Source organism: Pseudomonas sp. GWSMS-1 (assembly GCF_049847425.1).
Classification (GTDB): domain Bacteria; phylum Pseudomonadota; class Gammaproteobacteria; order Pseudomonadales; family Pseudomonadaceae; genus Aquipseudomonas.
The window spans coordinates 1,999,936-2,054,432 of the sequence record NZ_JBMHHV010000005.1 but is presented as its reverse complement, the minus strand read 5'-3'; the positions used below and the strand labels follow the sequence as shown (position 1 = coordinate 2,054,432).

The following is a 54,497-nucleotide window of genomic DNA, read 5'->3' as shown; positions in this document are numbered from 1 at the left end:
AAAATGATGATGGGCCCGAGGTAAATCGGCAGAAACGACCAGAGCTGCTCGGCGGCCTGGCCGACCGCGCCAAAAAATGTCCAGCTGGTGCAGTACACCGCCAGTGACAAGCTGTAGACCCAGGCCCGTACGCGCGGCGGCATGGGCGCGGCGCGGCGGTCACCGTAGAACGCGATGGCGAACAGAATAGCCATATAGATCAGCGCAACCGCGGCGATCAGTCCGCTGGACAAGGTCATGCATACTCCAAAAACAAACGAGAGGGGCGCTGCGCTCGCAATGGGCAGCGCTAGAGCCGCCAAAGCCTAACGCATCAGCGCCCGAGACAGATTATGGGCTGCAGTTTCGCAGTAAAGTTACGACGCGTCAGGCACGACCAAGGTCGCACGCGTACAGCTCGTATGACTGTTGTGGATTGTGCACACTGGCACGCGCTGTTAGCGTGTCGCGTCTGCGACGCTGTCCGAGGAGGGACCCTATGTTCAAGCCGCAACTAATAACCCTGCAACGTGGTGGATTGCGCATCGAGCCTATGGTCGATGCGGATATCCCGGCGTTGGTGAGCCTGGCCGAAGCCAATCGTGCAGAACTGGTGCATATGAATGGCACTCAGCGTCTGGACTGGTACCGCGAGGGCTTGCTCGAACAGCGCGAAGGGCGCGCCTTGCCCTTTGTCATCCGCCTGGATGAACAGTTGGTTGGTACCACACGCTTTGCTGATTTTGTCAGCAGCCTGCCGGCCGCAGAAATCGGTTGGACTTGGTTGGACCGCAGCCAGCACGGCACGGGCCTTAACACCCTGATCAAATACCTGATGCTCAAGCATGCCTTCGAGAATTGGCGCATGGTGCGTGTGCAGCTAAAAACCGCGGCCAGCAACCTGCGTTCGCAACGTGCTATTGAAAAGCTCGGTGCGCTGCGTGAAGGCGTGCTGCGCAACCACCGTCGGCTGGCCGATGGGCGTTTGGATGACACCGTGTTGTACAGCATCACCGACCATGACTGGCCTGTGGTCAAGCAACAGCTGGAGGCGCGTTTCAGCGGTTGATAGATGGCACAGGCGGGCATCGAGCAAACACGGTTTTGGCAATCACGCGAGTTGGCCGGCGTGGAGTTGCTGCACGCGCACTTTATTGAGCAGCGCTTTTCGCCCCATGTGCACGAAGGGTTTGTGTTTGCCGTAATCGAGCAGGGTGCTCATCGGTTTCAACATCGCGGTAGTGAGCATATAGCGCCGGCCGGCAGCATGATCCTGATTAACCCGGACGAGCTGCATTCCTGTTCAAAAGCGCATGATCAGGGCTGGCAATACCGCGCGTTCTACCCCGAGGTTGGGCAGGTGCGTGAGGTGCTGGCAGAGTTGGAGCTGGAGCGCGGCGATCTACCCAGTTTTGCCGCAAGCGTGTTGCATGATGCGCTGCTGGGGCAGACGTTTGCCGACTTGCATCGTCTACTGGACAGCCCGGCCAGCGCTTTGCAGCAGCAGAGCGCCTGGCGTGAGGCGATTTTGCTGTTGTTTCAACGTCATGGGCGTATTCCCGCGGGCCTTACGCCTGGCCATGAGCCACAGGCTGTGGCGCGGGCCAAAGAGTTACTGGCCAGTCAGTTGGCGGCGCCGCCGTCGCTGGAGCAATTGGCGCAGGCCGTGGGCTTATCACCGTTTCATTTCGCCCGGGTGTTTCGCCGTGCCACGGGCCTGCCGCCGCACAGCTGGCTGATGCAGCGCCGGCTGGAGCAGGCGCGCGCGCTGTTGAGGGATGGCTGCGCGCCGCTGAATGTGGCGATGCAATTGGGCTTTGCTGACCAGAGCCACCTAAACCGTCAGTTTAAACAGGCCTACGGCGTGGCGCCGGGGCAATATCGCCAGGCCCGCGCCATTCGCTAGCGTGTCGCCATCCAAATCAGCAACCCCGCCTGAAACATGCAGAAGGCCACCAGGCAGGTGATGGTGAAACGTAAACTGCCGTCTTCGCGCTTGAACAGCTCGATGCGCTCGGTCAGTTTGCGCACCTTCACATCCAGCTCGTGCAGGCTCTGATCGGCTTGCTGCAGCATGCCGGCGGCGTCCAGTAACTTGATGATTTGCACTTTTTCCGATTGCCAGTCGCTATGCAGCGAGCTGACCCGTGGTGCGTTGCACTGTGCCTTGATGTTTAACGGGTCGAGGTACTCGACAGTAAAGCCCTGGGCCTTGAGGCAATGGTCGCGGCGGGCGCGGGCTTCATCACTGAAGGCGCTCTGGCTCGGCAGCGGGGTGCTTTCCACCTGGTAATGGGCGAAGTGCTGCCGCGCCCAGGCAATCCCCTGTGCCAGCAGAAACCGCCCCAGGCCACGGTTTTCAGGCTCTACGCTAAGACCTTTGTCCGGGCCAAAGCGCACTATCCGTTGCTCATGGTCCGCCCAAACGTCGAGGATGTTCTGTTCCGGGCGCACCCGTTGCCCGGGCAGTTGCAGGGTCAAGCGCAGCAGGCTTTGCTGCTTACTCTGGCGCTCGACGCGGCCCAGCTGGATAAAACGCAGCGGCCGCGCGCCGGTGTGGCGGTCGGTGGGCAAGGGGGCCAGGCGTAATAACAGAAAGTGCTCAGGCGCCAGCTCTGCCCAGGGGTGAGCGGGCTTGGCGACTTCTTCAGAGGCTGCGTCGGTGTCCGTTTGCGGCGCGGGGCTGGTGGTCATAAACAGCGGTCCTGTACGCGACGCCGAAACAGTTGGCGCCTGTCTGTGCGCTATCGGCCGTTAGTCGGCTAACTAGAGGCTGGCATTGTGCCGCTGCGCTGAATAAACCGGGCGATCTGTTCGCCCAGCCCGTGCGCCAAGGGTAAGCGAGGATTGTTATAACTCGCCAGTTGCGCGGGTAAATCCAGCGCGCTGATGCGCAGCATATGGTTCATCCCGGGGATGATCAGCAGTTCAGCATCGGGTTTGGCTGCTTGCAGGGCGTGGGCATCGGCGACGCTGACTTGAATGTCATGGCTGCCTTGCACGATCAGTGCGGGAATTTGCAGGCGAGCAAAGGCCTGGCCGGGGTTCTGTTGCAGCAGCGAGATCAAGTAAGGCTGCACGCTGGGGCGAAACAGCACCTGCAACTGCTTGGGTACCTGTGGGGTGAGTTGTCCGGCCAGTAGGTTGTCTAGCAATTGATTGCTTTGTGCGAGTAGCGGCGGCGGAAGGCGCGCTGCCAGTTGCTCACGCAACAGTTGGTCAATCGGGCGCGAACTGCCGGCGATTGCTACGAGGGCTTCGGCGTGGGCTTGTTCGGCGGCCAGGCTGGCAATCAGCGCGCCTTCGCTATGACCGATCAGAATCAGCCGGTTAAATGCCGGGTTGGCTTTGAGCAGCTGCGCCCAGGCCACTGCATCGCTGACATAACGTTCGACACTGAGGTCGCGCTCATCGGGCGTCGCGGCGCGGCTGGCGGCCACGCCGCGCTTGTCGTAGCGCAGGCTGGCGATGCCTTGTTTAGCCAGGCTCTGCGCCAGGCGCTTGAGGCTGTCGCTCTGGCCGCCTTCGGGGTTGTTGCCGTCACGGTCGGTGGGGCCGGAACCGGCGATCAGCAACGCCACCGTCACGGGTGTGGCGCCGCTTGGCGTGAGCAAGGTGCCGTGCAGTGTGCCCTCGGCTGTTTTCAGGTGCAGCGGTTGCTGCACGCTGCTGTGTGAAGCGCTGTTGGCAGCGGCTTGAGCCAGAGGCGGGAGTAGGCAAAGGGTCAATAGAAGCGCTCGCAACATGGATAACAACTGCCAGAGGGGGAACTGTTGGACGGTTATACGCGCTGAAGGTTCGAGGATGAACTGTGCGAACGCCACGGGTATACTCGCCGCCTTTATTCAAGTGGGCGCTGCGCGAGTTGGCGTAGGCTCTGAGCTGATTTTCGCGGAGCGTTTTGCACATGTCCGGCAATACCTACGGCAAGCTGTTCACTGTCACCACCGCTGGCGAAAGCCATGGCCCGGCGTTGGTCGCCATTGTCGATGGCTGCCCGCCGGGGCTGGAAATTAGCCTGGAAGACCTGCAGCGCGATCTTGATCGACGCAAACCGGGCACCAGCCGCCACACCACCCAGCGTCAGGAAGACGACGAAGTGGAGATCCTCGCCGGGGTGTTTGAGGGCAAAACCACCGGTTGCTCGATCGGCCTGCTGATCCGCAATACCGACCAGAAGTCCAAGGACTACTCGGCGATCAAGGATTCCTTCCGCCCGGCGCATGCCGATTACACCTATCACCATAAGTACGGCATCCGTGATTATCGCGGCGGCGGTCGCAGCTCTGCGCGCGAGACTGCCATGCGCGTGGCCGCCGGCGCCATCGCCAAAAAATACCTGGCCACCCAGGGCATTGTGATCCGCGGCTATATGAGCCAGCTGGGGCCAATCGAAATCCCGTTCAAAACGTGGGACAGCGTCGAGCAGAACGCCTTTTTCTGCCCTGATCCTGACAAAGTGCCGGAGCTGGAAGCCTATATGGACCAGCTACGCCGTGATCAGGACTCGATTGGGGCGAAGATCACCGTGGTCGCCGAAGGCGTAATGCCCGGCCTGGGCGAGCCAATTTTCGACCGTCTGGACGCCGAACTGGCCCATGCGCTGATGAGCATCAACGCGGTCAAGGGCGTGGAGATCGGCGCCGGATTTGCCAGCGTGGCGCAGCGCGGCACCGAACACCGCGATGAGCTGACGCCGGAGGGTTTCCTCTCCAACAACGCTGGCGGCATTCTGGGTGGGCTTTCCAGTGGTCAGCCGATTGTCGCGCACCTGGCGCTCAAGCCAACATCGAGCATCACCACACCAGGCCGCTCGATTGATGTTGATGGCAACCCGGTGGATATCATCACCAAGGGCCGTCATGACCCCTGCGTGGGCATCCGCGCCACACCCATCGCTGAGGCGATGATGGCCATCGTGCTGATGGACCACTTGCTGCGTCATCGTGGGCAGAATGCTGATGTGCAGGTCAGCACGCCGGTGCTACCACAGCTGTGATCAGCCGCCTAGGTTGGCTTGAGCGCAGCGATAGCCAACATTGCGGCCCTGGGTATCGCTCTGCTCAACCCAAGCTACGGCTAGTTCATGAGCAGCGCATTGCCTTACTGGCGCCTGTCCGGGTTCTACTTTTTTTATTTCTCGCTGCTCGGCGCCACCGCGCCGTTTCTCGCGTTGTATTTCGACCACCTGGGTTTTTCCGCCGCGCGAATTGGCGAGCTGATCGCCATTCCCATGCTGATGCGCTGCATCGCGCCGAATATCTGGGGCTGGCTGGGTGACTACACGGGCCGGCGCCTGGCCATCGTGCGTTTTGGCGCACTCTGCACGCTGCTGTGTTTTGCCGGCATCTTTATCAGCCAGAGCTATGCCTGGCTGGCGTTGATCATGGCGCTGCATGCGTTCTTCTGGCATGCGGTGCTGCCGCAGTTTGAGGTCATCACCTTTGCCCACCTCAAAGAGCAGGCTGCGCGTTACAGCCAGATTCGCCTGTGGGGCAGCATCGGCTTTATTGTCGCGGTGGTGGGCCTGGGCAAACTTTTCGAGCTGCTCAGTTTGGACGCCTACCCCTGGGCGCTGATTCTGATCATGGCTGGCATCGTACTGAGCAGTTGGTGGGTGCCCAATGCGCAGCCACAGATGCGGCCCAATACTCAGGATCAAGGCGGCTTCCTGCAGCAGCTAAGGCGACCGGGGATTCTCGCCTTCTACATCAGCGCCGGCTTGATGCAGCTGAGCAACGGCCCGTACTACACCTTCCTCAGCCTTCACCTGGAAGCGCTGGGTTACTCGCGCGGGGTGATTGGCCAACTGTGGGCGCTGGGCGTGTTGGCCGAAATTGTGTTGTTTATGGTCATGGCCCGGTTGCTGGCGCGCTATTCAATACGTACCGTGCTGCTGGCGAGTTTTCTGATTACCGCGCTGCGCTGGCTGCTGTTGGGTAATCTGGCCGGGCATCTGCCGGTGCTGCTGTTCGCCCAATTGATGCACGCTGCGACTTTTGGTGCGTTTCATGCGGCGGCCATGCATTTTGTTCAGCGCAGCTTTGCCGATCGCCAGCAAGGCCAGGGCCAGGCGCTTTATGCCGCGCTGGCGGGCGTCGGCGGCGCACTGGGCGCACTGTATTCCGGCTACAGCTGGCACAGCCTGGGTGCGGCCTGGACCTTTGCCATCGCCAGCCTGATTGCCCTGTGCGCCGCTGTGATCACCGCGCGCTTCATGCGTGATGAGCGTCCGTAACCCTATTTACTGAATTCCAAGGCTTGAATTGAGCCCTTTCTGATCGTACGAGAGCCCTGCCCATGAGCTGCCTGACCGTCTACCACCAGTCCGCACCCGCGCATCCGAACAAGCTGCTGAGCCATGCCGAAGACATTGCCAGTACCCTGGCCGCTGTCGGCGTGCAGTTCAGCCAAGTGCCTTTGCAGCAGCCGGTGATTGCCGGTACGGCCAGCGCTGAACTGATGGCGGCCAATCGCGTGCAGATCGATCAGCTGCTGACTGCGCATGGCTATGCCAGTGCCGAGATCCTGAGCCTGTGTGATGAGCGCGGTGAGGGCAGCGAGTTGGCCCGCGCGCTGAGACAGGAGCAGGCCTGCCAGCCCGCTCACCTGCACTATTACTTGGCGGGTCGTGGCCTGCTGGCGCTGCATATCGGTGAGTATGTCTACGGCCTGCTGTGCGAGAAGGGCGACCTGGTGCAACTCCCCGCCGGTACTGCGCACTGGTTTGATGCTGGCGAGCATCCGCGTTTCGCCGTGTTGCGCCTGTTCGACAGCGCCCAGGTGCCCGTTTTTAGCCCGGTAGTGGGTGATTTCGCCGCTGCGTTTGCCGGCCTGGATGACTGCTAATAAGTCGAACAGCTGAACTCTTCTGCCGAGCGTCTATCCTAGGTAAGCGATCCCTTCGCATAGGAGCAACACTCTATGGGTTCAATGTTTAACGGTTTACTGGGGCTGGTCATTCTGGCGCTGGATATCTGGGCGATTCTCAGCGTGATCAAAAGCAACGCCGAAACGGGCATCAAGGTGTTGTGGATATTGTTGATCGTCTTGCTACCGGTGCTCGGCCTGATAATCTGGGCGTTGATGGGGCCGCGTGGTACGGTCAAGTTCTAATGCAGTGGCGGTCTGGTGCGTGGCTGTTGGCGTTGTGCCTGTTGAGCGGCGTCGCCCTGGCCGACGATGAGCACGCCTGGACGGCGCTGCGTGAAGGCCGCGCCGTTTTGCTGATGCGCCACGCCACCGCGCCCGCACCGGTGATCCAGCGAATTTTCAGTTGGCTGACTGCCGCACTCAACGCAACCTCAATCAGGCCGGCCGCGAGCAGGCGCAGCGCTGGGGGCAATTGCTGCAACGTCAGTGGATTAAACCGCGTCTGCTCAGCAGTCGCTGGTGCCGCGCTCAGGATACGGCTCGGGAAATGGGTATTGCTGCAGTCCAAGCGTTGCCCGCCCTGGATTCGTTCTTTCAAACCCCCACCACTGCCCGAGAGCAAACGGCTGCACTGATCGAACAGGTCAATGCGCAAGCCCGTGGCGCGCCGATGGTGCTGGTCTCCCATCAAGTCAATATTACGGCCTTGACCGGCATCTATCCGGCGTCTGGCGAGGGGCTGATTCTGGCCTTGCCGCTACAGGCTCCGGCGCGTGTGCTGGCGCGTATTCAGCCCTGAATTATCGTGCGTTAAATACTCAGCAGCCTTTGTTCCGGTAGCTGCGCGCCTTCCAGTTTGAGCAACAGTGCCTTGCGCGGCAAACCACCGGCATAGCCTGTGAGGCTGCCGTCGCGGCCGATTACCCGGTGGCAGGGAATGATGATGGCAATCGGGTTAGCGCCATTGGCAGCACCCACCGCGCGGACTGCTGTGGGCCGCGCGATCTCGGTGGCGAGGGCGCTATAACTGCTGGTCTGCCCGAAGGGAATACGCAGCAGCGCCTGCCACACGGCGAGCTGAAAGGCCGTGCCTTGCGGCGCTAAGCGCAGTTCGAAGCGCTGCCGGCTCCCGGCGAAGTACTCATCCAGTTGCTTGCACACCTCATCCAGTTCATCGGTGGCGCTGCGCCAATTTTCAGCAATACGCCAGGGCTTGCTGTCGATATCCATCAGCAGCTGCTGCAAGCCGCTTTCATCAGCGGCCAGTAGCAGGCGGCCGATAGGGCTCTCGTAGTAGCGGTAGAACATCGGTCAGCCCTCACGTGAGTGGTGCCATCTGTGCAGGGTTATTTAGGCGCGTTTAAGGGGTTTATGCGCTTGAGCCCAGTGTCTGCCGATATTGCCCGGGTGTCAGGCCTTTCCAGCGTTTGAAGGCGTGCAGAAAGTTCGACACCTCGCTGTAGCCAAGGCGTTCGGCAATCTCCTCTTGGCTCAGGCTTGCTATGGCCAGTAACTCTTCGGCCAGGGCCTGGCGCACTTCCTCCTGCAACTGGCGAAAACTGCTGCCTTGTTCTTCTAGGCGGCGGCGCAAGGTGCTGCTGCTGATATTCAGCTCACTGGCGATCACTTCCATATCGGCCAGCCGGCCTGGTGTGCTCAGCAAACGATCGCGAATCTGCCCGGCCAGGCCGCTACGCACCTGACGTTTGGCCAGCAGGGCCTGGCACTGCAGCTCGCAGAGTTGCGCGCTGTGCGGATTGGCGCGGGGCAGGGGCAGGTCGAGCAGGTAGCGAGGGAAACTGATGCGATTCTGTGCGCAGGCAAATTCCGGCAACAGACCGAATTGTTCCGTAAAACGCGTCGGATCGGCCGGTGTAGGCAGGCTCAGTTGCACGCTGCTCAGGGGCACCTTGGCGCCGGTCAGCTCGCGTTGAATCACCATCACCGCGACGGCGTCGCGCAGCAGGAGGAAGTCGCGCACCTGATCCGGTAAATGGCTGCCATCCAGCTCCAGGTGCGCCTGGCTGGCATCTTCGCGCAAGGTGATGCGGTTAAAGGCAAAGGTCAGGTCCAGATAACGCAGGCCTAGTTCAGCCGCCTGGCGGAAGGTCTGGCTGCTGAGCAGGGCGTAACCCCAGATACCGTAGGTGGTCAGCTGATAGCGCAAGCCAGCCTGCAGGCCCAGGTCATCCTGGCCGGGCAGGGCGTCGATCAGGTTGCGGATCAGTTGCAGTTCCTGCGCGCCTTCGATTTCGCTGTGCAGTTCGGCCAGTTGCAAAGGGCTGAGGCCGGTATTGAGCAGGCAGCGCTCGACACTCAGGCCATGGTCGAGGCCTAGCTGGGTCAGCAGTTGTGCGCTGGTGATGCTGCGTTTGGGCAGGGTGTAGGAGGCGGCTGACATGCAGTTGTCCGGTGGCTTGTCCGAAAGTCACAATCGATTGGCCGACTATGCCATAACTGATCAGGCGGCAGGCAAGTAGCATCCGGTTACCGCTACTGAAAGCGATTGGGGAATAACAATGCACAACAACACCCAACGTCCGGCCCCCTTGCGCGTGCTGATTATCGGCAGCGGCTTTGGTGGCCTGGGCATGGCCATCCAGTTGCAGAAGGCCGGTATCGAGGATTTTCTGCTGCTGGAAAAAGCCGCAGAAATCGGCGGCACCTGGCGCGACAACAGCTACCCCGGTGCGGCGTGCGATGTGCCGTCACACCTGTACTCGTTTTCTTTTGAGCCGAAAACCGACTGGAGCCGCAAGTTCGCACCCCAGGCGGAAATTCACGCGTACATGCTGCACTGCGTGGCCACATATCAGCTGCGCTCGCGCATTCGCTGCAATGCCGAAGTGGCCTCGGCAGCGTTCGATGCGGCTGCGGCGCTGTGGCGAGTGACCCTGAGTGATGGTGACGAGCTTTGCGCCGAGGTGCTGATTAGCGCCTGTGGCCAGCTCAATCAGCCGGCCTATCCGGCGCTGCCGGGGATTGAGCAGTTTAGCGGCGAGGCCTTTCACTCAGCGCGCTGGCGGCATGACCTGGACCTGACCGGCAAGCGTGTGGCGGTGATCGGCACCGGTGCCTCGGCGATCCAGTTTGTCCCGCAGATCCAGCCTAAGGTGGCCGAACTCAAGCTGTTCCAACGCTCGCCGGCTTATGTGCTGGCTAAGCCCGACCGCGCCTACAAACCCTGGGAGTTGGCGCTGATGCGCAGGCTGCCCTGGCTGCAGCGCATCGATCGTGGCCTCAAGTATCTGCAATATGAGATGCGCGGCCTGGCGTTTATCAGCCTGCCGTGGCTGATGAAGCTGATGCGCTTCACCTTTGACCGGCATTTAAACAAGCAGATCAGTGACCCGCAGTTGCGTGCGCAGTTGCAGCCGGATTACCCCATGGGCTGTAAGCGCATCCTGATCAGCAATGATTACTTCCCAGCACTGGCAAAGCCCAATGTGACGGTCATCAGCGAGGCGATCAGCCGCGTCAGCGAAACGGCGATTATCACCGCCGATGGCCGCGAACACCCTTGCGATGTGCTGATCTACGGCACCGGCTTTGCCGCCACGGATTTTCTCGCGCCGATGCAGATTACCGGGCTCGATGGGCTGGAGCTAAACCAGGCCTGGCAGGCCGGCGCCGAGGCCTACAAGGGCATCAGCGTCAGCGGTTTTCCCAACCTGTTTATCCTTTACGGGCCCAATACCAACCTGGGGCACAACTCGATCATCTACATGCTGGAAAGCCAGTTCCGTTACGTGCTCGGTTGCATCGATGTGCTGCGCCAGCAGGACGTGCGCTATTTGGATGTGAAAGCAGCGGTGCAGCAGCACTACAACCAGCAGATCCAGGCCAGCTCGCATCGCACGATATGGGAGCAGGGCTGCTCAAGCTGGTACAAAACCGCCTCCGGCAAAAGCACCAACAACTGGCCGGGCTACACCTTTACCTATCGCCAGCAGACCCGCGCACCGGAGTTAAACGACTATGACCTCACCCGCTGAGTTCACCGCGCCAGCGGCCGATCAGGCGTTCTTGCGCAGCGTGTTACGCAACAGCCTGCGCCTGTTGTTCCGTGGTTTGGTACGCCCACCCATGCCAATTGCCGGTCAACGTACGGTGCTGCGTGTGCTCACTGCGTTCAGCCCGACGCCGCGCGGCATCACCCGCAGTGCTGGCACCCTGGGCGGGCGAACGTGCGAGTGGCACAAGCCGCAGAGTGGCCGTGGCATGGTGCTGCTCTACCTGCATGGCGGTGCTTATCTGATCGGCGGTGCGAATACCCACCGGGCGATTTGTTCCAACCTGGCCAGGCTCGGGCAGATGGAGGTGTGCGCGCTGGATTACCGCCTGGCACCCGAGCATCCATACCCGGCCGCCCGCGATGATGCCCTGGCGGCGTTTCAAGCGCTGATTGATCTGGGTTACGCGCCCGCGCAAATCGTTATCGGCGGCGACTCAGCCGGCGGCAACCTGAGCTTGATCACCAGCCTGCGCCTGCGCGACCTGGGCTTGCCGCAACCGGCGGCACTGCTGTGTTTCTCCCCGGTCACTGACTTTACTGGCACCCAGTTGCATGAGCCGCCGGCGGGTGATCCGTTGATCCACCCCAAGTGGATCGAGCAAGCGCTGGCGCTTTATTGCCCGGCCGATGTGGCGCATGACGATCCTGGCCTGTCGCCGCAGTTTGCCGATCTACATGGCCTGCCACCGGTGCTGATTCAGGTGGGCGAAGACGAAATTCTGCGCAACGACAGCCTGCGCTTTGCCGACAAGGCCAAGGCCGCAGGGGTGGATGTGTGCCTGCAGCGCTATCCGGGGCTGTGGCATGTGTTTCAGGCCCACGCCGGCATGCTCAAAGCGGCCGATTTCGCCCTGGCCGAAGTGGTGAGCTTTTTGCGAGCGCGAGGTTGCTGATGCACAACATTCTGATTACAGGTGCGGCGTCGGGCATCGGCGCTGCCACCGCGCGCTTGTTTCACCAGCAGGGCTGGCAAGTGGGCCTGCTCGACATCAACCATCAGGCGCTGGCCACGCTCGCCGCCGAGTTGGGTAACGTTTGGCATGCTGAACTGGATGTGACGGATGCCGCGGCGGTCAAGGTCGCCTTGGCGGACTTTTGCGCGTTGCACGGAGGACAACTGCGCCTGCTGTTTAACAGCGCTGGGGTTTTGCAGTGTGGCCATTTCGAGGAAATTGAACTGGCCGAGCATGCGCGCATCTTGCAGATTAACGTGCAGGGCACGCTGAACATGACGCATGCGGCGTTCCCTTACCTGCAAGCCACACCGCAGGCCCAGGTAATCAACATGGGCTCGGCTTCCGGGCTGTATGGCGTGCCGCACCTGGCCAGTTATTCGGCGTCCAAGTTCGCCATTCGCGGCCTGACCGAGGCGCTGGAGCTGGAGTGGGCCAAGTACGACATTCGCGTTGGCGACCTGATGCCGCCCTTTGTCAGCACGCCGATGCTCAATAATCAGCGCTTCCAGGCACCGGTGCTGCGCCGCCTGGGCGTTAAGCTTGAGGCGCACGCTGTGGCGCAGGCGGCCTGGGCGCAGGCGCAGAGCAATAACGTACACCGGCCGATCAGCCTGCAGTTCAAGCTGCTGTACGGCTCCGGCCAGCTAACACCGGCCTTGCTGACGCGGCGCATCATGGCTTGGCTAAGCCGGGACTGAACAGGTAGGCGTATTTTTAGCTGGGCAAACGCCGCACGATAGGGCTAGTCTGCAACTAACGCTTCTGACTTGTTCGCCCTGAACAAGCCAGCGTTGACCAGCCCTGGTTTCAGGTCTGGCTTATGACCTATCAAGCAGCGTGATCGCTTGATTCTCGGGCGGCACTGCCACTGGTGCCGCGACATCGCTGAAGCTCAAGCGGTAGCAATGGGAAAGCGTTTAACAGGTTCTCGCACTGCAGTATCGACATCGAGTTGGTTCTTTAGCGTCCTGTAAATTTATCCATCGCCTGAGGAGTTCACTTCATGAGCACAGCCTTGCACGACGATGTTAGCAATGGGGTTCTACGGCGGATGAAGGAAGGTGGCTTTGACTTTGCCAGCTTCCATCCCATCGAGTTCTATGCCCTTTTTCCGGATGAGGCGCGAGCCCGCCAGGCCACCCGTAAATTCCGTGGTGAGTCGTTACACGCCTTGGTGACCGAACGCGATGACGGCGTTTGGCACCTGCAAGTCAGTAAAGTGATGTTTGCCACCTGCTACGGGATTGATGACTTTGAACATGACCTTGGGTCAGTCGTCATCCCCCTTGGCGGTAAGCTGGATGGTTGGGGCGTAACCCAGGAGGTCAGACAGCCCTGAGCGCCATACACCGGCCAGCCATACGCTGGCCGGTGTCATTGTGCGCCAGGCATGGCGCGTTGCGCGCAAGCGCAACCAGCTTGGCTGTGGTGGCCTCGCTGGTGACTTGGAGGTGAAAGTCCTCTACACACCCGGCAAGGGGAAGTGTTAGCCAGAGGCAAGGGTGTCGCGGGTGACCGCGAATCTGAAGGAAGCCCGAGGCAAAATGCTGGCCTGACGTACAGGAAGCGGATAGAGGCGTCGTAGTGGGGTGAGGTCGCAATGACAGCCAAAGCCCAATACTTGCACGGAACACTACGGCGTAAATCCGACAGGCATAAGCAGGAAGGTCGCGCGAATTACCCTGGGAGATCTGTAGGTTTGCCACTGGGCTACCAAGCGTCGCGAGGCGCTGGGATGAATCTACAGAAGTCAGCCGAAGCCGTAGTAAGTGACGAATGACCGCGTCACCAAGGGCCGAACAGGTTATGCCGCCAGTAGGCGTCAGAGTCTCGTCGAATGTCGAAAAGCAGAAAATTCTCCGAGGGAGAACTGTGAACCTAAGTTCCGGACGGTATCCGCGGACGACGGTTGGCAGTGCGCAGGCATCGGCGTCGTCTGTGACGTGGACGAACGCGGAGCCGGACACGCTGATGGAGCGGGTGCTTACACCGGCCAACCTCAAGCGTGCGTACCAACGCGTAGTCAGCAACAAGGGAGCGCCGGGTGCCGATGGCATGACGGTCGACGAATTGGCGGGTTACGTAAAACAGTATTGGTCAACCCTCAAGGCGAGACTGCTAGCCGGCGAGTATCACCCACAAGGTGTTCGCGCCGTCGACATCCCCAAGCCCAAAGGCGGCACCCGACAGCTGGGTATCCCTAGCGTCGTGGATCGCCTGATCCAACAGGCATTGCTGCAACAGCTCACGCCGATCTTCGATCCGCTGTTCTCGAACTACAGCTACGGTTTTCGTCCGGACAGAAGCGCCCACCAGGCCATTGAAACAGCCCGTGCCCATGTGGCGGCGGGTCACCGTTGGTGCGTGGAACTCGATCTTGAGAAGTTCTTTGACCGAGTCAATCACGACATCCTGATGGCCCATGTGCAGCGTTATGTCGAGGACAAACGCGTGCTCAGGCTGATCCGTCGCTACCTCGAAGTCGGAGTCATGTCGGGCGGGATCGTCAGCCAGCGACAAGAGGGGACGCCGCAAGGCGGCCCGCTCTCGCCGTTGCTGTCGAACATTTTGCTCAATGAGCTCGATCGAGAGCTTGAGCGACGGGGCCATCGCTTCGTGCGTTATGCCGATGATGCGAACATTTATGTACGTAGCCGTCGTGCTGGCGAGCGAGTGATGAACAGCGTCGAGCGCTTCCTGAGCAGGCGTCTGAAACTGACGCTGAATCGGGAAAAGAGCCGGGTGGCAAGGCCGTGGGTCTGTGACTATTTGGGTTATGGGATGAGCTGGCATCAACAGCCGAGACTAAGAGTGGCGACGATGAGTTTGAGTCGCTTGCGTGCCCGGCTCAAAGGGCTTCTAAGCGGAGCGCGTGGACGCAAGATGTCGGATGTCATCGAGCGAATAAACCCTGCGCTGCGTGGCTGGGCGGGCTACTTCAAGTTGAGCCAGAGTAAGCGACCACTTGAAGAGCTGGATGGCTGGGTGCGTCACAAACTTCGCTGCGCTGTATGGCGTCAATGGAAGCAATCCGCAACGAGGGTTCGCAACCTGATGCGCCTGGGACTCAGCGAGGCCCGCGCATCCAAGTCTGCGTCTAATGGCCGTGGCCCATGGTGGAACTCGGGAGCGGCGCATATGAATCAGGCGCTGCCGAAGAAGCTATGGGATCGCCTGGGGCTGGTCTCAATACTGGATACGATCAACCGGCTTAGCCGCATAACCTGAACCGCCGTATACGGAACCGTACGTACGGTGGTGTGAGAGGACGGCGGATGTGAATCCGCCTCCTACTCGATTCTACCTCGCTAACTCACGCCTCAACTAATCGCCCCTCGACCCCAGCCTGCGCTTTGCTTCAGACTTGGCCCATGACCGATATCCTGATTTTTACCCATGTTGATTACTGCCCACCGGCCCACCTCGGCAAGGTGCTGGAGCAGGCTGGCCATGCCTTTACGGTGCTGCGTGCTGATCTTGGCGAACTGGAGGGCATCGACCTTGACCGCCCCAAAGCCGTGGCCATTATGGGCGGGCCGATGAGCGTGAATGATCCGCTGCCCTGGATCGCCACTGAAGTGGCGGCGCTGCAGCATTTAATCCGCCGCGATATCCCGCTGATCGGTCACTGCCTGGGCGGCCAGTTGTTGGCCAAGGCTCTGGGCGCGCAAATTCAGCGTATGCCCTATACCGAAAGTGGCTGGCAGCCGCTGAGGCGGCTCGATCAGGCCGCACCTAGCCCGTGGCTGGCGCACTTACCCGACAGCTTTACGGTGTTTCAGTGGCATGGCGACAGTTTCGCCATCCCGGCCGGTGCGCAGCCGTTGCTCAGCAGCCCCTGGTGCAGCAATCAGGCGTTTGCCTGGGGCGATAAAGTGCTGGCCCTGCAAGGCCACCCGGAAATGGACGAAGCTTTAGTGCGCCAATGGCTAGACGATTGGCACCACCTGCTAGATGACACCCAGCCAAGCCAGCAGAGCAGGGCGCAGATGCTTGAAGACCTGCCAGCTAAGATCGCTGAACTGAATCGCGTGGCCGAAGGCTTCTATCGTCACTGGCTGCATTTGGCCGGTTTGTAGGTCGCCGCCATAAAATGGCGCGGCCTGTCATGGGCAAGCCAGTGACGCGTCTCATCTTGGTGCGTAATGATCGCAGACATTATTTAACCTATTGAAATTTAGGCTATTTAACTAGTGGCGCGGGCTTTGCAGTGTTGACTCCATGACCGGCTGACAAGGAGTACGGCATGGGCCGCACCTTTTATGATGAGATGTACGACGCGAGTGGTGCAGTCCGCCCGCACTATCAGGCCTTTTCCCGTTGGCTGGCGGACACCCCGGAGGAACTGCTGGCCCAGCGCCGCCGTGAAGCTGACCTGCTGTTCCACCGCGCGGGGATCACCTTCACCCTGTATGGCGATGATCAGGGCACCGAGCGCCTGATTCCATTCGATATCATCCCGCGCAGTATTCCGGCCAGCGAATGGCGCATGGTCGAACGCGGCTGCATCCAGCGCGTGCAGGCGCTGAATATGTTCCTTGGCGACCTCTACCACGACCAGCGCATCATCAAGGCTGGCATCGTGCCGGCCGAGCAGGTGCTGGCCAACGAGGGTTACCAGATCGCCATGCAGGGTCTCAACCTGCACCGCGACCTATACGCACACATCGCCGGGGTCGATCTGGTGCGTGATGGCGACGGCAGCTACTACGTGCTGGAAGACAACCTGCGCACCCCCAGCGGCGTCAGCTACATGCTCGAAGACCGCAAGATGATGATGCGTCTGTTCCCCGAGCTGTTCGCTGCCCAGCGCGTGGCGCCGGTCGATCACTACCCCAACTTGCTCCTCGATACGCTTAAATCCTCCAGCCCGCTGGATAACCCCAATGTCGTGGTGCTGACGCCGGGGCGCTTTAACAGCACGTACTTTGAGCATGCCTTCCTTTCCCGTGAGATGGGCGTGGAGTTGGTCGAGGGCGCTGACCTGTTTGTGCGCGACGACAAGCTCTTTATGCGCACCACCTCCGGGGCCGTCCAGGTGGATGTGATCTACCGCCGCCTCGACGATGCCTTCCTCGACCCACTGGCGTTCAACCCGGGCTCCATGCTCGGTGTGCCCGGCTTACTGGCCTGTTACCGCAGCGGCAACGTGGTGCTGGCCAATGCCGTCGGCACCGGCGTGGCGGACGATAAATCGGTCTACCCCTATGTCGACGACATGATCCGTTTCTACCTGAGTGAAGAGCCGATCCTAAAAAACGTGCCGACCTTTCAGTGCCGCAAACCGGCCGAGCTGTCCCACGTGCTGGCCAATCTCGAACAGTTGGTGGTCAAGGAAACCCAGGGTTCCGGCGGCTACGGCATGTTGGTGGGTCCGGCGGCCAGCAAGGCTGAGATCGCAGAATTCCGCACGCGGCTGATCGCCCGCCCAGAAGCCTATATCGCCAGCCGACTCTGTGCCTGTCGACCTGCCCGACCTTTGTTGAGCGCGGTATTGCACCGCGGCATATCGACCTGCGTCCGTTCGTGCTGTCGGGCAAGGAAACCCGCATCGTCCCCGGCGGCCTGACCCGCGTGGCGCTGCGCGAAGGCTCGCTGGTGGTCAATTCGTCCCAAGGGGGCGGTACCAAAGACACCTGGGTCGTGGAGGATTCATCATGCTGAGTCGAACGGCCTCTGACCTGTACTGGATGTCGCGCTACCTAGAGCGTGCGGAGAACCTGGCGCGCATGCTGGATGTCAGCTACTCGCTATCGTTGATGCCGCAAGACGGTCGCGGCGACGGCTTGGAAGAGCTGGCCCTGCCGCTGCTGATTACCGGCACCCTGGATGAATACCTGACGCGCCATGGCCCGATGGATGCCGAGCGCATGCTGAATTTCTTCGCCTTGGATGCGAGCAATCCGGCGAGCATTTACTGCTGCCTGCAGGCCGCCCGCAGCAACGCCCACGCCGTGCGCGGACGGATCACCGCCGACATGTGGGAGAACATCAACGCCACCTGGCTGGAGATTCGCGGCATTGCCGAACAGGGCCTGGGCCGATATGGCATCAGCCGCTTCTGTGAGTGGGTCAAGGAGCGCTCGCACCTGTTCCGTGGCGCCACTTTCGGCACGATTATGCGTGGCGACCCGTACCGTTTTATCCGCCTCGGCACCTTTATCGAACGCGCCGATAACACCCTGCGCCTGATCGATGCGCGCTATGAAATGCTCGGCGAAGACATCGACGAAATCGACGGTCGCCCAGCCCGCAGCTACTACCAGTGGACCGCGCTGCTACGCGCCTTGTCGTCATTCGAGGCGTTTGCCGAGATCTACCGTGGCTCGCCCGATACGCGCAAAGTCTCCGAATTGTTGCTGCTGCGCGCCGACATACCGCGCTCGCTGCGCGCCTGCATGGACGAGCTCAACCTGATGCTCGCCAGCCTGCCCGGCGACAACGGCCGCCCAGCCCAGCGCCTGGCCGCCGAACTGGAAGCACGGCTGCGTTACACCAGCATCGAAGAAGTGCTCGACGAGGGCCTGCACGCCTGGCTCACCGATTTCATCCTGCTGGTTCGCCAGTTAGGTCAAGCCATCCAAAGCTCCTACCTGGAGGTCGCATGAGACTGTCAATCAGCCACGACACTACCTATCGCTATGAAGATCAGGTACGCAACAGCATCCAGTATTTGCGCATGACCCCACACGACAGTGAGCGCCAGCACGTAATCAGCTGGGCATTAAGTTTGCCGCGCCCGGTGCGTGCGCAGATCGACCCCTACGGCAACATCCTGCACGTGCTGACCCTGGATGAACCGCACGAGTCCATCGTCATCGGTGCCCGTGGCCAGGTCGAAATAGACGAGTCGCGCGAAGCCGAGCACGAAAGCCAGTCGGCCTGGCCGTTTCTGCGCTTTACCCGCCTGACCGAAGCCGATGCCGCCCTGCGCGAGTTCGTCCAGCTGCAAAGCCACAGCCGCGCTGACCGCAGCGGCCTGATCGACCTGATGTACGCGCTGAATGCGCACATCAGCTACCAGCCTGGCACCACCGCTGTGGAAACCAGCGCCAGCGAGGCCTTCGCCGGCGGCAGGGGCGTCTGCCAGGACCACGCCCATGCCTTTCTCGCCTGCGCGCGCAGCCTGGGTGTTCCCGCGCGTTATGTGTCGGGTTATCTGTTTACCGACAGCGAAGACCACCTGGCCAGCCACGCCTGGGCCGAAGCCTGGCTAGATGGCGCCTGGTACAGCTTTGACGTAACCAACTGCCTGGCCAAGCCGGAGCGGCATTTGAAATTGGCTGTGGGCCTGGACTATCTGGATGCCTGCCCCGTCCGCGGCATGCGCCGGGGCGGCGGCATCGAGCAGATGCACGCGCAGGTGGATGTAGCGCCGTTGCTGCAGGTGCAGCAGCAGTAAAGGCGCTGCGCTGGCTTCGCAGGATGGGGGTAGGGTGGGTTAGTGGCGCTGATCTGAGATTAATTGCTCAGCTAGAAGCGTGAGCGCCACGTAACCCACCAAGCGGTGGTCGCCGTTGCACGTGTTCTTGCGAGGGTTCGTAGTACAGTTTGCCTGTGCAGTCGGCTCTAGTTTTGGTTTCGCCCCTTACAGGCGAGTCCCTTTGATTCGCTTCGCTCACCCCTTCGGGCTGTGCTAAAGCATGTTCAGCCTTCGGCTGTGGCAATTGCCCCAAAAGGAACCAAAAGGTCTAGCCCCGACATCCGGCCCTGCCGGCGGCAGGGTGACCAGCCTTCGGCTGTTACTCCGTTTCATTCACTTCATCATTGCTCCAGAGGGCCGGCGTACAAGGGCCGTTCCTGGCCCTTTACGCCTTTCGCCGCATTCATGCGGCTCACCACTCTGCACAACGATTCTGTTCACCCTTCTGAAGGGGCGTTTTGCGTCGTCTGCACATTTTGTGGGGATTAACCAAAAGCAACGGCACATCGCTCACCCACCCGTAGGGTGGAAAACCGCGAAGCGTTTCCACCACGGCAATTTGATGGGTATCGCGTTGCTCAACCTGCGCGGCCCGACCCATCTTAAGAGCTGGCAGGCTCTGCGAAACCTGTAGGAGCGACGGGAACGCCAAGTTATTGGCCGCGATGTTTTTATTCACCTCGATTCGCGGGCAAGCCCGCTCCTACAAGGGCTGCACTTTTCGCCCCGCCATATGCCGCAAATACGCGACCAACTCCCCCAGCGCCTTATCGCTCAATACCTCAACCGCAAACCCCGGCATCTTGCCTTGCGGCCAGCGGCGTAAGCTTTGTGGGTCGCGGATGTAGCGGGGCAGAAAATCTCCGCTGAAATACTCGGTTGGGTTATGCGGAATATTCAGGTCGGGGCCGAATTGCGAGTCGCCGGCACCGTTCAGGCGGTGGCAGGCCATGCAGTTCTTCTGGTACTGGGCAAAACCCGCCTGCACCGCCGGGCTGGCGTCGGCGGCGGGGAGGAGTTGCGGGAAGCGCTGCGCCACCGGGGCCAATTTACGAATGGCTGCCAGCTGGAACGGCCATTGCTCCGGGCCAATTTGGCTGGCGGCCGGTTTTTGCCAGACCAGGTAAAACGGCCCGGCGCTGGGTTTGCCGTTGCCCAGGGGTGGCCAGGGTTGTGCCGGGTCTTCAATCGCCAGCCAGGCTTGGCTGCCGGTTTTGCTCAGCACAGGCGCAGCGGACAGTTCGGCGGCAAAGCCGTCGCTGGCCACCAGTTGCAGGTGATCACCCGGCTGCACACCTTCCAGCAGCGCCGCCAGCGGCACGGCGCGGTAGTGCATGTTGCGTTTGTAGCTGACGTCGTCGCGGATTTCGATGGTTTGCGCCTGTGGGTGGGCGAGCAGTTGGGCGCTGCTCAGGCGCTGGCTGCCGTTGCCCAGTTCCAGGGTCAGTTCGGCGGCGTGCAGGTGAGTGAAGGGTAAGAGGGCGAGCAGGGCGATAGCGGGGGTGCGTGTGTTCAATCCTGCGACTCCAGGGCCAGTTTCAGTTCGTCGTAGCCGCCGGCGTTGATCAGGTTGTTGTAACCCATGGCACGCAGGCTTTCTTCGGCGATACCAGAGCGGCGGCCGCTGCGGCAGTACAGCACGATGGGCGTGTCTTTGTCCGGGGCGATGGCGCTGATGCGGCTGGCGATCTGTTCATGGTCGATTTGCTCGGCACCGGGCAATGCGCCCGCGGCGAATTCTTCGGCGGTGCGCACATCAATCAGTACGCTATCGGGCGATTGCAGGGCGACGACGGCGGCGTTGAGTTCGGCTTCGCCGGCCAGTAGTGGCAGGCTGACCAGCAGGCCGAGGGTGGCAAGTAGGGGGCGCATGGCGGGCTCCTTGGGGTGATTGAAATCACCCTAGCACAGGCCGTTGCGTGCGCGATGCTGGCAAACGCGCTGCCACTGCCGACGCACGCTACGGTGGCTGGCAGGGCAGGGTTTCAGGGGCTGGACGCGAACCATTTGTGGGGATGGAGGCGCAGCAGGATTCGGGTTAGCTGACCAGTCGGGTCAGGTTGGGAAGAATCAGGATCAGGGCGGTGGCAAAAACGATCATGCCTGCCTGGCGCATTTTTATGGGATTGAGCATGGCGAGTGGCCTTGTTGTTTTTTGCGGCGCGGTCGTCGCGCTCCTGCGTACTGCGCGGAGGCGATGCCACGTCTCGTGTTGATCATTCAAGCCGTCCCGGCAAAACCCGGTGACGACGCCGACAGCGGTCAATCGACAGGGCAATTGCCGATAACCTGATTCAACTGTAGAGCTGGGCTGGCATCGGCTATAGACGCCTTGATTACTAAATCGCACTGGCTAGTTGCCAGCAGTTATGAGGCGTGCCAGGTGGGTGCCAAGCAGCCCCTGAGCTAGACGCGATTGTTGCTCTTTGCCCAGCGATTGACCGTTTGTCTGAGCTGAGCGGTCAATAGGCCTGAGCACTTCGGTCATTGAGCCTGCTTCCGCGCGGCGTATGGTAGGCCCACTCAACAAAAACAGGCGCGGGCCTCACCTGCGCCATCAGCCACCCTCCATTGGAGGTCTGAGGACGCCATGACCGAAGCATATATTTTCGATGCCGTGCGCACGCCACGCGGCAAGGGCAAGAAGGACGGGGCGCTGTACAGCGTCAAGCCAGTCGACCTGATCGCCGGCTTGCTCAAGGCGCTGCAAGCGCGCAATAACCTGGACACCAGCCAGGTCGATGACATCGTGCTCGGCTGTGTAACGCCGGTGGGTGATCAGGGCGCGGACATTGCCAAGACGGCCGCCATGGTCGCCGATTGGGATGTCAGCGTGTCGGGCGTACAGCTCAATCGTTTCTGCGCTTCGGGTCTGGAAGCGGTAAACCTCGGCGCGATGAAGGTGCGTTCCGGTTTCGAGGACCTAGTGGTGGTCGGCGGTGTCGAGTCGATGTCGCGCATTCCCATGGGTTCCGATGGTGGCGCCTGGGTAATGGACCCAGCCACCAATATGCACACCCATTTCACCCCGCAGGGTATTGGTGCCGATTTGATCGCCACCCTGGAAGGTTTCAGCCGCACCGACGTCGACAGCTTTGCCCTGCGCTCGCAGCAGAAGGCTGCTCGCGCCAGCAAGGACGGCTCATTCAGCAAATCGCTGATTCCGGTGGCTGATCAGAACGGCATCGTGCTGCTCGATCACGATGAGTTTATCCGTGGCGAATCCACCCTCGAAGGCCTGGGCAAGCTCAAGCCGAGTTTCGAGATGATGGGCCAGATGGGCTTCGACAGCACCGCGCTGCGGGTTTACAGCCATGTCGAGCAGATCAACCACGTACACACCCCGGGCAACAGCTCCGGCATCGTCGACGGTTCGGCCCTGATGCTGATCGGCAGCGCCGCCAAGGGTAAGGAACTGGGCTTGAAGCCGCGTGCGCGCATTGTTGCCACCGCCGTGACCAGTACCGACCCGACCATCATGCTTACCGGCCCGGCGCCGGCCACCCGCAAGGCGCTGGCCAAGGCCGGGCTTAACATCGCCGATATCGACCTGTTCGAAGTCAACGAAGCGTTCGCCTCGTGGTGATGAAATTTATGAAAGAAATGGGCGTCAGCGAAGACAAGGTCAACGTCAACGGCGGCTCCATCGCCATGGGTCACCCGCTGGGTGCCACCGGTTGCGCCATCCTCGGCACCCTGCTCGACGAGTTGGATAAGCGCCAGTTGCGCTATGGCCTGGCTACCCTCTGCGTGGGCGGCGGTATGGGCATTGCCACGATTATTGAGCGAGTTTGACGTTTTGTAGGGTGGATGACGCGTAGCTCATCCACCGCGCAGCCGGTTGGTGGAAAACCGCTTTGCGGGTTTTCCACCCTACGAGGCTCCCCCCGACATTTGGGAAGTGAATAGAAATGACTGACGCCATCCGTTACGAAAAAGGCCAGGACAATATCGTTGTTCTGACCATGGACATGCCCGGCCAGAGCGCCAACACCATGAACGCGGTCTACCGCGAAGCCATGGGCGCCACTGTTGCACGCCTGGAAGCTGAGAAAGACGCCATTGCCGGGGTGATTATCACCTCAGCGAAGAAGACCTTCTTCGCCGGCGGCGACCTGAGCGAGCTGATCAAAGTCACCAAGGCTGACGCGCAAGCCTTCTACGACATGATCCTCAACATCAAAGGCCAACTGCGCCGCCTGGAAACCTTGGGCAAGCCGGTGGTGGCGGCCATCAATGGCGCGGCTCTTGGCGGCGGCTGGGAAATTGCCTTGGCGTGCCACCACCGTATCGCCCTGGACAACTCCAGTGTGCAACTGGGCCTGCCGGAAGTGACCCTTGGCCTGCTGCCGGGCGGTGGTGGGGTGGTGCGTATGGTGCGCCTGCTTGGCTTGGAAAAAGCCCTGCCGTATCTGGCTGAAGGCAAGAAGGTTCGTCCCGATGCCGCGCTTAAAGCGGGTTTAATTCACGAGCTGGCTTCCGACAAGGATGACTTGCTAGCCAAGGCCCGTGCCTGGATCGCAGCTAACCCGGCGCCGAAGCAGCCGTGGGATGTTGCAGGCTACAAGATCCCTGGTGGCACGCCGTCGAGCCCGAACGTGGCTCAGATGCTAGCCATCGCCCCGAGTGTGCTGCGTGATAAAACCAAGGGCTGCTTCCCTGCGCCTGAGAAGATCATGTGCGCCGCCGTCGAGGGGCTCAGGTCGACTTCGATACCGCGCAGATCATCGAAGCGCGCTACTTCACCGAGCTAACCACCGGGCAGGTGGCGAAGAACATGATTGGCACCTTCTGGTTCCAACTCAACGAAATCAACGCCGGCGGCTCTCGCCCACAAGGTTTCGAGCCGTACGTGACCCAAAAGGTTGGCGTGCTCGGTGCCGGCATGATGGGTGCCGGTATTGCCTATGTGTCGGCGGTGGCCGGGATCGAGGTGGTGCTCAAGGACATCTCCATCGAAGCCGCCGAGAAGGGTAAGGACTACTCGGCCAAACTGCTGGAGAAGAAGGTCGGCCGGGGCCAGATGAGCGCCGAGAAGCGCGATGGCATCCTGGCGCGGATCAAACCGACGGTCAGTGATGCCGACTTCGCTGGCTGCGACCTGATCATCGAAGCGGTATTCGAAGATCGCGACCTCAAGGCCAACGTCACTGCTGCGGCTGAGCGTGCAGCGTTGTCTGATGCGGTGATCGCCTCCAACACCTCGACCTTGCCGATTACCGGCCTGGCCACGGCGGTGCAGAAGCAGGACAAGTTTATCGGTCTGCATTTCTTCAGCCCGGTGGACAAGATGCCGCTGGTGGAAATCATCAAGGGCGAGCAAACCAGCGACGAGACCCTGGCGCGCGGCTTTGACTACGTGATGCAGATCAAGAAGACCCCGATCGTGGTCAACGACAGTCGCGGCTTCTTCACCTCGCGAGTGTTCGGCACCTTCACCAATGAAGGCCTGGCCATGCTTGGCGAAGGCGTGAGTGCGGCGATGATCGAGACTGAAGCGCGCAAGGCTGGTATGCCTGTCGGTCCGCTGGCGATCAGTGATGAAGTGTCGATGAGCCTGATGAATCACATTCGCCAACAGACCATCAAGGATCTGGCCGCCGAGGGTAAGCAGATCCCCGAGCACCCGGCCTTTGCGGTGATCGACATGATGCTTAGTGAGTACAAGCGTCCGGGTAAGGCAGCGGGGGCGGGCTTCTACGATTACCCTGCGGCCGGCGTTCCGGCGGGCGGCAAGAAGCATCTGTGGCCGGAACTCAAGGCGCGCTTTGAAAAAGCTGATGCGCAGATTTCACAAGAAGACGTACGTGATCGCATCCTGTTTATCCAGGCCATCGAAACCGTGCGTTGTGTGGAAGAGGGTGTGCTGAAGTCGGTTGCCGACGCCAATATCGGTTCGATCTTCGGTATCGGTTTTGCCGCCTGGACCGGTGGTGCGCTGCAGTTTATCAACCAGTATGGCGTGCAAGACTTTGTCGCCCGCGCCGAGTATCTGCCGAACAGTACGGCGAGCGCTTCCTGCCGCCGGCGTTGCTGTTGGATAAGGCGGCGCAGAATCAGCTGTTCTAAGGTCGTACGGATGATGCATAAGAAACCGGCTCCCAGTGAGCCGGTTTTTTATGGACTGCCATTCATGTAGGCCGCGTAACGTTAACCGGGTTGCCGAGCATTTTTTATGGGTGGGGCTCTAGACTGCTGCAACGGCCACCCAGGAGTGGCACAAGGGAGGTGTTATGAAAGTTGGGATACGCAGTGCGCTGTTAATCAGCTTGGGATTACTGGCAGCACCGGTGTGGGCGGATGATTGCGCCAATGCCATGGATCAGTTCACCCTCAACCAATGTGCGGCGGCAGATTACGCCAGTCAGGACAAACGCCTGAACCAGCTCTATGGCGATTACCGTAAGCGTCTGGATGATGGGCAGAAGCAGCAGCTCAAAGACGTGCAGCTGGCCTGGATCAAGTACCGTGACTTGGCCTGTGCGTTTGAGTCAGCGTCGGTGGAGGCGGTTCAGCCTATCCAATGATGATGAACGGCTGTTTGAGCGCAAAAACCGCGTCGCGGGCCGATGAGCTGGAACAGTTGAGCGCCTGTGAAGAGGGCGACCTGAGCTGTCCGGCGCCCGCCCCGTAATACGCTTTGCCATTCAGCACGCCTGGTGGCCGCAAACCAGTTGTTGAATGGCCTGACGTTCGCTCAGGTGAGTCGGCATGCGTAGGGTGGTCACGGTGCCGTCGCTGAGTTGGATGGCCAGCTCAGACTCAAAATGGATGCCACTGCCGTCGACAGTGGCATAGGTCACGCCGTAGACGCTCTGATTGCTCAGTGATGGGCGGCTGTTCATGGCGTCTTTCCTCGTGCTAATGGCGCAGTTATTTAGCGGCGTTCTGGTCGGCTTTGAGTTGTGCAGCTTGCACTTTCTCTGCCTGGCGCTGGCTACTCGCGCTGTGGTTGCTGGTGAATGCCGATGCGGCAAGCAGGCTGGCGATGGCGGAAAAACTGGTCATGGTGATGTCCTCTGGTTAGTGGGCGCAGTGCCCGATGGCCAGATCATCTGCGTCTGCACGCAATCGCAGAAGTGAATGACGGTTATGGTGACTATCGAGGACGCTGATGGGCTCCGGGTAATTGGTCGGGTTTAGCCCACAGCTATTGCCTTGCGGGCTGTCAGCAGGCACGCTGGCGCGCTGAATAACAACCCTCCTGCGCCCTAGGTAACCGCCCATATGCCGCTGCAGATCTGCATCCTGGAAACCGATGTTCTTCGCCCTGAATTGGTCGACCAATACGACAGTTATGGCCGTATGTTCGAACAACTGTTCTCCCGTCAGCCAATTGCTGCCGAGTTCAAGGTGTACAACGTGATGGAGGGGCATTACCCGCCGGACAGCGAGCGCTACGATGCTTATCTGGTAACGGGTAGCAAGGCAGATTCCTTTGGAAGCGACGCCTGGATCCAGACGCTGAAAACCTACTTGCTGGAGCGCTACAGTCGTGGCGACAAGCTGTTGGGCGTGTGTTTCGGTCATCAGATACTCGCCCTGTTGCTCGGCGGCAATACTGAACGCGCTGTGCAGGGCTGGGGCGTGGTATTCACCAGTACCGCATGGACAACAAACCGGGCTGGATGAGCCCCGACCTGGACGACCTGACCCTGCTGATTAGCCACCAGGACCAAGTCACCAAACTGCCGGAAAACGCCACATTGCTGGCCAGCAGTGAGTTCTGCCCGATTGCTTCCTACTGCATTGGCGATCAGGTGCTGTGTTTCCAGGGCCATCCCGAGTTTGTCCATGACTACTCGCGCGCGCTGCTCGACTTGCGCCAACAGCATATCGGTGAGGCGGCCTACACCAAGGGTGTCGACAGCCTGCAGCATGACCACCAAGGCCACACCGTGGCTGAGTGGATGATGCGTTTTGTTGCGCAGGGCCGTACCGGTCTTGCTGAGTAAGTAGCTGTTGCATAAAAAAGCCCGGTCAATGACCGGGCTTTTTTATTGGTAACGCTTAGGCTGGGCTGATCTGCTGATCCATGGCCTCAATGCACTGCTGCATTTGCCTCTGACAAGTTTCGATCAGCTGCGGCAGGTCTTCCTGGCTCAGGCCGGCGGTGGGAATGGCCGGCAGTGAGCGGATCATGATCTCGCCGCTGTTCCAGCGGTTCAGCTGCAAGTGCTTAACGTAGGTGCTGACGCACACGGGGATGATCGGCACGCCGGCGGCAATCGCCATCTGAAATGCCCCCTTCTTGAAGGGCAGCAAGCCTTTACCCAAATTACGCGTGCCTTCGGCGAACACCCAGATCGAGGTGTCTTTATGTTTGAGGGTGTCGGTGGTGGTGAGCATGGATTTTTTCGCGCGAACGGCGTTGCCACGATCGAGCAGCACGTTGCCAGCCAGCCAGTACAGCTGGCCAAAGAACGGCACCCACTTCAGGCTTTTCTTGCCGATGCTGACGGTGCGCTCGGGCACCACGCGGCCAAGTACGTACAGGTCATAGTTGGACTGGTGGTTGGCGATAATCACGCAGGAGCGCTGGTGGTCGAGCAACGGCTGCACATCAGTCTTGAGCTTCCAGCCCAGCAGCCACTGCGCGGGAATGCTGTAGAGGCGCGCACAGAGGCGGCTGTTATCCGGGTTGAACGGCCGGCAGATGCCGATTAACAACCCGAGGATGCCGGCGAGGATAAAGTGCACGCCCATCGCCAGCATGCGCAGTAGAAAAAGCATTTGGTACGCCCGTCATATGAAAAAGGCGCGAAGTGTACGGGCGTGCACTGTTTTCGGCAATTGATGCTGATCAGAGGTCGTAACAAGGTTTTTAGCGGCATTCAGCGACGTTTATGCAGCGCAAATGATGGGCGTGCTGCGGAGCGTCAGATGGCGTTTAGTTGGGACGTCACTAAATGCAAAGCCCGGCGCTTGGCCGGGCTTTGCGGTGCTGCGCAGGGTGGTTTACACCAACTGCTTCTTATCCAGTTCTATAGCGTTGTCCAGCGCTTCGAGCAGCGCTTTGCGCACTTTCAGCTTGGTGTTCTTGTGCGCGGTCATGTTGATCTTCTTCATCTGCTGGGCAACAGCCCGCGCCGTGGCCTGCAGTTCTTCGGCCGGTACTACCTTGTCGAGGAAGCCTGCATCCACAGCGCTTTGCGGGTCGAACATCTCACCGTTGATCACCGAGCGGTGGAAGACCGATTTACGCAGACGGTCACGAGCCAGTTCGATGCCAGCGTGGTGCATGGTCATGCCGATCAGTACTTCATTAAGCCCGATGGTGAATGCCCCTTCGGTGCCGATGCGGTAGTCGGACGACAGCAGGATAAACGCACCCTTGGCCACTGCATGACCTGGGCAGGCGACGATGATCGGGAAGGGGTGGGCGAGCATGCGCCGCGCCAGGGTCGAACCGGCGGCAACCAGATCGATCGCATTCTGCGGGCCGGAGGTCATCACTTTGAGGTCGTAACCACCAGAGAGAATGCCCGGTTGGCCGGTGATGATGACGATGGCCTTATCCTGCACGGCGCGATCCAGAGCGGCATTAAAAGCCGTGATCACATCCGGGGAAATAGCATTCACCTTGCCATTACACAGGGTCAGGGTGGCAATGCCATCGTCGAGTTGGTAGCTGATCAGGTCGCTCATGGTGGGTTCCTTGTGCTGAAGTGTCGCAGACGTTACCCACCCGCATCGGTCAGGTAAAGCACGATGACTGACTGGTTGGTCAGTGATTACCGGCGACTCGGGCTATGGCGGCGATCAAGATCGCCAATTGGGCTGCACGGTTTACTCGCAATTAAGCTCACCTCTCTATAAGGAGTGATCGACATGCCTGGCTTAATCCGATTTATGAAGTGCTGGCGCGCCGCATTGGCTTTGCTGCTGTTGGCCGGCATGCTCTGGCTTGCGAGTGATCAGCACAGCCAAAGCCCGCTTGGTGTAGTGGGGCTGTTCGGCTTCGGTCTGTTTATCTCCCTGGGATTTGTCCTGTTCGGCCAGCAGCGATTCGAACCGAGTACGAGCAATCCCGCCGCCGAAGACCAGCACTTGGCTTAAGCGCATGAATTTTTTGAAAAAATATTTTGCCTTTGGCGGGCTCTTCGGCTACATTTGCGCGCCTCGACAGACAGCAATGACCGTCGAGACCCGGTGAAGTGTCCGAGCGGTTGAAGGAGCACGCCTGGAAAGTGTGTATACGAGAAATCGTATCGTGGGTTCGAATCCCACCTTCACCGCCAGATTGATTCACGAAAGCCCGACCCTGTGTCGGGCTTTTTCGTTGTGCGCCAGGCATGGCGCGTTGCGCGCAAGCGCAACCAGCTTGGCTGTGGTGGCCTCGCTGGTGACTTGGAGGTGAAAGTCCTCTACACACCCGGCAAGGGGAAGTGTTAGCCAGAGGCAAGGGTGTCGCGGGTGACCGCGAATCTGAAGGAAGCCCGAGGCAAAATGCTGGCCTGACGTACAGGAAGCGGATAGAGGCGTCGTAGTGGGGTGAGGTCGCAATGACAGCCAAAGCCCAATACTTGCACGGAACACTACGGCGTAAATCCGACAGGCATAAGCAGGAAGGTCGCGCGAATTACCCTGGGAGATCTGTAGGTTTGCCACTGGGCTACCAAGCGTCGCGAGGCGCTGGGATGAATCTACAGAAGTCAGCCGAAGCCGTAGTAAGTGACGAATGACCGCGTCACCAAGGGCCGAACAGGTTATGCCGCCAGTAGGCGTCAGAGTCTCGTCGAATGTCGAAAAGCAGAAAATTCTCCGAGGGAGAACTGTGAACCTAAGTTCCGGACGGTATCCGCGGACGACGGTTGGCAGTGCGCAGGCATCGGCGTCGTCTGTGACGTGGACGAACGCGGAGCCGGACACGCTGATGGAGCGGGTGCTTACACCGGCCAACCTCAAGCGTGCGTACCAACGCGTAGTCAGCAACAAGGGAGCGCCGGGTGCCGATGGCATGACGGTCGACGAATTGGCGGGTTACGTAAAACAGTATTGGTCAACCCTCAAGGCGAGACTGCTAGCCGGCGAGTATCACCCACAAGGTGTTCGCGCCGTCGACATCCCCAAGCCCAAAGGCGGCACCCGACAGCTGGGTATCCCTAGCGTCGTGGATCGCCTGATCCAACAGGCATTGCTGCAACAGCTCACGCCGATCTTCGATCCGCTGTTCTCGAACTACAGCTACGGTTTTCGTCCGGACAGAAGCGCCCACCAGGCCATTGAAACAGCCCGTGCCCATGTGGCGGCGGGTCACCGTTGGTGCGTGGAACTCGATCTTGAGAAGTTCTTTGACCGAGTCAATCACGACATCCTGATGGCCCATGTGCAGCGTTATGTCGAGGACAAACGCGTGCTCAGGCTGATCCGTCGCTACCTCGAAGTCGGAGTCATGTCGGGCGGGATCGTCAGCCAGCGACAAGAGGGGACGCCGCAAGGCGGCCCGCTCTCGCCGTTGCTGTCGAACATTTTGCTCAATGAGCTCGATCGAGAGCTTGAGCGACGGGGCCATCGCTTCGTGCGTTATGCCGATGATGCGAACATTTATGTACGTAGCCGTCGTGCTGGCGAGCGAGTGATGAACAGCGTCGAGCGCTTCCTGAGCAGGCGTCTGAAACTGACGCTGAATCGGGAAAAGAGCCGGGTGGCAAGGCCGTGGGTCTGTGACTATTTGGGTTATGGGATGAGCTGGCATCAACAGCCGAGACTAAGAGTGGCGACGATGAGTTTGAGTCGCTTGCGTGCCCGGCTCAAAGGGCTTCTAAGCGGAGCGCGTGGACGCAAGATGTCGGATGTCATCGAGCGAATAAACCCTGCGCTGCGTGGCTGGGCGGGCTACTTCAAGTTGAGCCAGAGTAAGCGACCACTTGAAGAGCTGGATGGCTGGGTGCGTCACAAACTTCGCTGCGCTGTATGGCGTCAATGGAAGCAATCCGCAACGAGGGTTCGCAACCTGATGCGCCTGGGACTCAGCGAGGCCCGCGCATCCAAGTCTGCGTCTAATGGCCGTGGCCCATGGTGGAACTCGGGAGCGGCGCATATGAATCAGGCGCTGCCGAAGAAGCTATGGGATCGCCTGGGGCTGGTCTCAATACTGGATACGATCAACCGGCTTAGCCGCATAACCTGAACCGCCGTATACGGAACCGTACGTACGGTGGTGTGAGAGGACGGCGGATGTGAATCCGCCTCCTACTCGATTCTGCTGTTTGCTGACGGCTCAGTCGCCTTTATGGTGTGTTCGGCATTTAACGGAGCGGCGCATGCGCGCGACTTGGGATATTTTCTGCAGCGTTGTAGATAACTACGGCGATATCGGGGTGGCCTGGCGGCTCGCGCGGCAGTTGGTAGCCGAGCATGGCCTGGCGGTGCGGCTGTGGGTGGATGATTTGGCGGCGTTTGTACGCCTCTGCCCGCAAGCGGATAGCCAGGTGCTGAGGCAGGTACAGCAGGGCGTTGAGGTGTGTGTGTGGCCCGCTGATTGGCCGGCTGTTGAGCCGGCGGATGTGGTGGTTGAGGCGTTTGCCTGTGAGCTGCCGGCGGCTTATATCGCGGCGATGGCGGGGCGTGAGCAGAAAGTGCTCTGGCTTAACCTGGAATACCTGAGCGCTGAGGATTGGGTTGAGGGTTGCCATGGTTTGCCCTCGATGCAGTCCAACGGCTTGTCGAAGTTTTTCTTCTTTCCAGGTTTTACGCCCGGCAGCGGTGGTTTGCTGCGTGAGCGTGAGCTGCTGACGCAGCGGCGAGTATTTCAGGCTGACGAGCGGGTGCGCGATGAGTTTCTGCGCAGCCTGGGTGTTGAGCCCGTGGCCGGGGCGCTGCTGATTTCGCTGTTCGCCTATGAAAATGCCGCCTTGGGCAGTTGGCTGGAGGTGTTGGCGGCAGGGCCGCAACGGATTCAGCTGTTAGTGCCTGAGGGGCGAATTTTGAGTAGTTTGCAGGGCTGGTTGGGTGGCCCAGTATTGCAGGTCGGCGATGCTTGTCAGCGTGGCCGGCTACATATCCAGGTGCTGCCGTTTATTCCGCAGGATCAGTACGACCGGTTGCTGTGGAGTTGCGACTTCAATGCGGTGCGCGGTGAGGATTCTTTCATTCGCGCGCAATGGGCCGGGAGGCCGTTGCTTTGGCATATCTATGAGCAGGCTGATGGCGCGCACCTAGAAAAGCTCAACGCGTTTTTAGCACTCCATAAGGAGGGCTTGTCAGCCGAGGCGCAAGTTGCCCTGAGCCGTCTATGGGATGCCTGGAATAGCAACGGGCCGATGGGTGAATGCTGGACGCAGTTGCTGAAAAATTGGCCAGAGCTGGTTGAACACGCCGAAGAGTGGTGTCTAGAGCGGGCCTCGCAGGCCGATCTTGCTGAGGCGCTGGTGCAGTTTTACCTAAATTGGCTATGATACGCGGCCAAGAATTTTGTAATTTCATCCAAACCCGGATATTCGTATGAAAACCGCACAAGAAATGAAGCCCAACAGTGTGGCCCTGATCGACGGCCAACCTTGGCTGATCCAGAAGGCCGAATTCACCAAATCCGGTCGTAACAGCGCCATCGTTAAAATGAAGTTGAAGAACCTGCTGACCGGTTCCTCGACTGAAACCGTGTACAAGGCTGATGACAAGCTTGAGCCGGTTATCCTGGATCGCGTAAACGTAACTTACTCGTACTACAGCGAACCGAACTACGTCTTTATGGACGAAGAGTTCAATCAGTACGAGCTGAACAAAGACGACCTGGAAAGCATCATGCCGTACATCGTCGATGGCATGACCGACGTCTGCGAAGCCGTCTTCTTCGAAGGCAAAGTGGTTTCGGTCGATCTGCCGACCACCATCGTTCGCCAGATCACCTACACCGAAGGTTCCGCTCGCGGCGATACTTCCGGCAAGGTGATGAAGCCAGCCAAGCTGAGCAACGGCACTGAAGTTAAGGTTGCAGATTTCTGCAACATTGACGACTGGATCGAGATCGACACCCGTACCGGCGAGTACAAATCCCGCGCTAAAGCTCCGGTCTAAGACTGGCTTTAACGGCGAGAAGAAAAAGCCCGACCTAGTGTCGGGTTTTTTTATGGCCAGCCATCCATCGCGGCCACCCTTTGGGTCGTCGCTGCGCGACGCTAAAAATGATTCCCGATCATTTTTCTTGCTGTTTAGGGGTAGCCCTTAGCTGCGCTGTAAACCGCTTTGCAGGGCCAGGTCCCAGGGCGCTATTGGGCCAAAACGTGCTTTGAGAAACTCCAATAGCAAGCGGCTGCGTGAGTCGGTTTCACGTTCCAGGCGCAGGGCGTAGATACCGCTGGGTTCGGGTGCGGGTAAGCCGTTCTCGCAGAACAGGGGCAGCAATTCACCGCGCACCAAATAGTCGCTAATCAGCCATGTAGGCAGGTGGGCGATGCCCAGGCCGGCGAGTGCGCTGAACAGCAAGGCTTCAGCGTTGTTGGCGGTCATGCGCAGGCGTTTGGGTCGGCACAATTGCAACTTACCGCTCTGTTCGAAGCGCCAGGCATAGGGTGGGGCCAGGCTGTCCCAATCGAGGCCGTCATGATCCAGCAACTCGGCGGGTGTGCGCGGTACACCGCGCTGTGCCAGGTACGCTGGGCTGGCACAGACGATTCGCACCATCGGTGATAGCGCGGTGGCAACCAGTCGCGTATCGGCCAGCGGGCCGATGCGCAGCACCAGATCGACTTCGCCTAAATGCGTGCCGTGCAGGTCGACGAAGCTGTCGATCAGGCGCAGTTGTACATCCAGCCCCGGATAGGCGACGAGAAACTCGGCAATCGCCGGCGCGAGATGTCGGCGACCGAACGGTGCGGGGGCGTCGATGCGGATCAACCCTTCCGGGGCGCTGCTCAGCGACACCGCCTCGGCACGGGCCAGGTGCAACTCGGCAAGAATGCGCTTGGCGCGCTCGGCAAACGCCAGGCCGGCAGAGGTGGCGCGTACGGCATGCGTGCTGCGGCTAAACAGCTGGCTGCCCAGTGAGCGCTCCAACGTATCAATGCGCCGTGCCACCGCAGAGGGCGTGAGCGGATGGCGACGGGCGGCGGCGGAAAAGCTGCCCGTTTCCAGCACATCGAGAAACAGGCTGAGCTGGTCGGTTAGGTTGTCAGGGTTCATGTGTCGCTTCTGCTGTGCGTTAGAGGCATAGCCATTTTGCGTTGCTGTGCGTTTCGCGGCCAGTGGCGAATGACTAAGGTGGGCAACTTCTTTGTGGAGCCTAGCGATGACCGTGCTCGATTTTGCTTTGAACCTGTTGCTCGGGTTGGTTCTCGGTACTTTGGGTGGCCTGTTTGGGATCGGCGGCGGCTTGATCGCCATTCCGGCGCTGGGCGTGTTGTTTGGCTTGGATCAACAACTGGCTCAAGGCACAGCGCTGGTGATGGTGGTGCCTAATGTGTTGCTGGCGTTATGGCGCTATCACCAACGCACGCGTATCGAGTGGCGGCATGCATTGGCGCTGGCGACGAGCAGTTTAGCTTTTGCCCTGCTGGGTGCCGGTTGGGCTGTCACCCTGGATGCCGACCTGATGCGTCAGGGGTTCGTGATCTTCCTGGTGCTACTGGCGGCTTACAACGTCTCTCGCTTGCTCAGTAAAGCGCCCAAGTTGTCGGCGGGGCTGCGTTATCCCTGGCCCTGGCTGACGCTGCTGGGCAGTGGTGCTGGTTTGCTTGGCGGCCTGTTCGGCGTCGGCGGTGCCGTGTTGGCGACGCCAGTATTGACCCTGGTATTTGGCGCCAGCCAAGTGGTGGCGCAGGGCCTGTCTCTGACCCTGGCCGCGCCGAGTACTGCTGTTACCTTGGCGACCTATGCTGCGCATGGTCATGTCGACTGGGTATTGGGAGCGCCCCTGGCGGTGGGTGGTTTGCTGAGCATCAGTTGGGGCGTGAAACTTGCCTATGCGCTGCCCGAGCGCTTGCTTCGCGGCTTGTTCGCCGGCTTTCTGCTGCTTTGCGCGGTGCTGCTGGGGGTTAAAGCCTGAAGCCCTCGGCAATCTGCTCAGCCAGGGTTTCTGTCACTTGGGTTTGCGTGTTGCTGTTGCGCAGCAGGACGATGCTGGCCGAGGGTAGGGCGGGCATGCCTTCTGCCTCGCCGATAATCTGCATATCCGGTGTGATCAGGCTCTGCAACTGTGCGGTAATGGCCAGGCCGGCGCTGACCGCAGCCATGACCGCCGAGCGTTTGGCGCTGCTGCGCGACAAAGGTGCGAGCGCAGATGCGTTCAGTTTTCGTCAGGCATTTGCGGCGCCTAATGCGCTTGTGGCCCAGTCTGTCGAATAACCGCAACTCATATCTTTTGCGTTCTGTTTGAGCCGTGAACGAGACTGGCGGATCACCGGAGCGGCAAGCGCGCTGCGCATCCGCTACAATGCGCGCCGAATTTGTCATGCCCGAGAGCCCGCCCATGTCCGCTTGCCAGACCCCGATCATCGTTGCCCTGGATTTTCCGACCCGTGATGCCGCGCTGGCATTGGCTGATCAGCTCGATCCTGCGCTGTGCCGGGTCAAGGTCGGCAAAGAGCTGTTCACCCGCTGCGGGCCGGAGATAGTCAATGTGCTGGCCGGCAAGGGTTTCGAGGTGTTCCTCGACCTGAAATTTCACGACATCCCCAACACCACGGCTATGGCCGTCAAGGCGGCGGCCGAGATGGGCGTGTGGATGGTCAATGTGCACTGCTCGGGCGGCCTGCGCATGATGGCGGCTTGCCGCGAAACCCTGGATAAGCTCGCTGGCGCCAAACCGCTGCTGATCGGCGTGACCGTGCTGACCAGCATGGAGCGTGAAGACTTGGCGGGCGTTGGTCTGGATGTTGAGCCGCAGGTCCAGGTGCTGCGGCTTGCCGGGCTGGCCGCGCAAGCCGGATTGGATGGCTTGGTGTGCTCGGCCCAAGAAGCGCAGGCGCTAAAGGCCGCTCATCCGGCGTTGCAGTTGGTGACCCCTGGGATTCGTCCGGCCGGCAGCGCTCAGGATGATCAGCGGCGTATTCTGACCCCACGTCAGGCATTGGATGTGGGCTCGGATTATCTAGTGATTGGCCGCCCAATCAGCCAAGCCGCCGACCCGGCGCAGGCCTTGGCCGCTGTTGTCGCCGAGCTGGCCTGAGGCATTGCCGTGTGGCAAGCGCTTTAATGTGCCTGCCGCGCTGAAGTCACTTTCAAGCTCTACTCACTATCGCGCTTCGACTAACCAGGTTCTCTCTATGCATCCCGCCGCCGAAGATTCGCCACTGGGTAAATCCAGCGAATACATCGCTACCTATACGCCCGCATTGTTGTTCCCCATTCCGCGTGCGGCGAAATGGTCCGAGCTGGGGCTGAGCGCTGAAACGCTGCCGTATCAGGGCGTGGATTTCTGGAATTGCTTCGAGCTGTCCTGGTTGCTGCCGTCGGGCAAACCGGTGGTTGCCATGGGTGAGTTCGCGATTCCCGCCGACTCGCCGAATATCATCGAGTCGAAATCATTCAAACTGTACCTCAACTCGCTGAACCAGTCGGTGTTCAACACGGCTGACGAACTGGTGGTCGTGCTGGTGAAGGATCTCTCGGCAGCGGCGGGCAAGCCAGTGGGCGTGCGAGTGCGCAGCCTGGCCGAGGTAACGGCTGACGGTGTGGCCGCCGCGCCCGGTACCTGCATTGATGAGCTGGACGTGAGCATCAGCAACTATGCGCAGCCGCAGCCTGAGTTGCTACGTTGTGACGCCGCGCGAGTGGTTGAGGAAAGCCTGCATAGCCATCTGCTCAAGTCCAACTGCCCGGTCACCGGTCAGCCGGATTGGGGCACGCTGGTGGTGCAATACCGTGGCCTGGCGCTTGATCACGCCAGCTTGCTGGCCTACCTGGTGAGCTTTCGCCAGCATGCGGATTTTCACGAGCAATGCGTTGAGCGGATCTTTCTCGACCTGCAACGCTTGCTTAATCCCGAGCATTTGACGGTGTATGCGCGTTACGTGCGCCGCGGTGGGTTGGATATCAATCCCTATCGCAGTACTGGGCCTATCAGCCCGGATAATCAGCGCTTGGCACGCCAGTAACGCAAAACCCCAGCCGTTGAGCTGGGGGTTTTCTTGGCGTCGTTCTTGGCAGCTTTGCCTCGACCCGCATGCGCTTGCGAGGTAGGCCCGCGCGTGCCGATAGCGCTAGATGCCCATGTTAGCCAGGCTCTGCACGATATTGCGCAGGGTGCCCGCAATGGTTGGATGGCTGGCTTCGAAGCGCTCTACCGCCAGGTTGACCCCGTCGATCAGCGTCGCATCCGGCGCCGCGGCGGCCTGGCGGGCCAGTTGCACTTCAATTTCCTGCGTGAGCACAAACAGCTCGGCGCGTTCTTCTTCTGTGAGCGGTGGTTGCTCGACCAATTGGTCGCGCAGGTCTTGCAGTTGTTGCTGCAGGCGGCTTGCAGGCATGGAACTCTCCCTTTATTGATCGACAGATGGACTGACCTTGCACCAAGGCGAAAGGTTCTGCATGACGTCAGGGTAATCCAAGCTCGCGGGCTTTGCTTGCTTTGGGTCAAGTGCATGCATTGGCCGGTGAGCAAGCAGCGACGAATTTAGGGCTTTTCGCCTTTTTGGCGGCGCAGGCTAAGGTCCGCAAGACAGGTGGGCAGGTCGCTCAGTTGATCAATCACCGAGTGTACGCCCAGCCGGTACAGGCTCAGGGTGGCCTGGCTGCGCAATCGATCACGTTCGCCCATGGTTAGGCGCTGCCAGTCTGCCAGCGCCACGCCGCACAGCGGGCCGCTGATGGCTAGGCCAATGGTCCAGATGCCGGCATTGAGCGCCGCCTGTAATAAACGTGGTTCTCCACTGACCAGCACGCAGCCTTCAAGCTGATTCACCTGCAGCTCCATCAGGCTAAGCCAAATTGCGTCCGGCGCTGGCCACGGGCGGCAACTGCGGCTAGGTGTGCCGCGTAGCCATCCTGGTAACACGCTGGCCAGGCAAGTGCTGGCATCGAGTGGCAGTTCATCCAGCCAGGCGCAGGGCACGCCTTGCTGTTGCAATTGCTCCAGCAAGGGTAAGGCGGCCTGCGTGGCTTGCGCATGCTCGCGCGCGGTCTCGCACAGTGCTTGTTGGTAAGCCAGGCACTCCCCGGGCAGGGCTTTGCGACCCAGTACCTGTTCAAGGCTCTGGGATTAGCTGCATTGGGATAAAGGCGTTGCAGGGTCAGCGCAATGCTACGTGCGCCAAAATCAACCAGGCAACCAGAGAGGCTAAATAATAGGGCGTTGAACGTGGGCGAGGTGGCAGGCGTTTGCATGGGCCTTCCTTGAAATGGTCTAGTCCAGCCTATTCCTTGCAGGTTACAGGTAGATGAACAGATTATTTACGTGCAGTGTCGCTGCCAGTCAGCGCGGTGTAAGGCCTTGCCAGGAAGGTTTTCCAGGTGCTTGTTCGTCCGCTATGCTGCCCATTTAGCGAGCTGTGGTCTTATACTGCGCCACCTGATTTGGCCGCCTGTGGCAGCCTGAGCATTTTCAAGGAGTGACTGTGATGCGTGTGACCGGTGCGAGTTGGATTAAACGATTGAGCCTATTGGTTGCCTGTACCGGCGTACTATCGCTGCCTGCACTGGCGCAAGCCAACGAAGAAGACCCTTGGCAGGGCTACAACCGTTTTATGTTCCGCATCAACGATAACGTTGATATGTATACCCTCAAGCCTCTGGCCAAAGGCTATCAGGCTGTTACGCCGCAGTTTCTTGAAGATGGCGTGCATAACGTCTTTCGCAACATCGGCGATGTCGGCAATCTGGCCAACAATTTGCTGCAAGGTAAATTGCATGACGCTGGGGTTGATACGGGTCGGCTGATTTTCAACACCACGTTTGGTCTGCTGGGCTTCTTCGATGTAGGAAGCGCCATGGGCCTGCAGCGCAGCGATGAAGATTTTGGTCAGACCTTAGGCGTTTGGGGCTTGGGCAGTGGTCCGTATGTTGTACTGCCATTGCTCGGGCCGAGCACAGTACGCGACGCATTCGGCAAGTTGCCTGATGGTGCACTGGCTGCCAATGGCTACATCAACCATGTGCCGACGCGCAATGTGGTGCTGGGCGTCAACGCTGTCGATACACGCGCTCAACTGCTATCGGTTGAGCGTTTGGTCAGTGGCGACAGATACATATTTGTACGTAACGCTTACCTGCAAAATCGTGAGTTCAGGGTGCGTGACGGTCAGGTCGAAGACGACTTTTAAATCGGGTGCTCTAAAATAAAAAAGGCGACTTGAGCAGTCGCCTTTTTTCTTGCCTGCAATGGCCTTAGCTCATTGAAATGATCGCTAAGCCAAGCGCCTGGCGCCCATCGACCATCGTGCTTACGCGAACCACCTCGGCTTGCGCATCCAGCCCGCGTAGGGCGTTGTGGTCGGAGGCAATGTGGATGCGCACCTTGTCACCTATGCTGACCGCACTTTCAGCTTCTAGCTGCATGCCGGTGCTGGACAGGTCCAGGCATAACGCAGGAATCTCCTTGCCGTCATGGTGCAGCGTGACGGGCGCTTCGAGCCGCATGCGGATGTAATCGCGTTTTTCACTGTAGTCACGATCATTTTGGCTCATGGGCATTTTCCTCATGTGATTAGGGCTGTCCTACTGTTCTTATAACCTTGGCCGATTTGAGGTGTAAAGGCGTGTTTCGACGGCCGGCGTGCGCTTGAATCACTTAGCGGATGGGAGTACCGTCTGCGCCTTGAAGCAAGCTGAGTTCGCGCGTTTAGGCTTTTGCCTGAACGTATCAAGCCAACCCATACCCGGCGCAGTTTGCCTGGATACCTCATGCACACAACCAGTGCCACGCTGCTGATAATCGATGACGACGACGTAGTGCGCGCGAGCCTCGCCGCCTACCTGGAAGACAGTGGTTTTCATGTGCTCCAGGCCGCCAATGGCTTGCAAGGGCTGGAAGTCTTTCATGCCGAATCCCCGGATTTAGTGATATGCGATCTGCGCATGCCACAAGTCGACGGTCTCGAACTGATCCGCCGTATTAATGCTCTGCACGTGGAAACCCCGGTTATCGTGGTGTCCGGGGCGGGCGTGATGAGTGATGCCGTTGAGGCTTTGCGCCTAGGGGCTGCCGATTACTTGATCAAGCCCCTGGCTGATCTCGCCGTGCTTGAGCATTCCGTTCACCGGGCGCTGGACCGTGCCAATTTGCGTCTGGAAAACCAGCGCTACCGTAACGAGCTGGAAACCGCCAACCGTGAGCTGCAAGCCAGCTTGCATTTGTTGCAGGAAGACCAGAACGCCGGTCGCCAAGTGCAGATGAACATGTTGCCGGTGACGCCTTGGCAGGCTGACGGCTTGAACTTTGCGCACCAGATCATTCCTTCTCTTTATCTGTCTGGCGACTTTGTCGACTATTTTCGCGTTGATGACAGCCGTATCGCCTTCTACCTGGCTGATGTATCGGGGCATGGTGCGTCTTCAGCATTTATCACCGTACTGCTGAAGTTTATGACCACCCGCTTGCTCTACGAATCGCGCCGCACCGGCAGCCTGCCGGACTTCAAGCCGTCCGAGGTGCTTGGCCACATCAATCGCGGCTTGATCAACTGCAACCTGGGTAAGCATGTGACCATGCTTGGCGGCGTGATTGATCAGACCAACAACCGTCTGACCTACAGCATTGGTGGGCACCTGCCGCTGCCGGTGTTGTACAGCGAAGGCCAGGCTCGCTATCTGGAGGGCCGTGGCTTACCAGTCGGATTGTTTGTCGATGCTCAATACAATGATCTGGAGCTGGAATTGCCGGAGACCTTCAGTTTGACGCTGCTTTCTGATGGCATCCTGGATCTGCTGCCGGGTGATACCTTAAAAGACAAGGAAACCCTGTTGCCGCAATTGATCAGTACTGCAGGCGGTACTCTGGACGGCCTACGCAAGGCTTTTGGGCTGGCCAATCTAGGGGATATGCCGGATGATATCGCCTTGCTGGTGTTAAGCAGGAACCTTGCATGAGCCTTGGGATAAGCCCCGGTAGAATTCAGTTTGCAGAGCAGGATGGCACCTTCATCTTGAAGTTTGTCGGCGAAGTGCGCCTGACGCTCTGTTCAGCCTTGGATTCGACCATCGAGAAGATTTTTACGGCGCTGAATTTCTCAGCCATCGTGATTGATCTCACTGAAACTCGCAGTATCGACAGCACGACCCTTGGGCTATTGGCCAAGTTATCGATTCTGTCGCGGCAAAAAGTGGGTCTACTGCCGACCGTAGTAACCACTCACCCCGATATCACTCGGTTGCTGCAGTCCATGGGTTTTGATCAGGTGTTCAATATCGTTGATACGCCGCTGCCATGCCCGGATTGCCTGGATGATTTGCCGTCGCAGGATCAGTCCGAAGAGTTGGTGCGCGCCAAAGTACTTGAAGCGCACCGCATTCTGATGGGCTTGAACGAGTCCAATCGCGAAGCCTTCCACGACTTGGTCAGTGCGCTCGAGCACCACTGATTGCGGCGGGATAAATAAACGGGGCGCTGATAAGCGCCCCGTTTGCGTTTAGGCTTGACTACTCAGCAGCTTTTCCAGTTTTTCCTGATCGCGGGCGAACAGGCGGATGCCTTCCGCCAGCTTTTCAGTGCCCATTGCATCTTCATTCATAGCCCAGCGGAACTGGCTTTCGTTCAGGCTTTGTTTGGCCTGGGCAGGCTGACCTGGATTGAGTTTACGTTGCAGCGGGCTGGTATCATCCGCCAGCTGCTGCAGCAGCTCCGGGCTGATAGTCAGGCGATCACAGCCGGCCAGTTGTTCGATCTGGCCGATATTGCGAAAGCTCGCGCCCATCACCACGGTTTGGTAGGCGTTGGCCTTGTAGTAGTTGTAGATGCGCGTGACTGACTGCACGCCGGGATCTTCTGCGCCGACAAAATCACGACCTTCGGCCTTCTTGTACCAGTCATAAATGCGCCCTACAAAGGGCGAAATTAGAAACACGCCGGCATCGGCACAAGCCTGGGCTTGCGCGAAGCCGAATAACAGCGTCAGGTTGCATTGAATACCGGCTTTTTCCAGTTGCTCGGCGGCACGGATGCCTTCCCAGGTCGAGGCGATCTTGATTAGCACGCGTTCGCGGCCGATGCCAGCCTCTTCATACAGGCCGATCAAGCGTTCGGCACGGCGTAGCGTGGCTTGAGTGTCGAAGGACAGGCGTGCATCCACCTCGGTGGAAATTCGCCCGGGAATGACCTTGAGAATTTCGCCACCCACCGCCACGCCAAAATGGTCGCAGGCCATGCCCAGGTCGCCTTTGCAGGCGATAACGGCGTTTTTTAGCAGCTCGCTGTAGCCAGGCATGGCTGCGGCTTTCAGCAGTAGGGAAGGGTTGGTGGTGGCATCGACCGGCTTTAGACGGGCGATGGCATCAAGGTCGCCGGTGTCGGCGACCACGGTGGTGAACTGCTTGAGTTGATCCAGCTTGGAAGTCATGACACAGCCTTGTCGTTGCAGATGCACCGACCTTACCCGAGTCAGCGGCCTTGCAGCAATTGCGCCGCTTGATCGAACAGCGCCAGCGGCTCGCTGGTCTTATGAATATCCACCGAAAGCAGCTGGCGAAAGCGTCGCGCGCCGTTAAAGCCCTGGCCCAGGCCGAGCATATGGCGGGTGATATGGTGCATGCTGCCGCCTTCGGCAAGGTGCGCGGCGATGTAGTCGCGCATGCTCAGCATCGCCTCGAAACGGCTCATCACCGCGCGGCTAGAGTCGAACAGCTGTTGGTCTACTTGGGCCAGCAGGTAAGGATTATGGTACGCCTCGCGGCCGAGCATCACGCCATCGAAGGTTTGCAAGTGCTGCTGGCAATCCTCCAAGGTCTTGATGCCGCCGTTGAGGATGATCTCTAGTTCCGGAAAGTCCTGCTTGAGCTGCGCTGCAATCTCATAACGCAGTGGTGGTACTTCACGGTTTTCCTTGGGCGATAGCCCTTCAAGAATCGCGATACGCGCATGCACGGTAAAGCTGCGGCAACCGGCATCGCGCACCGTACCGACGAAATCACACAGCTCGGCATAGCTGTCGCGGCCGTTGATGCCGATGCGGTGCTTGACCGTTACCGGGATCTCGACGGCATCCTGCATCGCCTTTACGCAATCAGCCACCAGTTGTGGGTGGCCCATCAGGCAGGCACCGATCATGTTGTTCTGCACCCGGTCACTGGGGCAGCCGACGTTCAAGTTGACCTCGTTATAACCTGCCTCTTGTGCCAGCTTGGCGCAGGCCGCCAGATCGGCTGGCACGCTGCCACCCAGCTGCAATGCCAGCGGATACTCGGCGGCGCTGTGGCGCAGAAAACGCTCCGTATCGCCATGTAAGATGGCCCCGGTAGTGACCATTTCGGTGTATAGCAAGGCGTGATGCGACAGCTGGCGCAGGAAGAAACGGCAGTGACGATCAGTCCAGTCCATCATCGGTGCAACGGAGAAGCGGCGGGACACTGGAGTCGGCGTGTTTTCTGGGGTTAAGCCTTGTAGCATGGGTGTCTCCGGTGTGCGTGTTTCTGACGTGTTTTCGGGGGTTTGCGGGCATTTTTAAAAGTCAGGTGGTACGCTGTACCACCTAAATGCTCGCATGTACCACCGGAAAACAGGATGTACCACCATGGCAACGATCAGACCGCGAAAGAGGGCTGACGGCACGATCAGTTACACCGCTCAGATTCGAATCAAAAAAGATGGGGTGCAAGTTTACACAGAGAGCCAGACCTTCGCGCGCAAGAAGGCGGCCGAGGCGTGGGTGAAACGTCGCGAGACTGAGCTGAGTGAGCCTGGTGCAATCGAGCGCGCCAAGAGGGGCGGTGTGCTACTCAGGGATGTAATTGATAAGTACTTGGCAGAGGTCAGCCAGGCTCAGCCGCTTGGGCGGACGAAGGAGTATACGCTGCGTGCGATTGCTGCATCGTATCTGGGTGATATGACGCCAGCGCAGATGACCAGCCAGGTACTCGTCGACTATGCGCTATGGCGGATGGGCTCAGAGGGTGGTGGTGTTCAGCCGCAAACTGCCGGCAATGACCTGGCTCATCTTGGAGCGGTCCTGTCAGTCGCCCGCCCAGCCTGGGGTATGACGTGCCTGCCGGCGCGATGACGGATGCCCGGATGGTACTCAATAAGCTGGGTTACAAGATGAAGAGCCGCGAGCGCGAGCGGCGGCCGACCCCGGCTGAGCTGGCACTGTTGCTTGAGCGGTTCTGTGATGTTTTGAGTGCACGCCCGTTGTCGGTGCACATGCCCAAGGTCGTACTGTTTGCGTTGTTCTCTGCGCGGCGGCAGGACGAGATCGTGAGAATTCGTTGGGCAGACTTGGACGAAAATCGGCAGGCGGTACTGGTCCGTGATATGAAAAACCCAGGTGATAAATGGGGGAACGATGTTTGGTGTCATTTGCCGCCCGAAGCTTGGGCCATCGTGCAAAGCATGCCGCGGGTCTATGACGAAATATTCCCGTACTCCGGGGATGCGATACAGGGTGCTTGGCGTCGGGTGATTGCGAAGACTCATATTGAGGATCTTCACTTCCATGATCTGCGGCATGGGGGCGTGAGCAGGCTGTTTGAGATGGACTGGGATATCCCAAGAGTGGCGAGTGTTTCTGGCCACCGGGACTGGAACTCACTTCGGCGCTACACCCACCTGCATGGGCGTGGGGATTCTTTCGCAGGTTGGGAGTGGCTTCCGAAGGTGTTGGCGATGCCAGTGAGCTTTGGCGCGGCTGTGGCCAAGCGTAAGAAACAGCCAGGCTCATAACTGCTTGCACTCTTTGATTGCAGCAGCGCGCTGCTCGTCTAGATAGTTTGCGAGGTCTTGCAGATGGATGCCTTTGGCAGACTTCTGGCTGCTTTCCAGTCGTGTAATCGGGATTTTGATCTGTCCGGCCAGTACTTTTCGCTGGAACATATCTGGCGTGAGGTGGGTGAAGTAGTCCTTGCAGACCTGCTCAAGCGGGATAATCTCTTGGCCGTTGTATTGGGCCATCAGCAGAAATGTTGTGTTCATCGCTGATTTCCTTTCACTACTTTTTGCGCTGCGGGTACTGCTCGTACAGATTCTGTGTCTATGTCTGGAGCGTCGGCCTCGCACTTAGTGGTCTCTGGCTCGTGTTTTTTGCTCATGGGTGTTTTTTGCTCAACGCTAACTGGGTGATTCATCGTGAGCAGTTTTAGCCCTCAAAAGGGCCGAGTTCGTACCCTGAACGGGGTCAGGTCAAGACGAAAAACAGAACGTTGAATGAGTTATCCCGTCCTAAAGTAACTTTATCTGCTTAGCGTCTCACCAAGAAAAACGTCCTTGCTTTGAGCTGCCTGACAGTTTCGACGGCGAATGGAAGAGCAGCCGAAGAAGATCGGCGGCATTGGTCAGCTACATCGACAACGAACCGCTCGAAGGGTATTCGTCATGGTAAGAGGGCAGAGCGGTAGTGGACTGAGTGCCCTAGAAACCGGTGGGGGCGGAATCTTTGCGCTTTGAGGCTCTGCTACTTGGTCGGGTTGCCACGTACAAGCCGATTGCCGGCCGGAGTCATACGGCCGGCAATCGTTGGGTCGGGTTACTGAGTATTGCGGCGTTTGGGGCGCAGCATGCGGCAGGTCTTGAAAGCCGCTTTAGCCTGTTTGTTCAACTGCTCAACGTTGCTAAAGAACTCATCCAGAATGCTCATGTTTTCAGCGTTTTTAATGAAACGATTTTCTGGGTTGTGGAAATCCAACAACGACTGGAGCTTCCGGAAGGTCTGAGGTGCCTTGCCGTCCGAACTGGGCAGATTTGAGCAAACAAGCCAGATCAAATTTGGTGCCTTAACCTTAAGGTCACTCTTTTTCAGAACCAAGCAAATGCTTGGGAAACGCCCAGCTTTGCGTTCGACGGTGTCAGCCAGGGCTTTCATTTCTTTAGTAATTTTATTCAGCTCACGCTTCGCTGCACGGCGGGCCTCAGAACGCTTAGGCAGAGGGCATTGATCAGCGATGGGATTTTGCATGGGTGTGTCTCCATAAATTGTTTTTGGGCGACGACTGTCGCCACTCCATAATTCATGTAGAGAGGTCCTAAGAGCTGCCTATCTGACCCAGTTAGTGGGTCAGGTGAGTCATTTTTCTCGGCTGGCCACATGCTTCCGCGTTGATTCGGTCATGCGGCATCTGCTCAACACCTATATCCAGGCTGATCCCGCTGACCCTTTAAGTGCAGTCGATAACTTCTCGCTGGTTGAGCTGATCATCCAGACGGGCGTTCACGATGCCATCGCCAAGAAGCTCAACGCCAAGGGCAATCTCTCCAAGGATGCAATTGCTGAAGGCATCATCAATAACGTGCGCAAGACCATCATCCGTGAACAGTTGACTGACCCAAGGTTCTACGAGGGGATGTCGCGCTTGCTGGAGGATCTGATCAAGCAGAGCCGTGATGATGCAGCTGCCTATGAGGAGTTTCACCTGCTTGAGCCAACCCATAACGAGCGCTTCATCTCCATTCTTACCGAGCACTACCCAACCTGGCGTGAGGCCCGCGCTGAGCTGAATGAGTTGCCGCTGACGGCAGAGGTTTGGAGGGAGTGAGGGGGTGGGTATCTGGTGCGGATTTTCCCAATGCGTCCTAGATACAGCCGATTAGCCTTTCCGCAGATGTTTGCATCCGGTTGGCTTGTGTTGGCAGTGCGGATTTTGCGTAATACTGTATATTAATACAGTATTAATTGCAGGTCGCTCCCCATGTTCATTTCAGTGCTCGGCCGCGCGGCCCAGATCTCCGGCATCCGCTTGCCGCTCTTCTTAAGCCGCATTTCGGCGGGTTTTCCTTCACCCGCTGAGGATCACATTGAGGCCAACCTCTCTTTGGACGAGCTGTGCATACGCCATCCCGCCGCTACTTATTTTTTGCGTGTGTTAGGTAGCAGCATGACAGGGCTGGGCGTGTATGAAGGCGACACCCTGGTGGTCGATCGGGCACTCAAACCTGTCGCCGGCATGGTGGTGGTGGCTGTGGTGCGTGGTGAGTTCACCTGTAAGCAGTTGGCTTATGAAGCCGGTGTGCCGGTTTTGCGTGCAGCCAACCCGGCTTACCAAGATATCCGCCTAGGACAAGATGAAGAGCTTGAGATCTTTGGTGTGGTGGTGCACTGCATCCACAAAATGCCAGGGGTCTAAGCATGCCCAGAGTGTATGCGTTGGTGGACTGCAATAACTTCTACGTGAGCTGCGAGCGGCTGTTCCGACCGGATTTACGCGGCCTGCCAGTGGTGGTGCTGAGCAACAACGATGGCTGCGTGGTCAGCCGCAGTAACGAGGCCAAGGCATTGGGCATCGGCATGGGCGAGCCTTACTTTAAGATCCGCGACTTGATCGAACCGCATGGCGTGGAGGTGTTCAGCAGCAACTACGCGTTGTACGGAAATATCTCTGCGCGGGTTGTGAGTGTGCTGCGTGAAATGGCACCACGGATGGAGGTGTATTCCATAGATGAGAGCTTCCTAGATCTCACCGGCGTGCATCGGCCGTTAGCGGCCTACGGGCGGTTTATCAAGGCTGAGGTGGAGCGGCTTACGGGTATGCCGGTTGGGGTAGGGGTGTCCACGACCAAAACCTTAACCAAGCTGGCCAACTGGGCCGCGAAGAAGCACAGCCAAAGTGGCGTTGTAGTCGCTACACGCATAGAGCAGCAACAGGCGTTGTTGAAGGCGGCACCGGTGGGCGAGGTCTGGGGTGTTGGCCGGCAGATGCAAAAGCACCTAGCGGTTATGAACATCACCACTGCCTGGGACCTGGCCCAGCAGGACGCCAAGAGCATGCGCAAGCTGTTTAGCGTGGTGGTGGAGAAGACCATCCGCGAGCTGCGCGGCGAGCCATGCTATGGCCTCGAGGAAGGGCCTGAGCCGAAGCAGATGATTGCCTGTAGTCGTTCATTCTCCGAGCGGGTGACCGAGCTGGAGCCGCTGCGCGAGGCGGTGGTCACCTACGCCAGCCGCGCAGCCGAGAAGCTGCGCAAGCAAGGCGATGCTTGTCAGATGATGCAGGTGTATATCCGCACCGGGGTATTCAACCCCGACGAGAAGCGCTATTCACGCACCGCCAACGTGCCGCTGCCATATCCCACCAATGACACCCGCGACCTGATCCAAGCCGCCCTGACAGGCGTGCAAGCGATCTACCTACCGGGGTACCGCTACCAGAAAGCCGGTGTGGTGTTGATGCACTTCGTAAACCCGGCGCACCTTCAGGGCGACCTGTTTGCTCCCAAACCCCGCTCGCGCAGCGCTGAACTGATGACCGCCCTGGACAAGATCAACACCACCATGGGCCGAGGCACCGTGCGCCTGGCGCGAGTGCCTGCCAGCGGCAGCTGGGCGATGAAGCAGCAGCTGAAATCCCCCGGCTATACGTGCCGCTGGGGTGAACTGCCGTCGGTGCGGTGACGGTGTTGTTGTGCTGTATTGTCTAGCGCATCAATTAAGTTTGATTTTCCCAGATGCTAAAGCTGGTCTTTGGTGATCAATCCTTCGAGTACGCTAGGCGTAGGCATGGCACCCCTTTATCAGGCCTATCTACCTTGTGAAGCTCTGAACTCAGATGCATAAACGGACAGCTGAGGAATTGGCTGAAAGTAACTTCTGTAACTCCTCCAACCTTCGCTTGGTAGAAGATGTCTGCCCAAATATCGAGCTCCTCGTCATCCATTCCATCCGCTGAATTCATTCTTATTACCTATTATACGAAGATATATAAATCACAGCCTGACGTCGTTTCAAAAAATGCAACTCAGGTTTTAGCATTTATCGGCTTTGGTTTCTGCGTCCAGGGGCCGTTGAGGTGTGGGAGCCAATCGTGTGTTTTATCTAGCCGTTCGACGATGAGTCGAACTGTTAACCAATATCGATATATCGTCTCTTTAGATGAGTTCTTTGTTTGTTCTTGAAGGAACCACCTGAGATGTTTGGTTCGCCAGCGCTTTGGGTGGTTCCGTTTCCACCGGTGTTCAATCGCTGCTTGAATTACTTCCGCCTGCATCAGGTGGCGCCTTCTTGATGAAGGGGAACCAGTCAGTACCCCGCTAAGGAATATCTGCATGGTGATGCTCATTTGGTCTCACTCCCTATATATGAGTTGGTGACTTCGGGACGCTCATGTCCTAATTCACGACTGATGATCTGTCGTGCTGCGCGTACAACAGCGCGATCTGGGTTTTCTTGGCGGGGGAAAACTGGGGCAGCTGTTCCAACCAAATCCTTGTAACGATCGCATGCAAAGGCTGCGCGAAGTTCGTGTGGGCCTTTGACGCCATGGAGCTTCATTATTGAACGGCTAGGATTTACCTCGTGCCGCAAAAAACTTACATAACTTTCATTCAAGGCCAAAAGATTTCGGCTACCTTCAGGTGATACTTTTCGTGCATATTCCAGCGCAAAAAGTATCTCATCCGTAACCGGAATCCATCGCGGAGCGAATGCGCCTGAGCGGCCTCCCTTACAGCCATCCTGGATATTTATTCGGTTATTCGCTGACTCTTTAGTAAGGCGAGGTAAGTCCGCCAAGATACATTCTCTCAGGCGCATTCCAGTGGAACGGGCTAGTAGTACAATCGCTGCCGACCGATTGAAGCAGTTTGCTATAAGTTGTTGGTGCAAGTTGTGAACTTGGGAGATATCCATGCCTTCGGGAATTGATCTGCGGATGTAGCAGCGTCTTTCTCCAAGAGCAGCATGAATTTTGTCAATACGAATTTTTTGGTCTTCGCGCATGATCTGCATTACAACGTTTACGCTAGAAATTCGGTTTGTTGCTGTTGCGATTGAAATATCTTCTTCGTCCAGTAGCATCTTTAGATATAGCGCGTACTCTGAAAATAAAGAGGTAGTTACTTTTCTTATATCTCTGATTTCATGCTCTTCATTCAGCCAGTTATAAAATAACCTGCTCCTTTCAATATGTGCTTGGACTGTCTGATAATGCCCATCTCCATAGTGAACTTTCAGCGCGACCTTGGTTGCATATTCAGCCTGGTTTCCAAATCCAAAATTTTTCGACTTTGAGTTGCGGTGCTTAGCCATAGGTATCTCCAAGTGAAATTGGCCACGAACTAACGAGGCGATTTCAACGAATAGGGAAAATTAGGGCAGCCAGGCTCCGCCATAGAAATGGTTAGTGTTAACGGGGCATGTGCCCGCAACTGGCTGAGGGAGATGCTGAACGCTGCGACTAAGTGCCAAAGGCACCCATCGGTTAACGCACGCGCACTACAAGGCCCGCTGGGTCCGATATGGACGGCGGAAAGGGCTGGCGGGCTGACGAGGCACGCCGTAGTGCTGGGAGTGGAAGTTCACTGCTTATCGTTAATGCATCTCAGCCTGTCAGGCTGGTGCCCTGCATGGAGCGCATCGGTGTTGGGCAGTGGACTGCTATACGCACCTGCTGAGCAGTGTCAGCGATAGTGTCATAGAGCTAGAGCGGTGGACGCTAATGCTGGCGTGGCCTGGGGCCTCATCCAGAAAAACCGTCTCTGTTTGTAAAGCGGAGGAGGTGCTGCTATAGGGCAGCTCACTAAGGTCGGTCACTCATGAACCGACTCTGTGGTTAGATCATTTCACAGGATTGAGGCGCTTGACAACCCCCCCCTATTTTTGTGCTCAGAGTTTTGGGTAATCATTGAGCAGTGCTTAAAAGTTCACTTTTGTGAACTTTTAAGCACCCTGTGTGCAGGTGACAGAACCGTTTCAGTGAGTAAACCCGGTCTGCTATGTAGATAAAGTTCACTTTTGTGAACTTTATGATGGGTAACCATGCATTATTTAACCCGTTTAACGATCTGGATGCACAAGTCGGGGGAGACGTCGTCTGTACCCTTAAAGTGGGCAAACTCAGCCCCTTTTCTATCATTGACCTTGCATCATGATTCCGTCTTGTGCCTTTCGCACGTTAGAAATAGGACGGACCATGGACTTTTCAAGTACACCCACGCGTAGTGAAAACTCAGAAGTGCTAAATTATTTTTAGGGTAAAAAATCCTAGTCGAGGACCTTGCTGGGTATGTTGATATAAAACAGGTAAAAGACTTTGCGAAAAATCATCCGCAAGGTGTGCTGGTTGTTATTACAAATGAGTTCAAGTGCAAGTATAAGGTTGTTTGTTTGAATGCTATTTCACTCCATCATTGTGTGGTGGATGAGTGCCTGGTTGAGGTTAATCCGGGTGGTGGGAAAATGTGGAAGCACTATTTGGGGAAAATATAGTATTTTGATTTCATGCCTTGTGAACGTCTAGATTATGTTGGTGTTATAAAAGATGAAGTGTGCTCGCATTTGCTAGTCTGTTACTTGAAAATGCTAATTTTGAATTATCTCGCGTTATGAGATATTTCTTCGAGCTCAATATTTCCGAAGTGCTAGTTCGGTAATCGCGTTGATAATTGTACTGGAACACTATTTTTGATAGTGCTCCTGTACAGTTCTTTCTGGTGTGGGCAGAAGTTGAAGGACTATTCATCTTATGCCGCCGAAGAAATACGCAATTTCACCAGAGAAGGTCTTGACCTGCTGCAATGAGCAGATGGTGTTACACCCAGGCTGCTTTCGGCCGATTCTGTTGAAAAAGTCCCGTCGCGTTTTTTGCCACTGAAAGTGCGTGAGCGACGTTGAAATCTGATCCGATCAGAAGGCAGAGCTGCCTTAGTTTTTACGTAGCAATACCGAAATCGAGCGTTTTTTGAGCTCCCGAAATACGGTTCTATCAAACATCGACTTTTTCAACAGAATCGGCCAAAAACGGTCATCTAATGTCTACGAAACCCGGGGAGACTCAACTGCAGGCCACGGAATGTTCTGGTGGCGACGTAAGACAGAACAGGCGAAGATTACCTCCCATCAAAACGGAGATGCCAAGTGCCGCTCACTAACAAGGATGTCATCGAGGCTTTTATCGCAGATTTCAAATCGATGCATCATGATGACCAACAGCCCGATGTGATTTGTGATTTCGACGGTGATCCAACCTCACTTGCCCAAGTGGCAACGATTCTTGGCAAACCAACTCTTCAGTTCTCCTATCGTTTCGCCGACAGCGCCGTTAACGATCACAGTGATTTGTTTTACTGCCTTATCATCGCTGGCCATGAACTCGCTCACTGGGCGAATGCCCACACCAAGCATCAAGATAAAGACTATCTCGATAGCAAAGCTATCGAGATGTGGGCTGACTTTTTTGGCACTAGGTTGGTTTTCTCCGCAGTGGCTCGCTGCAAGAAGGTTAAAGAAATTATCACTGGCCGATTACGCACTCCCGCTTTCGACGTGGTAGGGCCAGATGCTCTGCTACCGGAATACGGAAGATCATTGCGGCGGGTGTACGATACCGTTTTCGCACCTGTTGGAGTATCGCCCGAATACCCATCACCGAAGGAGCGGGTGCACATCTGTGCCGCCGGGGTCACGTCCTTCTTCTATAGACACCAGGGGCAGATGCATCAGGGGAGAACCATCTCCGCGTTGAGGAGTGTTCTTCTGGAGCCGTTCAAGGATCTTCTCGAAATGTTCCAGAAGGATGTCGCTGCTGACGATAGCGATGAGATATCCATCCGCAACATCGAGATCCACTTGGGACTTAAGCAAGGTCGGACGCTAATCACCCCCGGAATTCGTCCTGAATTCAATCAGCTGGCTGGCACTCACTATCTGGGGCATGAAGAGAATATGGCTCATCGTGAGCAGCTGCGAGATACGGTTAGGGTTTGGGGAGTTGAAGTCTAGTTCTGCAGTATTGAATCGCCGCAATTTCCGATTCCAGCCTGTTGCGACTGGCGACTCCCGGCCAAAAGCGGACGGAATGGAGGGCGCGCCGAATTGGCTCTTGACGCACCTCTTCAGGGTGAGAGCTGGCAGTAGTTTGACAACTGATCAGTTTCTTTCTCGGGTAAAGCGATAGAACAGGTTTGGCTCGCTGACCACGTACAAATACCCTTCATTGTCGATGGTTACGCCTTCGGCCTGGGGTATGCCTTTTAACAAACCAGCAAAACCTCTCGCCAGGGAGCGGAAACTCACCACCTTGCCCTCGTCGGTCATTTCAATCAGCAGTTTCGACTCGTCGCTGAGCAATATCAGATGGCCGCTCTGTTGATCGAAGACGACTGAAGACAGGTCAGTCGCAAACACCTTGTCTTTTACCAGGCTGGACAGGTCACGCACGTGCAAGGAAAAGCCTCCGGCCAGGCTGGCACGAAGGCCGCTCACTTCCAGCAATTGGCGAGGATCCCGCTCCTTGGTCACAAACAGGCGGTCGCCTTTCAGGTCGTAGGCGAGCCCTTCAAGGCCTTTGTTGTCTTCCTTGCCAAGCGCCAGGGTGAGAGCTGGATACTGGTCTCGGCTCAATGGTCGATCAGGAGAAAGTTTACCGTCTTCGGCGATGGGGACATCCACGATAACCAGGCTCTGCCGGCGCTCCTCGGCGATTACCAGCTGGCCATTGCCGGCATAGGACACAGCTTCCACATCGTGGAAGCCATCCAGGCTGTAACGCCTTTCCACATCACCGTCACGACTAAGGGCCAATAGTTCGTTTGGGCCGTTGGTGACCGCCCACAGCAGGTTTAGGTCAGGGTCAAAGGTCAGACCCGAAAGATTGCTGTCCACACCGGAAACCGCCTTAGCATCCAGTTCAACCCGATAGCCAGGCAGCCACACAGAGCGCTCCTGCCAATCGTCGGTGTGCCAGCTGGTCTTGATCCAGAAGTACAAACGATCATCAAGGTGATGGGTGCGGACTTGGAATACGGTAAGCAATACAAGGCACAGCAGTGCCCACATCCAGGCGCTTGTTTTCCGTGTTCGGCCCAGCCAGTTTTTTGCCAACAAATACATAGAAATCTCGTTAATTGGGGCTGACGCCACGAATCGTGACGATTTCAACCCGACTCAGTGCGACTCGCACAGGTGATGCACAGCAGCGTGGCCGGATCAAATTCCAGGCGGCCCGAGGCGATCAACTCGCCGCATTGGTTACACCAGCCATACTCACCCTCGTGCCAACGCTTGAGGGCCAGTTGGAGGCGGACGCGTTCATGCTGCGCCCGACTGCGGATGGCATCGTTCATTGCTTGCTGCTGGAGTGCATCCATTCTCGACAAACGCCCTACCTTGCTTTGATCCAGCTCTACCGATTGCGAGCGAGACTCAGCGTCTTCCAGCAATCGATCCAGCTCGGCAGCCCGCTGTTCCAGCAGGGTCTTGAAATGGGCAAGATCGAGGGCGTCGTCCATGGCCATTAGCGCAGCAGT

52 protein-coding genes, 1 tRNA gene and 8 pseudogenes (2 of these 61 only partly in view) are annotated in these 54,497 nt (G+C 58.4%); 36 read left to right on the top strand and 25 right to left on the bottom strand.

Annotated elements, in window-relative coordinates:
• Window positions 1-239: the 5' portion of a hybrid sensor histidine kinase/response regulator gene (locus ACEPAJ_RS13175; protein ID WP_425915253.1), read on the bottom strand. It extends 3,238 nt beyond the left edge of the window; the window shows 239 of its 3,477 coding nt (coding positions 1-239); the start codon lies at window positions 237-239; its stop codon lies beyond the left edge, outside the window.
• 239 nt (window positions 240-478) lie between these two features.
• Between ACEPAJ_RS13175 and ACEPAJ_RS13170 the strand changes: the two genes are divergently transcribed.
• Together ACEPAJ_RS13170 and ACEPAJ_RS13165 are read left to right on the top strand one after the other, a co-directional pair.
• Entirely contained in the window at window positions 479-1,048 is a 570-nt protein-coding gene (locus ACEPAJ_RS13170; RefSeq protein ID WP_425915251.1) for a GNAT family N-acetyltransferase, read from the top strand.
• Window positions 1,049-1,051: 3 nt separating this feature from the next.
• Window positions 1,052-1,885, top strand: a complete 834-nt coding sequence (locus ACEPAJ_RS13165; protein WP_425915249.1) for an AraC family transcriptional regulator — start codon at window positions 1,052-1,054, stop codon at window positions 1,883-1,885.
• On the opposite strand, the gene ACEPAJ_RS13160 is transcribed toward ACEPAJ_RS13165, so the two are convergent.
• Together ACEPAJ_RS13160 and ACEPAJ_RS13155 are read right to left on the bottom strand one after the other, a co-directional pair.
• Window positions 1,882-2,673, bottom strand: a complete 792-nt coding sequence (locus ACEPAJ_RS13160; protein ID WP_425915247.1) for a hypothetical protein — start codon at window positions 2,671-2,673, stop codon at window positions 1,882-1,884. The genes ACEPAJ_RS13165 and ACEPAJ_RS13160 overlap by 4 nt on opposite strands.
• Before the next feature lie 68 nt (window positions 2,674-2,741).
• A complete protein-coding gene (locus ACEPAJ_RS13155) occupies window positions 2,742-3,725 on the bottom strand; it encodes an alpha/beta hydrolase (RefSeq protein WP_425915245.1) in 984 nt (327 codons plus the stop codon).
• 161 nt (window positions 3,726-3,886) lie between these two features.
• Between ACEPAJ_RS13155 and aroC the strand changes: the two genes are divergently transcribed.
• The 5 genes and pseudogenes from aroC to ACEPAJ_RS13130 all read left to right on the top strand — a co-directional run bounded on the left by aroC (window position 3,887) and on the right by ACEPAJ_RS13130 (window position 7,651).
• Window positions 3,887-4,978 (top strand): chorismate synthase, encoded by a 1,092-nt coding sequence (gene aroC / locus ACEPAJ_RS13150; RefSeq protein WP_425915243.1) that lies wholly within the window; start codon window positions 3,887-3,889, stop codon window positions 4,976-4,978.
• Window positions 4,979-5,065: 87 nt separating this feature from the next.
• Window positions 5,066-6,217 carry an MFS transporter gene (locus ACEPAJ_RS13145; RefSeq protein WP_425915241.1) on the top strand — a complete coding sequence of 384 codons (1,152 nt, stop codon included), beginning with the start codon at window positions 5,066-5,068 and terminating at the stop codon, window positions 6,215-6,217.
• Between the two features lie 62 nt (window positions 6,218-6,279).
• Window positions 6,280-6,828, top strand: a complete 549-nt coding sequence (locus ACEPAJ_RS13140; RefSeq protein ID WP_425915239.1) for an acireductone dioxygenase — start codon at window positions 6,280-6,282, stop codon at window positions 6,826-6,828.
• Between the two features lie 75 nt (window positions 6,829-6,903).
• On the top strand, window positions 6,904-7,095 hold the full coding sequence (locus ACEPAJ_RS13135; RefSeq protein WP_090242558.1) for a PLDc N-terminal domain-containing protein: 192 nt from the start codon (window positions 6,904-6,906) through the stop codon (window positions 7,093-7,095).
• Window positions 7,095-7,651, top strand: a pseudogene (locus tag ACEPAJ_RS13130) (histidine phosphatase family protein). The gene ACEPAJ_RS13135 and the pseudogene ACEPAJ_RS13130 overlap by 1 nt, the downstream one beginning before the upstream one ends.
• Before the next feature lie 11 nt (window positions 7,652-7,662).
• Here the strand turns inward: ACEPAJ_RS13130 and ACEPAJ_RS13125 are convergent.
• Together ACEPAJ_RS13125 and ACEPAJ_RS13120 are read right to left on the bottom strand one after the other, a co-directional pair.
• Window positions 7,663-8,160 carry a methylated-DNA--[protein]-cysteine S-methyltransferase gene (locus ACEPAJ_RS13125; protein ID WP_425915237.1) on the bottom strand — a complete coding sequence of 166 codons (498 nt, stop codon included), beginning with the start codon at window positions 8,158-8,160 and terminating at the stop codon, window positions 7,663-7,665.
• A gap of 61 nt (window positions 8,161-8,221) precedes the next feature.
• Window positions 8,222-9,253: an AraC family transcriptional regulator gene (locus tag ACEPAJ_RS13120; RefSeq protein WP_425915235.1), complete on the bottom strand. Its 1,032-nt coding sequence runs from the start codon at window positions 9,251-9,253 to the stop codon at window positions 8,222-8,224.
• A 118-nt stretch (window positions 9,254-9,371) separates the two neighbouring features.
• Here ACEPAJ_RS13120 and ACEPAJ_RS13115 point away from each other — a divergent pair, with 118 nt between their 5' ends.
• From ACEPAJ_RS13115 to ACEPAJ_RS13075, 9 genes and pseudogenes are all read left to right on the top strand, one after another.
• Window positions 9,372-10,847, top strand: coding sequence for a flavin-containing monooxygenase (locus tag ACEPAJ_RS13115; protein ID WP_425915233.1), 1,476 nt, complete (start codon window positions 9,372-9,374; stop codon window positions 10,845-10,847).
• Window positions 10,831-11,760: an alpha/beta hydrolase gene (locus tag ACEPAJ_RS13110; protein ID WP_425915231.1), complete on the top strand. Its 930-nt coding sequence runs from the start codon at window positions 10,831-10,833 to the stop codon at window positions 11,758-11,760. Before ACEPAJ_RS13115 ends, ACEPAJ_RS13110 begins: the two co-directional genes overlap by 17 nt.
• Window positions 11,760-12,521 (top strand): SDR family oxidoreductase, encoded by a 762-nt coding sequence (locus ACEPAJ_RS13105; protein ID WP_425915229.1) that lies wholly within the window; start codon window positions 11,760-11,762, stop codon window positions 12,519-12,521. Before ACEPAJ_RS13110 ends, ACEPAJ_RS13105 begins: the two co-directional genes overlap by 1 nt.
• Window positions 12,522-12,826: 305 nt before the next feature.
• A complete protein-coding gene (locus tag ACEPAJ_RS13100; protein WP_090242544.1) occupies window positions 12,827-13,162 on the top strand; it encodes a ribonuclease E inhibitor RraB in 336 nt (111 codons plus the stop codon).
• Window positions 13,163-13,629: 467 nt separating this feature from the next.
• Entirely contained in the window at window positions 13,630-15,051 is a 1,422-nt protein-coding gene (gene ltrA, locus ACEPAJ_RS13095) for a group II intron reverse transcriptase/maturase (RefSeq protein WP_425913153.1), read from the top strand.
• Window positions 15,052-15,194: 143 nt separating this feature from the next.
• On the top strand, window positions 15,195-15,902 hold the full coding sequence (locus tag ACEPAJ_RS13090; protein ID WP_274086481.1) for a type 1 glutamine amidotransferase: 708 nt from the start codon (window positions 15,195-15,197) through the stop codon (window positions 15,900-15,902).
• Window positions 15,903-16,312: 410 nt separating this feature from the next.
• A pseudogene (locus ACEPAJ_RS13085) lies at window positions 16,313-17,487 on the top strand (circularly permuted type 2 ATP-grasp protein).
• Window positions 17,481-18,431, top strand: a complete 951-nt coding sequence (locus ACEPAJ_RS13080) for an alpha-E domain-containing protein (RefSeq protein ID WP_322948630.1) — start codon at window positions 17,481-17,483, stop codon at window positions 18,429-18,431. The pseudogene ACEPAJ_RS13085 and the gene ACEPAJ_RS13080 overlap by 7 nt, the downstream one beginning before the upstream one ends.
• Window positions 18,428-19,225 (top strand): transglutaminase family protein, encoded by a 798-nt coding sequence (locus ACEPAJ_RS13075; RefSeq protein WP_425915226.1) that lies wholly within the window; start codon window positions 18,428-18,430, stop codon window positions 19,223-19,225. The genes ACEPAJ_RS13080 and ACEPAJ_RS13075 overlap by 4 nt, the downstream gene beginning before the upstream one ends.
• A gap of 724 nt (window positions 19,226-19,949) precedes the next feature.
• Here the strand turns inward: ACEPAJ_RS13075 and ACEPAJ_RS13070 are convergent.
• Together ACEPAJ_RS13070 and ACEPAJ_RS13065 are read right to left on the bottom strand one after the other, a co-directional pair.
• A complete protein-coding gene (locus ACEPAJ_RS13070) occupies window positions 19,950-20,762 on the bottom strand; it encodes a c-type cytochrome (RefSeq protein ID WP_425915225.1) in 813 nt (270 codons plus the stop codon).
• Complete coding sequence (locus ACEPAJ_RS13065) at window positions 20,759-21,118, bottom strand: rhodanese-like domain-containing protein (protein ID WP_090247803.1); 360 nt, start codon at window positions 21,116-21,118, stop codon at window positions 20,759-20,761. Before ACEPAJ_RS13065 ends, ACEPAJ_RS13070 begins: the two co-directional genes overlap by 4 nt.
• A gap of 718 nt (window positions 21,119-21,836) precedes the next feature.
• Between ACEPAJ_RS13065 and ACEPAJ_RS13060 the strand changes: the two are divergent.
• From ACEPAJ_RS13060 to ACEPAJ_RS13050, 3 genes and pseudogenes are all read left to right on the top strand, one after another.
• Window positions 21,837-23,041 (top strand): annotated as a pseudogene (locus ACEPAJ_RS13060) (acetyl-CoA C-acetyltransferase).
• 116 nt (window positions 23,042-23,157) lie between these two features.
• Window positions 23,158-25,315, top strand: a pseudogene (locus tag ACEPAJ_RS13055) (3-hydroxyacyl-CoA dehydrogenase NAD-binding domain-containing protein).
• A gap of 164 nt (window positions 25,316-25,479) precedes the next feature.
• Entirely contained in the window at window positions 25,480-25,773 is a 294-nt protein-coding gene (locus tag ACEPAJ_RS13050) for a lysozyme inhibitor LprI family protein (RefSeq protein ID WP_425915222.1), read from the top strand.
• Between the two features lie 120 nt (window positions 25,774-25,893).
• Here the strand turns inward: ACEPAJ_RS13050 and ptrC are convergent, their stop codons facing one another.
• Both ptrC and ACEPAJ_RS13040 read right to left on the bottom strand, forming a co-directional pair.
• Window positions 25,894-26,091: a type III secretion system co-regulatory protein PtrC gene (gene ptrC, locus ACEPAJ_RS13045; RefSeq protein ID WP_425915220.1), complete on the bottom strand. Its 198-nt coding sequence runs from the start codon at window positions 26,089-26,091 to the stop codon at window positions 25,894-25,896.
• Window positions 26,092-26,119: 28 nt separating this feature from the next.
• On the bottom strand, window positions 26,120-26,254 hold the full coding sequence (locus ACEPAJ_RS13040; RefSeq protein ID WP_397494071.1) for a hypothetical protein: 135 nt from the start codon (window positions 26,252-26,254) through the stop codon (window positions 26,120-26,122).
• 219 nt (window positions 26,255-26,473) lie between these two features.
• On the opposite strand from ACEPAJ_RS13040, the pseudogene ACEPAJ_RS13035 reads away from it, so the two are divergent.
• Window positions 26,474-27,201 (top strand): annotated as a pseudogene (locus ACEPAJ_RS13035) (amidotransferase).
• 55 nt (window positions 27,202-27,256) lie between these two features.
• Here ACEPAJ_RS13035 and ACEPAJ_RS13030 read toward each other — a convergent pair.
• Entirely contained in the window at window positions 27,257-27,979 is a 723-nt protein-coding gene (locus ACEPAJ_RS13030; RefSeq protein WP_425915218.1) for a 1-acylglycerol-3-phosphate O-acyltransferase, read from the bottom strand.
• Window positions 27,980-28,204: 225 nt separating this feature from the next.
• Complete coding sequence (locus tag ACEPAJ_RS13025; RefSeq protein ID WP_425915216.1) at window positions 28,205-28,894, bottom strand: crotonase/enoyl-CoA hydratase family protein; 690 nt, start codon at window positions 28,892-28,894, stop codon at window positions 28,205-28,207.
• A 183-nt stretch (window positions 28,895-29,077) separates the two neighbouring features.
• Here ACEPAJ_RS13025 and ACEPAJ_RS13020 point away from each other — a divergent pair, with 183 nt between their 5' ends.
• The 5 genes from ACEPAJ_RS13020 (at window position 29,078) to efp (ending at window position 33,265) form a co-directional block, all read left to right on the top strand.
• A complete protein-coding gene (locus ACEPAJ_RS13020) occupies window positions 29,078-29,305 on the top strand; it encodes a hypothetical protein (RefSeq protein ID WP_425915214.1) in 228 nt (75 codons plus the stop codon).
• A 92-nt stretch (window positions 29,306-29,397) separates the two neighbouring features.
• Window positions 29,398-29,487, top strand: a tRNA-Ser gene (locus ACEPAJ_RS13015).
• A 470-nt stretch (window positions 29,488-29,957) separates the two neighbouring features.
• Window positions 29,958-31,379, top strand: a complete 1,422-nt coding sequence (ltrA, locus tag ACEPAJ_RS13010) for a group II intron reverse transcriptase/maturase (protein WP_425913153.1) — start codon at window positions 29,958-29,960, stop codon at window positions 31,377-31,379.
• Window positions 31,380-31,512: 133 nt separating this feature from the next.
• Window positions 31,513-32,646: an elongation factor P maturation arginine rhamnosyltransferase EarP gene (gene earP, locus ACEPAJ_RS13005; RefSeq protein WP_425915212.1), complete on the top strand. Its 1,134-nt coding sequence runs from the start codon at window positions 31,513-31,515 to the stop codon at window positions 32,644-32,646.
• A 46-nt stretch (window positions 32,647-32,692) separates the two neighbouring features.
• Window positions 32,693-33,265, top strand: coding sequence for an elongation factor P (gene efp / locus ACEPAJ_RS13000; protein WP_274086466.1), 573 nt, complete (start codon window positions 32,693-32,695; stop codon window positions 33,263-33,265).
• A gap of 147 nt (window positions 33,266-33,412) precedes the next feature.
• Here efp and ACEPAJ_RS12995 read toward each other — a convergent pair whose 3' ends face one another.
• Entirely contained in the window at window positions 33,413-34,369 is a 957-nt protein-coding gene (locus ACEPAJ_RS12995) for a LysR family transcriptional regulator (protein ID WP_425915210.1), read from the bottom strand.
• A gap of 106 nt (window positions 34,370-34,475) precedes the next feature.
• Between ACEPAJ_RS12995 and ACEPAJ_RS12990 the strand changes: the two genes are divergently transcribed.
• A complete protein-coding gene (locus tag ACEPAJ_RS12990) occupies window positions 34,476-35,231 on the top strand; it encodes a sulfite exporter TauE/SafE family protein (protein ID WP_425915208.1) in 756 nt (251 codons plus the stop codon).
• Here ACEPAJ_RS12990 and ACEPAJ_RS12985 read toward each other — a convergent pair.
• Window positions 35,221-35,442 (bottom strand): annotated as a pseudogene (locus tag ACEPAJ_RS12985) (LysR family transcriptional regulator); the annotation flags it as partial. The gene ACEPAJ_RS12990 and the pseudogene ACEPAJ_RS12985 sit on opposite strands and share 11 nt — an antisense overlap.
• A gap of 212 nt (window positions 35,443-35,654) precedes the next feature.
• On the opposite strand from ACEPAJ_RS12985, the gene pyrF reads away from it, so the two are divergent.
• Together pyrF and queF are read left to right on the top strand one after the other, a co-directional pair.
• Window positions 35,655-36,353 carry an orotidine-5'-phosphate decarboxylase gene (gene pyrF / locus ACEPAJ_RS12980; protein ID WP_425915206.1) on the top strand — a complete coding sequence of 233 codons (699 nt, stop codon included), beginning with the start codon at window positions 35,655-35,657 and terminating at the stop codon, window positions 36,351-36,353.
• Between the two features lie 97 nt (window positions 36,354-36,450).
• Window positions 36,451-37,281 (top strand): NADPH-dependent 7-cyano-7-deazaguanine reductase QueF, encoded by an 831-nt coding sequence (gene queF / locus ACEPAJ_RS12975; protein ID WP_425915204.1) that lies wholly within the window; start codon window positions 36,451-36,453, stop codon window positions 37,279-37,281.
• 105 nt (window positions 37,282-37,386) lie between these two features.
• Here queF and ACEPAJ_RS12970 read toward each other — a convergent pair whose 3' ends face one another.
• The 3 genes and pseudogenes from ACEPAJ_RS12970 to ACEPAJ_RS12960 all read right to left on the bottom strand — a co-directional run.
• Window positions 37,387-37,653 carry a DUF4404 family protein gene (locus tag ACEPAJ_RS12970; protein WP_425915202.1) on the bottom strand — a complete coding sequence of 89 codons (267 nt, stop codon included), beginning with the start codon at window positions 37,651-37,653 and terminating at the stop codon, window positions 37,387-37,389.
• 146 nt (window positions 37,654-37,799) lie between these two features.
• Window positions 37,800-38,264, bottom strand: coding sequence for an HAD family phosphatase (locus ACEPAJ_RS12965; RefSeq protein WP_425918149.1), 465 nt, complete (start codon window positions 38,262-38,264; stop codon window positions 37,800-37,802).
• A 155-nt stretch (window positions 38,265-38,419) separates the two neighbouring features.
• A pseudogene (locus ACEPAJ_RS12960) lies at window positions 38,420-38,509 on the bottom strand (HAD family phosphatase); the annotation flags it as partial.
• Between the two features lie 233 nt (window positions 38,510-38,742).
• On the opposite strand from ACEPAJ_RS12960, the gene ACEPAJ_RS12955 reads away from it, so the two are divergent.
• A complete protein-coding gene (locus tag ACEPAJ_RS12955) occupies window positions 38,743-39,444 on the top strand; it encodes an MlaA family lipoprotein (protein WP_425915200.1) in 702 nt (233 codons plus the stop codon).
• A gap of 64 nt (window positions 39,445-39,508) precedes the next feature.
• On the opposite strand, the gene ACEPAJ_RS12950 is transcribed toward ACEPAJ_RS12955, so the two are convergent.
• Window positions 39,509-39,808 carry a PilZ domain-containing protein gene (locus ACEPAJ_RS12950; RefSeq protein WP_425915198.1) on the bottom strand — a complete coding sequence of 100 codons (300 nt, stop codon included), beginning with the start codon at window positions 39,806-39,808 and terminating at the stop codon, window positions 39,509-39,511.
• 216 nt (window positions 39,809-40,024) lie between these two features.
• Here ACEPAJ_RS12950 and rssB point away from each other — a divergent pair, with 216 nt between their 5' ends.
• Both rssB and rssC read left to right on the top strand, forming a co-directional pair.
• Window positions 40,025-41,209, top strand: a complete 1,185-nt coding sequence (gene rssB, locus ACEPAJ_RS12945) for a two-component system response regulator RssB (protein ID WP_322950214.1) — start codon at window positions 40,025-40,027, stop codon at window positions 41,207-41,209.
• Between the two features lie 8 nt (window positions 41,210-41,217).
• A complete protein-coding gene (gene rssC, locus ACEPAJ_RS12940) occupies window positions 41,218-41,700 on the top strand; it encodes an anti-sigma factor antagonist RssC (protein ID WP_274086512.1) in 483 nt (160 codons plus the stop codon).
• 48 nt (window positions 41,701-41,748) lie between these two features.
• On the opposite strand, the gene tal is transcribed toward rssC, so the two are convergent.
• Complete coding sequence (gene tal / locus ACEPAJ_RS12935) at window positions 41,749-42,675, bottom strand: transaldolase (RefSeq protein WP_425915196.1); 927 nt, start codon at window positions 42,673-42,675, stop codon at window positions 41,749-41,751.
• 41 nt (window positions 42,676-42,716) lie between these two features.
• Complete coding sequence (dusA, locus tag ACEPAJ_RS12930; RefSeq protein WP_425915194.1) at window positions 42,717-43,721, bottom strand: tRNA dihydrouridine(20/20a) synthase DusA; 1,005 nt, start codon at window positions 43,719-43,721, stop codon at window positions 42,717-42,719.
• Window positions 43,722-43,845: 124 nt separating this feature from the next.
• Here dusA and ACEPAJ_RS12925 point away from each other — a divergent pair.
• A pseudogene (locus tag ACEPAJ_RS12925) lies at window positions 43,846-44,990 on the top strand (tyrosine-type recombinase/integrase).
• Here ACEPAJ_RS12925 and ACEPAJ_RS12920 read toward each other — a convergent pair.
• Together ACEPAJ_RS12920 and ACEPAJ_RS12915 are read right to left on the bottom strand one after the other, a co-directional pair.
• Window positions 44,985-45,239: a pyocin activator PrtN family protein gene (locus tag ACEPAJ_RS12920; RefSeq protein WP_425915192.1), complete on the bottom strand. Its 255-nt coding sequence runs from the start codon at window positions 45,237-45,239 to the stop codon at window positions 44,985-44,987. The pseudogene ACEPAJ_RS12925 and the gene ACEPAJ_RS12920 overlap by 6 nt on opposite strands.
• A gap of 550 nt (window positions 45,240-45,789) precedes the next feature.
• Window positions 45,790-46,218 carry a hypothetical protein gene (locus tag ACEPAJ_RS12915; protein ID WP_425915190.1) on the bottom strand — a complete coding sequence of 143 codons (429 nt, stop codon included), beginning with the start codon at window positions 46,216-46,218 and terminating at the stop codon, window positions 45,790-45,792.
• A gap of 151 nt (window positions 46,219-46,369) precedes the next feature.
• Here ACEPAJ_RS12915 and ACEPAJ_RS12910 point away from each other — a divergent pair, with 151 nt between their 5' ends.
• The 3 genes from ACEPAJ_RS12910 to umuC all read left to right on the top strand — a co-directional run bounded on the left by ACEPAJ_RS12910 (window position 46,370) and on the right by umuC (window position 48,648).
• Complete coding sequence (locus ACEPAJ_RS12910; protein ID WP_425915188.1) at window positions 46,370-46,795, top strand: YgjP-like metallopeptidase domain-containing protein; 426 nt, start codon at window positions 46,370-46,372, stop codon at window positions 46,793-46,795.
• A 153-nt stretch (window positions 46,796-46,948) separates the two neighbouring features.
• Window positions 46,949-47,383 carry a LexA family protein gene (locus ACEPAJ_RS12905; protein WP_425915186.1) on the top strand — a complete coding sequence of 145 codons (435 nt, stop codon included), beginning with the start codon at window positions 46,949-46,951 and terminating at the stop codon, window positions 47,381-47,383.
• A gap of 2 nt (window positions 47,384-47,385) precedes the next feature.
• Window positions 47,386-48,648, top strand: coding sequence for a translesion error-prone DNA polymerase V subunit UmuC (gene umuC, locus ACEPAJ_RS12900; protein ID WP_425915184.1), 1,263 nt, complete (start codon window positions 47,386-47,388; stop codon window positions 48,646-48,648).
• 660 nt (window positions 48,649-49,308) lie between these two features.
• Here the strand turns inward: umuC and ACEPAJ_RS12895 are convergent.
• Window positions 49,309-50,280 (bottom strand): integrase domain-containing protein, encoded by a 972-nt coding sequence (locus ACEPAJ_RS12895; protein ID WP_425915182.1) that lies wholly within the window; start codon window positions 50,278-50,280, stop codon window positions 49,309-49,311.
• 1,827 nt (window positions 50,281-52,107) lie between these two features.
• Between ACEPAJ_RS12895 and ACEPAJ_RS12890 the strand changes: the two genes are divergently transcribed.
• Complete coding sequence (locus ACEPAJ_RS12890) at window positions 52,108-52,971, top strand: hypothetical protein (protein WP_425915180.1); 864 nt, start codon at window positions 52,108-52,110, stop codon at window positions 52,969-52,971.
• Between the two features lie 147 nt (window positions 52,972-53,118).
• Here the strand turns inward: ACEPAJ_RS12890 and ACEPAJ_RS12885 are convergent, their stop codons facing one another.
• The 3 genes in view from ACEPAJ_RS12885 to ACEPAJ_RS12875 are tightly spaced (at most 44 nt apart) and all read right to left on the bottom strand, a layout consistent with a single transcriptional unit that may run on beyond the window.
• On the bottom strand, window positions 53,119-54,081 hold the full coding sequence (locus ACEPAJ_RS12885; protein WP_121369477.1) for an SdiA-regulated domain-containing protein: 963 nt from the start codon (window positions 54,079-54,081) through the stop codon (window positions 53,119-53,121).
• Window positions 54,082-54,125: 44 nt separating this feature from the next.
• Entirely contained in the window at window positions 54,126-54,485 is a 360-nt protein-coding gene (locus ACEPAJ_RS12880) for a TraR/DksA family transcriptional regulator (protein ID WP_004574007.1), read from the bottom strand.
• Window positions 54,485-54,497, bottom strand: the end of a protein-coding gene (locus tag ACEPAJ_RS12875) for a universal stress protein (RefSeq protein ID WP_034019481.1). 839 nt of this gene lie beyond the right edge of the window; only the last 13 of its 852 coding nucleotides appear in the window; the start codon falls outside the window, past its right edge; its stop codon occupies window positions 54,485-54,487. Before ACEPAJ_RS12875 ends, ACEPAJ_RS12880 begins: the two co-directional genes overlap by 1 nt.

Excerpts from the sequence above, each read along its gene's own strand:
- queF (WP_425915204.1), top strand. The coding sequence starts at position 36,451 with ATGCATCCCGCCGCCGAAGATTCGCCACTGGGTAAATCCAGCGAATAC.
- ACEPAJ_RS12895 (WP_425915182.1), bottom strand. The coding sequence starts at position 50,280 with ATGGCTAAGCACCGCAACTCAAAGTCGAAAAATTTTGGATTTGGAAAC.
- ptrC (WP_425915220.1), bottom strand. The coding sequence starts at position 26,091 with ATGAACAGCCGCCCATCACTGAGCAATCAGAGCGTCTACGGCGTGACC.
- ACEPAJ_RS13125 (WP_425915237.1), bottom strand. The coding sequence starts at position 8,160 with ATGTTCTACCGCTACTACGAGAGCCCTATCGGCCGCCTGCTACTGGCC.
- ACEPAJ_RS13065 (WP_090247803.1), bottom strand. The coding sequence starts at position 21,118 with ATGCGCCCCCTACTTGCCACCCTCGGCCTGCTGGTCAGCCTGCCACTA.
- ACEPAJ_RS13145 (WP_425915241.1), top strand. The coding sequence starts at position 5,066 with ATGAGCAGCGCATTGCCTTACTGGCGCCTGTCCGGGTTCTACTTTTTT.
- ACEPAJ_RS12915 (WP_425915190.1), bottom strand. The coding sequence starts at position 46,218 with ATGCAAAATCCCATCGCTGATCAATGCCCTCTGCCTAAGCGTTCTGAG.
- ACEPAJ_RS13100 (WP_090242544.1), top strand. The coding sequence starts at position 12,827 with ATGAGCACAGCCTTGCACGACGATGTTAGCAATGGGGTTCTACGGCGG.
- ACEPAJ_RS13155 (WP_425915245.1), bottom strand. The coding sequence starts at position 3,725 with ATGTTGCGAGCGCTTCTATTGACCCTTTGCCTACTCCCGCCTCTGGCT.
- umuC (WP_425915184.1), top strand. The coding sequence starts at position 47,386 with ATGCCCAGAGTGTATGCGTTGGTGGACTGCAATAACTTCTACGTGAGC.
- ACEPAJ_RS13115 (WP_425915233.1), top strand. The coding sequence starts at position 9,372 with ATGCACAACAACACCCAACGTCCGGCCCCCTTGCGCGTGCTGATTATC.
- ACEPAJ_RS12995 (WP_425915210.1), bottom strand. The coding sequence starts at position 34,369 with ATGAACCCTGACAACCTAACCGACCAGCTCAGCCTGTTTCTCGATGTG.
- ACEPAJ_RS12920 (WP_425915192.1), bottom strand. The coding sequence starts at position 45,239 with ATGAACACAACATTTCTGCTGATGGCCCAATACAACGGCCAAGAGATT.
- ACEPAJ_RS13080 (WP_322948630.1), top strand. The coding sequence starts at position 17,481 with ATGCTGAGTCGAACGGCCTCTGACCTGTACTGGATGTCGCGCTACCTA.
- efp (WP_274086466.1), top strand. The coding sequence starts at position 32,693 with ATGAAAACCGCACAAGAAATGAAGCCCAACAGTGTGGCCCTGATCGAC.
- ACEPAJ_RS13105 (WP_425915229.1), top strand. The coding sequence starts at position 11,760 with ATGCACAACATTCTGATTACAGGTGCGGCGTCGGGCATCGGCGCTGCC.
- ACEPAJ_RS12950 (WP_425915198.1), bottom strand. The coding sequence starts at position 39,808 with ATGAGCCAAAATGATCGTGACTACAGTGAAAAACGCGATTACATCCGC.
- ACEPAJ_RS13030 (WP_425915218.1), bottom strand. The coding sequence starts at position 27,979 with ATGCTTTTTCTACTGCGCATGCTGGCGATGGGCGTGCACTTTATCCTC.
- ACEPAJ_RS13050 (WP_425915222.1), top strand. The coding sequence starts at position 25,480 with ATGAAAGTTGGGATACGCAGTGCGCTGTTAATCAGCTTGGGATTACTG.
- ACEPAJ_RS13075 (WP_425915226.1), top strand. The coding sequence starts at position 18,428 with ATGAGACTGTCAATCAGCCACGACACTACCTATCGCTATGAAGATCAG.
- ACEPAJ_RS13160 (WP_425915247.1), bottom strand. The coding sequence starts at position 2,673 with ATGACCACCAGCCCCGCGCCGCAAACGGACACCGACGCAGCCTCTGAA.
- dusA (WP_425915194.1), bottom strand. The coding sequence starts at position 43,721 with ATGCTACAAGGCTTAACCCCAGAAAACACGCCGACTCCAGTGTCCCGC.
- ACEPAJ_RS13040 (WP_397494071.1), bottom strand. The coding sequence starts at position 26,254 with ATGACCAGTTTTTCCGCCATCGCCAGCCTGCTTGCCGCATCGGCATTC.
- ltrA (WP_425913153.1), top strand. The coding sequence starts at position 13,630 with ATGCCGCCAGTAGGCGTCAGAGTCTCGTCGAATGTCGAAAAGCAGAAA.
- ACEPAJ_RS13025 (WP_425915216.1), bottom strand. The coding sequence starts at position 28,894 with ATGAGCGACCTGATCAGCTACCAACTCGACGATGGCATTGCCACCCTG.
- ACEPAJ_RS13020 (WP_425915214.1), top strand. The coding sequence starts at position 29,078 with ATGCCTGGCTTAATCCGATTTATGAAGTGCTGGCGCGCCGCATTGGCT.
- rssB (WP_322950214.1), top strand. The coding sequence starts at position 40,025 with ATGCACACAACCAGTGCCACGCTGCTGATAATCGATGACGACGACGTA.
- ACEPAJ_RS12910 (WP_425915188.1), top strand. The coding sequence starts at position 46,370 with ATGCGGCATCTGCTCAACACCTATATCCAGGCTGATCCCGCTGACCCT.
- ACEPAJ_RS13140 (WP_425915239.1), top strand. The coding sequence starts at position 6,280 with ATGAGCTGCCTGACCGTCTACCACCAGTCCGCACCCGCGCATCCGAAC.
- ACEPAJ_RS13170 (WP_425915251.1), top strand. The coding sequence starts at position 479 with ATGTTCAAGCCGCAACTAATAACCCTGCAACGTGGTGGATTGCGCATC.
- ACEPAJ_RS13135 (WP_090242558.1), top strand. The coding sequence starts at position 6,904 with ATGGGTTCAATGTTTAACGGTTTACTGGGGCTGGTCATTCTGGCGCTG.
- ltrA (WP_425913153.1), top strand. The coding sequence starts at position 29,958 with ATGCCGCCAGTAGGCGTCAGAGTCTCGTCGAATGTCGAAAAGCAGAAA.
- ACEPAJ_RS12990 (WP_425915208.1), top strand. The coding sequence starts at position 34,476 with ATGACCGTGCTCGATTTTGCTTTGAACCTGTTGCTCGGGTTGGTTCTC.
- ACEPAJ_RS13090 (WP_274086481.1), top strand. The coding sequence starts at position 15,195 with ATGACCGATATCCTGATTTTTACCCATGTTGATTACTGCCCACCGGCC.
- ACEPAJ_RS13165 (WP_425915249.1), top strand. The coding sequence starts at position 1,052 with ATGGCACAGGCGGGCATCGAGCAAACACGGTTTTGGCAATCACGCGAG.
- ACEPAJ_RS12955 (WP_425915200.1), top strand. The coding sequence starts at position 38,743 with ATGCGTGTGACCGGTGCGAGTTGGATTAAACGATTGAGCCTATTGGTT.
- ACEPAJ_RS12880 (WP_004574007.1), bottom strand. The coding sequence starts at position 54,485 with ATGGCCATGGACGACGCCCTCGATCTTGCCCATTTCAAGACCCTGCTG.
- tal (WP_425915196.1), bottom strand. The coding sequence starts at position 42,675 with ATGACTTCCAAGCTGGATCAACTCAAGCAGTTCACCACCGTGGTCGCC.
- ACEPAJ_RS12885 (WP_121369477.1), bottom strand. The coding sequence starts at position 54,081 with ATGTATTTGTTGGCAAAAAACTGGCTGGGCCGAACACGGAAAACAAGC.
- ACEPAJ_RS12905 (WP_425915186.1), top strand. The coding sequence starts at position 46,949 with ATGTTCATTTCAGTGCTCGGCCGCGCGGCCCAGATCTCCGGCATCCGC.
- aroC (WP_425915243.1), top strand. The coding sequence starts at position 3,887 with ATGTCCGGCAATACCTACGGCAAGCTGTTCACTGTCACCACCGCTGGC.
- ACEPAJ_RS13110 (WP_425915231.1), top strand. The coding sequence starts at position 10,831 with ATGACCTCACCCGCTGAGTTCACCGCGCCAGCGGCCGATCAGGCGTTC.
- ACEPAJ_RS12970 (WP_425915202.1), bottom strand. The coding sequence starts at position 37,653 with ATGCCTGCAAGCCGCCTGCAGCAACAACTGCAAGACCTGCGCGACCAA.
- pyrF (WP_425915206.1), top strand. The coding sequence starts at position 35,655 with ATGTCCGCTTGCCAGACCCCGATCATCGTTGCCCTGGATTTTCCGACC.
- earP (WP_425915212.1), top strand. The coding sequence starts at position 31,513 with ATGCGCGCGACTTGGGATATTTTCTGCAGCGTTGTAGATAACTACGGC.
- ACEPAJ_RS13120 (WP_425915235.1), bottom strand. The coding sequence starts at position 9,253 with ATGTCAGCCGCCTCCTACACCCTGCCCAAACGCAGCATCACCAGCGCA.